Genomic DNA, 57,671 nt, shown 5'->3' on the forward strand with positions numbered 1-57,671 from the left:
TAGTATCGCTTATTGCCAATACCACACCACATTCGTCAAAGAGCGTTAATGCATTACGATGTTTGGTACGCTTTTGCAAACCATGTTCAGCTATATCTTGCACATGACGCTGGTTAATAAGCGCTTTGGTTTTAGGAAATAAACACCAAATAAAGCCACCAAACAAGTCATGCCAATTCTCACTGCGTGTAGGTACAAGACCCGTTTCAAAAATAACTTGTTCGTAATAACGATCGCCAAAGTCTACCTTTGCATCATCTTCAAAAGTAATAGGAATATTATTCGCATTAATAGCGGTTAAAAATGGAGAAAACCACTGCGGAGCCGGCCAATCAGTTAGTTCGTTAACTTTAAATAGCTCACGTAAGTGCGAAAATGCACCGGTTTCTAAACTACTAATTTGCCACTGCTCGGGGGGAGTAAAACGCTTCATTTAAACCTTTAACAATTTATGCCTATAATTTACGAGAAGTTTACCGCAAAAACTGGTTCTACTTAATAGAAGTTAATATACTAATCACAACTTAAAACAAAAAAAGAGCTGACATGAAACATTATTTCTCTCTCACACTCCTCGCTACTGCTGTTTTAGCAGGTTGCGCAACAACAAGTATTACACCTACTGATGTAACAAATGGTTATAACAGTATTCAAGCTGATGAATTGGCTAAACATGTAAAAGTACTCGCATCAGACGAATTTGGTGGTCGTGCTCCTTCATCACCTGGCGAAAAGCTAACGCTTGATTATTTAACTGCGCAGTTTAAAGCCCTAGGTTTAGAGCCAGGTAATGGCGACAGCTTCTTACAAGAAGTTCCACTTGTGTCGCTTGAGGCTGATGCAAACATGGTATTAAGTATTGGTGGTAAAGACTATCAATACAAAAAAGACATGGTTATGGGTAGCAGCCGCATAAGCGCACAAGAAGGCATAGAAAATTCTGAACTTGTATTTGTGGGCTACGGCGTTAACGCACCTGAATACAATTGGAATGATTACGAAGGATTAGACGTTAAAGGCAAAACGGTTGTAATGCTGGTTAACGATCCAGGTTTTGCAACAAAAGACCCTACTTTATTTACTGGCGACGCGATGACCTATTATGGTCGTTGGACATACAAATACGAAGAAGCGAGTCGACAAGGTGCCGCTGGTGCAATTATTATTCATGAAACAGCACCTGCTTCTTACCCGTGGTCGGTTGTTGAAAACTCGTGGAGCGGCGAGCAGTTTGGTTTTCAAAAAGAAAACAACAACATGGACCGTGTAGCCGTTGAAGGCTGGGTTACAACTGAAGTAGCAAAAGAGCTTTTTGCTAAAGCAGGATTAGATTTTGATACTGCGAAAGAAAACGCAGCTAAAGGTGCTTACCATGTTGATATGGGCGATTTAACTGCTTCTGTTAATGTTAAAAATACGATTAAAAAATCAGTGTCGTACAACTTTATTGCAACCCTACCTGGTAGTGAAAAACCAGATGAGCATGTTATTTACTCGGCTCATTGGGATCACTTAGGTACAGATAAAACACGTAAAGGCGATCAAATTTATAACGGTGCTCACGACAATGCAACGGGTACCGCTGGGCTTATTGAAGTAGCTGAAGCCTTTACTAAATTACCAAAACACCCTAGCCGCTCAATGACATTTTTGGCAGTAACTGCAGAAGAACAAGGTTTACTTGGTTCTAAATATTACGCAGCAAACCCGGTTATTGCAGCGAATAAAACTGTTGCTAACATAAATATGGATAGCTTAAACCTACTAGGTAAAGTTAAAGATATGAATGTAGTGGGTATTGGTAAATCGCAAATGGACGAATTTTTGACTACCGCAGCAAAAGAGCAAGGTAGAACAATATCTGGCGATCCAAAACCATCATCGGGTGGCTATTACCGCTCTGATCACTTTGCATTTGCAAATATGGGTATTCCTGCAATGTACGCAGGCGGTGGTACAGTACCAGCCGATGAAGATACAGCAAATTATCGTAAACGTATGAGTTTAGTGCTTCGTGGTTGTTACCATCAGCCTTGTGATAGGTACCGCGATGAGTGGGATTTATCAGGCGCTGTTCAAGACTTACAATTATTTTATAAAGTAGGTTTTAATATATCTGAACAAGAGCAATGGCCTACTTGGAATGCAAACTCAGAGTTTCAACGTAAATAACATAGGTTTAACATCGAAAAACTCAAAGTGAGTAATCGATTTAAATAGATACAAATGATATTGATTATCATTTAATTAAAATATACAGTGTTACCACGTTTATTTAATTGGTAACACTGTATGATTTTACTCTCTCAAATAGGATTTATTACTCCTGCCTCAAAACGATTTTTGAGCCAAAATAAACGCTTACTGCTGCCTTTATTTATTTTAACTTGCCTTGCAATACCGCAATTACGCGAAATTACAATGACCGCACTCAGTGATGCATTTTTTCAAGTGAGTGTGTTTGTTGCTGCTACCCTTTTAATTTATTACTACGCTATAGAACACTTACCTCAATTAGAGCTTAGTTATTTAAGTGCCAAGTCCCCTATTTTAGAAATTAGCTTTGCAGCGGTTTTAGGTGCATTACCTGGCTGTGGTGGCGCTATTATTGTGGTTACTCAATTTACGAAAGGCCAAGCAAGCTTTGGTGCTATAGTTGCGGTGCTAACAGCTACAATGGGAGATGCAGCATTTTTATTACTTGCTACCCGCCCTACTGAAGGCTTGTTAATTATGGGAATAGGGTTAGTTGTGGGTACATTTAGTGGTTTACTGGTTAATACAATACACAAAAAAGACTTTTTACGCCCAACAGTGCAAGAACAAAAGCACCAAATTAAAATACTCTCAGCTAACATTATTAAAATCAGTAAACCGGTTTGGATGGTAGCAATTATCCCAAGCCTTATAATTGCCTTTTTGATTGCGTTTAATGTTGATTTTTCACAGTTTGGTTCAAACACAAGCACTGTAATTACACTATTTGGTGCATTAATGGCTTTATTTATTGTTAGTATTTGGGCACTTTCGTCAAGAGGTGAAACCTATCAAGAAGTAACGTCAGAAGACGATGCATGTCACCCTCCTTCTAAAATAATAAAAGTATTACAAGATACCCATTTTGTTACGGCATGGGTTGTCGCCTCTTTTATGCTATTTGAGATTTTGGTTAACATTGCCGGACTTGATTTAAAAACGTGGTTTGTACATTACGCCTATTTGGCCCCATTAATTGCAGTGCTTATTGGATTTTTACCCGGCTGTGGCCCGCAAATAATTGTTACAACGCTTTATATTCAAGGCATTATTCCCTTTAGTGCTTTAGCAGGAAACGCAATTTCTAACGATGGTGATGCGTTATTCCCAGCAATAGCAATGGCGCCCAAAGCTGCAGTTATAGCTACACTTTATACGTCTATTCCCGCATTAATAGTTGGTTATGGATTGTATTTTTTTGCTGAAATTTAAAAAATGAGATTTAAAAACGCAAAAAACTCAGCAATTGCTGAGCTTTTAACATGTTAAGTTATTCTTACTTATACAGTAGTTGGTTCTGCTGCTAATTCTTTTGGATTTGGACCAAAATCGTTCTCGCCTTCGTGCGAATCTTGCGCAAGAAAAACAATTAAAACAATCCAACCGATGATTGGTACTAACCAAAGTAACTGCCACCAGCCTGAACGGCCTGTGTCATGAAGACGACGTGCACCCGCACTTAAGCCAGGAATTAATAGCGCTAAGCTATAAATAGAGCCAATGAACATTGTTCCTAGTACACCATCAATCGCATTACAAACTACTGAAAAAATGAAGTTAAATAATGTAAACATCCAATATGCTTTACGACGATTACGGCCTGAAAAATCTGCGTAGCTACGCAACGCGTTCATATAATGTTCCATGAAATTTCCTTAGTGTTATTTTTTATATTCCCTAACGGGGTTAATCTAATTACTTTTTAGTAACATTTGTATCTTAATTAAAAACAGCTCAAATTAAAACAAAAACCAGCTAAAAGCTGGTTTTTATTACATATTAACAATTTAGCTGTTAACTCATAGCCATCATCATTGCTGATGGATTTTCTAAGTACGATTTCCATAAATTATTAAAACGAGCAATAGTGCCCCCATCAATAACACGATGATCCCCAGACCAACTCACTTGCATAATAGCTTTACTTACAACCTGCCCACTTTCGTCAAAACGCGGTAAATACTGTAATTTACCAAGCGCAACAATTGCCACTTCTGGTTTATTAATTATAGGGGTCGCAATAGTGCCGCCAATCGCACCAATGTTAGAGATGCTAATTGTCCCACCTTTTAAATCATCCGGTGCAACACGCCCTTCTCGCGATGAATGAGTTAACCGGGTTAAATCATTTGCCACATCAACAATGCTCTTACTCTGGCACGATTTAATGTTAGGCACTAACAAGCCGATTTTAGAATCAACCGCTATACCAATATTATGATCGTTATAATAGGTAAGCTCTGAGCATTCATCGTTCACTTTTGAATTAAGTACAGGGTACTCTTTCATTGCTAGCGACAATGCTTTTACAAAAAATGGCATCATAGTGAGCTTTACGCCTTGTGCTTTGTACTGCTCTTTTAAAGAACTACGCAAAGCTATAAGCTGTGTTAAGTCTATTTCATCACTAAACGTAAAGTGCGGAATAGTTGAAACCGACGCTACCATTTGCTTGGCCATGGCCGCTTTAATGCCTTTAATTTGCTCGACTCTTACGCCACCGCTTTGATTCCGCGTTTGGTTTTGTACTGCACTTTGAGAAGCATCGCTATCAAGCGGTGAAGTATCAATAGTATTTGGCACTTCGCCTTTTACAAACTCTTCAATATCTTGCTTGTAAATACGTCCATTTTTACCACTACCTGGTACACAGGTTAAATCAACATCTAGTTCACGTGCTTTACGACGAACCGCAGGCGATGCCACCGCTTTTTGATTGATAACTTTAGCAGCTTGCTGCGTTTTAACAGGGGCAACATTTTCAGCGACGGCATTAGTTTGAGCCTTTACGACCGCTTGGTTTATATCAACATTTGGTTTTGCTGCACTGCCTGCAATTGTCATTTGAAACAACGGGCTATGTACTTTGGCTATTTCGCCTTTTTGATAATATAACTTTTGTACAGTGCCTGTATATTTTGCCGGAATTTGTACTAATGCTTTGTCGGTCATTACGTCACAAACCGCTTGGTCTTCTTCTATTTCGTCGCCTTCAGCAACTAACCAATCAACAATCTCACACTCAACAATACCTTCACCAATATCTGGTAATATAAAGTCCTCAACCACATTAGCTGCATCATTAGTTTTATTTCCAGCTTGTACTGGCTCTTGTACTACTTCATTGCTAATGCTTTCACCTGCTACATCCATAGCAAATAAAGGAGCGTGTACCTTAGCAATCTCTCCTTTTTGATAATATAACTTTGAAATTACGCCATCATGCACTGCCGGAATTTGTACTAATGCTTTGTCTGTCATAACATCGCAAATTGGCTGATCCTCAGATACGGTATCGCCTTCTTGTACTAGCCACTCAACTACTTCGCATTCAACAATGCCTTCACCAATATCGGGTAATATAAAATCTTTAGCCATGGTAACCCCTAAAAATCCATTGATTGTTTAATTGCAGCCAACACTTTTAGTGCATCCGGTACGTATTCTTTTTCAAGTGCCAGCGGGTATGGGGTATCTAGACCACATACACGTAAAATTGGCGACTCTAAATGCAAGAAACACTCTTGTTGTATTGTTGCTGCTATCTCTGCACCAAAGCCATTGGTTATAGGCGCTTCATGACTCACGATTAAACGGCCGGTTTTAGTAACCGATTTAGCAATCGTTTCAACATCCCAAGGTAAAATACTACGAAGGTCAATTACTTCACAGCTTATACCTTGCTCGCTTGCTTGCTTTGCTGCATCTTCAATAATTTCCATTTGAGCACCCCACGCTAAAAGCGTAATATCACTACCCTCTTGTACTACTTCAGCCGTGCCTAATTCAATACTATAATCTTCTTCTGGCACTTCGCCAATTGATGCACGATATAAACGCTTAGGCTCAAAAAATATGACCGGGTTGTCGTCTTTAATTGACGCACGTAATAATCCTTTAGCTTGATAAGGGTTACGCGGTACAACTACTTTCAAACCTGGTGTGTGCGCAAAATACGCTTCGGGTGATTGTGAATGGTACAAACCACCGGCAATGCCACCGCCATAGGGCGTACGAATAGTTAAGTTACCGACATTAAATTCATTACCACTGCGATAACGAAACTTAGCGGCTTCATTTACTATTTGATCAAACGCTGGAAAAATATAATCAGCAAATTGAATTTCTGCTAATGCAGGCGCACCAAAAGCCGCTAAACCATTAGCAAAACCTAAAATACCTTGCTCGGTTAAAGGCGTATTAAAAACACGGTGTTTACCGTACTTCTCTTGCAAGCCAGATGTTGCTCTAAATACACCACCGAAGTAACCAACATCTTCACCAAAAATACAGGCTTGAGGATGCTCATTCATCGTAATATCGAGAGCAGAGTTAATTGCGTGGAGCATGTTCATTTTAGCCATTACTTAATTCTCCCTGCGGTTACTGGGTAAGCATCTGGATGCTGTTTTATATGTTCTTTTAGTTGCTCGTACTGGCGTTGCAATAATGGAATTGGTGTATCGTAAACGTCAGATACCAGTTCTTCTAAAGCGGGCTTCGCAACAACTTCAGCACGTTTAAGCGCTGCTAAAATTTCTTCACGAATCGACTCTTTTGCTTTTAAATCGTCTTCTTCGTTTAACCAGTCTTGCTTGACCAGCCATTTTCTAAATTTATCAATAGGACACGTTTGATGATTCGCTTCTTCATCTTTAGAGCGATAACCACTTGGATCGTCTGATGTAGAATGCGCTCCTAAACGATAAGCAATCGATTCAATAAGTACAGGTTCACCTTGTGTTGAAGCTATTTCGCGTGCTTTTTTAGTTGCCGCATAAACAGCAAGTGCATCTGTGCCATCAACACGAATTGTTTTAATGCCATAACCCACACCACGCGATGCAATACCGTCGCCTTTAAACTGCTCATCAGCAGGGGTAGATATGGCATAACCGTTATTACGTGCAAAAAATATAACCGGCGCTCTGTGAACAGCGGCCATATTTAAACCGGCATGAAAGTCACCTTCAGATGCAGCACCTTCACCAAAATAACAAATGGTTACATTATCAATTGTGCTGGAAAGCTCGCCTGTTTTAGCGTCGATGTGCTTTATTTTTTGGCCATATGCATAACCTGTTGCCTGTGGTATTTGCGTACCCAATGGCGATGAGATCGTCATGTAGTTTAGCGCTTTAGAACCATAGTGAATTGGCATTTGACGACCTTTACCTAAATCCAATTCATTTGAAAACATTTGGTTCATAAATTGATCAAGCGTAAAGCCACGATAATGCAGTGCTGCCTGTTCACGATATTGAGCCATGATCATATCGTTTTGATCAAGTGCAGCAGCAGAGGCTGTAACTGCGGCTTCTTCGCCTAGGCATTGCATATAAAAACTAACACGGCCTTGGCGCTGCGCGCCTTGCATACGTTCATCTAACAAACGTATAAAACGCATTGTTTCATATAACTTAATAGCGGTATGTTTTGAAATATCAGGTGCGGTTGCACTAGGATGAATGTCGCCGTCCTCAGTTAAAATACTAAGGGTTGGAATATTAAGCGCTTGACCATCAATAAATTCAAGCTCGTGGTTAATATTCAGCGATACGTTATTTGGATTACTCATAACCTACCTTCTTTTGTTGTCGGTAAAACAGTGCCCCTTTAAATTATTATTATGGGTGATTGCTGCTGGTTAAACTTTGCAACATCTGCACTATCTTTAATTAAAGCTGCCAACACTTTACGTTAACGTAAAGTGTTATTCAACAGATCTGGGACGAAACAAAAGCAAATACAGGTTAAATAAGTGGCAAGTTAACGATACGATTACTTTAATTAATAGTAATCATATAGTTAACTTGAAGACATCAGTGGTCTGATGAGTTTAATTAGACGAAATTGCTATCAATATCCATTGGAATAACTGTAAGGAGTGCTCTTTGCCCTAATGCTACGCTCGCATTTGGGAAAATAATAGCCTCTCCTTCAACGTCAGCGTAAATCGCTTTATCACCGTCGGTTGCAAGTAGTTCACCTTTCGCAAAGCCAGTAAAGTTCTCAGCATTATCAGAAAAAGGAAAACTAAAATCGTCCTGTGTTCTATTAATTGTGCGATGGACAGCAAATAACTCAAAATCGTTTGCATTAAATTCAGGATATTCAACTTCATTTTGACTAATTAATGCAGTTAAGGTTTGCTTTGTTTTTTCAAAGCGAGCCATATCGTTTTGACCAAATGGTTTAACTTGACCTAGCTCTACGGTAAATGAATCAGCTCCATGTACAAATGACGAATAATAGCTAAATGTTGTTGCAGGAGATTTCATCATAAGTACGGTATTTACACCACAACTCAATAAAAATTGTAACTGAGACTTTTTCCAAGGCTTACCATGTAAAAATGGATACACAGCAAATTTTTCGTTTTTAGAGCCTCTAATTGCAGTGTGTAAGTCGTAGTGACACCGGCTACTGCCTTGCTCGCCACGCGTATAAAAATCGCTTACGTATTGCTCAAGCTTTGCAGCACGGGTACGCTCATTATTCATTGGTACACCTTCAACTGTATGGTGACCATTAAATAATCTATTTAAGTTTTCTTCTACAAAACGCAGGCCAATATTAATTGATTGTGGATTACCATAAATAAACAAAGCGCGCTGCTTAAGTATCAACTCGCCTTTTATAATTTGTTTAATAAGTGCATCACAAATTTCAATTGGCGCAGTTTCGTTACCGTGTACGGCGCTTGAATAAACTACATCTTTCGACGTTGTAACAGCAGGTTGAAACTCGATTACACCGGTATCGTGTATATTTACACGAGTCCCATTATCTAAAACAAACTCACCTGCATCTAAATGCCATTCGTTATTACAACTAAGCGTTAAAAAATCGCCAGTGTGTTTTAATTCATTTAAGTAAGATGGATTGGCTGACATATAATAAGCCCTTAAAAAATAATGTGAGAGTAGACTCTTATGAATATATTTTTATATACACAAGGTATAGAAACGAAAACGGCTGAATAAATCAGCCGTTTTAAAATTATTAGATTAAGTTAGCTTATAACTGAATCTACAAGCTTTTTAGCTTCTTTTTCAAGTAATGCTAAATGCTCTTCACCTTTAAATGATTCAAGGTATATTTTATAAATATCTTCAGTGCCTGATGGACGCGCTGCAAACCAGCCGTTCTCAGTTACCACTTTTAAACCACCAATGGCGGCATCGTTACCTGGTGCATGAGTCAATTTTTGCAAAATAGGCTCGCCAGCAAGTGTATCTGCTTTAACATCAGAAGCACTCAATGCTTTTAAACGTGCTTTTTGACCGCTTGTGGCTGGTGCATCTAGGCGTTTATAAATTGGAGAACCAAACTCTTGTTCTAATTCTTTATAAAGCACTGATGGCGTTTTACCTGTCACAGCCAAAATCTCTGCGGCTAATAGACCCATAATGAAGCCATCTTTATCTGTACACCATACAGAGCCATCAAAACGTAGGAATGCAGCACCTGCGCTTTCTTCGCCACCAAAGGCAAGCTTGCCTTTGCTTAAGCCTTCAACAAACCATTTAAAGCCTACTGGTACTTCTTTAACCTTACGGTTGTTGCGAGCAGCTACTTTGTCGATCATAGAGCTAGAAACCAATGTTTTGCCAATTTCTACGGTTTCATTCCAATCACGGTGTTTAAGTAAGTAATCGATTGCCACTGCTAAAAAGTGGTTTGGATTCATTAAGCCATCTGGCGTTACAATACCGTGACGATCGTAGTCAGGGTCATTACCAATAGACACATCAAAATCATCTTTTAGTGCAATAAGATTTGCCATTGAATAAGGTGATGAACAATCCATACGAATTTTGCCGTCTTTATCAAGTGGCATAAAAGCAAAACGAGGATCAACAACATCATTAACTACGGTTAAATCTAAATTATATTTTTTTGCAATAACTGGCCAAAAATTAATACCTGAACCACCTAATGGATCAATACCAATTTTAATACCTGCATCGCTGATTGCTTTTAAATTAACGATATTTGCTAAGTCATCAATATAAGGACTCATTAAATCTTCGTAGCGGATAAAGCCCGAACGCGATGCTTTAGCGAATGGGAATAACTCAACTTCAACTAAATCTTCTAATAAAAGTTGATTAGCTCTGTCTTCAATCCACTTAGTTACGTCGGTATCAGCTGGTCCGCCATTAGGTGGATTGTATTTAAAGCCACCATCTTCAGGAGGGTTATGCGAAGGCGTAACAACAATCCCGTCTGCTAATTCATTTGGGTGTAGTTTATTGTGGCTCACTATAGCGTGGCTGATAACTGGCGTTGGTGTAAAATCACCGTTTTCTTGCGTTATCACTTGCACTTCGTTAGCAACTAATACTTCAATAGCCGAGTTAAATGCCGCTTCACTCAATGCGTGTGTGTCTTTGCCTAAAAATAACGGACCAAATATGTCATTTTGTTTTCTGTAATCACAAATAGCCTGAGTAATCGCTAGAATGTGTGACTCGTTAAATTTAACATCGTAAGAACAACCACGGTGCCCTGAAGTACCAAAAGCAACACAATGATCTGGATTTTGTTCAAGATCAGGTTCGTTTAAGTAGTACGCAGATACTAATTTAGGTACGTTAACCAATGCCGATTGTGGAGCAGTTTTGCCTGCGCCTGAGTGAATAGCCATTATATTTCCTTACAGGTAATCGCGAATTTTTTCAGCTTGCTCTGCACTATATCCAAGGCAAAGAGCAACTTCATGAAGCATCATTTTTTTACGTGTTGTATTAGAGTTAGTCATAACCCAATATTCACTATCGGTTATGTTCTTAGGGTTCATACTACTCCCGCTGTTTACTAAAGCTTCTTTACTAGTAGCAAAGTAAACACGGTCACGCCCTTTTATGTCTAATACCGCAGAAAAATCAGTTTTATGTGTGCGGTAAAATGCACTTAAAATAAACAAAAAGCGTCCAACAACGCCCTTTTGCATTGCCAGCTCTTCTTTATTTAATACATTAAAAACATTATCGCTTTTTTGCTTCACTGGTGCGTGAGCTAAAGGCGTTTGTTTTTTTGCAGTCTCAGCAGCAGATGGCTCTGAGCTTTTTAATGTGGCGGTAGACGTAGTCGCAGTTTGATTATTTTGAGTTAGTTCTACGTTTGCGGTTTGAATTTTTTCGCCGCTCAGATTTAATAAACGACGTAAAATAGTGGATGCACTTTCACCAATACTTTGCGTATTGCTTGCAATATATTGATATAACTCGTCGTCTATGTCGATTTGTTTCATGTTCTTCCTGTCATTACGGGTCACATTTTTTTCTCCCGTGTGATTATACCCAAACCAATCAGAAATGCGAGTTACAACAAGCACTCCCGTAAACATATTAATATTTACCTAATTGTTGTTGATTTAACGCCCAAAAGCCCAATTTAATAATTAGTCGCTGTATTTTTTGCTTTTTAGAGCAATGCTCGGCAAACTATGGCGAAATTTTCAGGAGGCGGGTATGCAGTTAAATTACAGGCAACAAGGGCAAGGTCCTAATGTTATTTTGATACATGGGCTTTTTGGATCATTAGAAAACCTAAATGTAATCGCAAAACCATTAAGTGAACACTTTAATGTTATTAACGTTGATTTACGCAACCACGGACTTTCACCGCATAGCAAGGAAATGAACTACCCGGCAATGGCTCAAGATATTGTTGAGTTATTAGCAGATTTGAACATAGATAAAGCACATTTAGTTGGGCATTCTATGGGTGGTAAAGTGGCAATGGAATTAGCGCTTACACATCCTGAACTTGTAAATAAGCTTGTTGTACTTGATATAGCACCTGTTAGTTACCCCGCTCGCCACACAAAAATATTACAAGCATTAAAAGCGGTTTCAGCGCAGTCAATAGATGATAGAAAACAAGCTGATGTAATTATGCAACCTTATATAGAAGAACTGGGAGTGCGACAGTTTCTACTTAAAAGTCTCGCTAAAAATGAGGAAGGTCATTTTGCATGGCGGTTTAACTTAAATGTGCTTGACGAAAAATATTCTACAATCACATCCAATGTTAATGAAAATAATTCTTGTTCATGCGATACTCTTTTCATTAAAGGTAATGATTCTGACTATATTTTGCCTGAGCATCGTACTGCAATTAAAGCTCGCTTTAAAAATACTAAAGCTAAAATAATTCATGGCGCAGGCCATTGGCTTCATGCTCAAAAGCCACTTGCTGTAAATAAAGCGATAAACGACTTTTTAACTGCGGTTTAAAGTAATTTTAATCGCGTGTTTTTGATTTTGCGCACTAAATATATGAATAATTATATGCTATAGTACGCGCCGTTTAATTTAAAGGTTATACGTTGATGGTCAGTCAGTTAATTAACGAATTTGATACCCTAGGGTTGTATTTTGGCTTAGCCGGTATTTTCATATTCATCGGCATGGCAATTAAAGACGTACTAAAAAGTGGCAATGTGCCTAAGTTCGGACAATACATTGTCTGGGGCGTGCTCTTTTTAGGTTGTTCGGGCTTTATTGCTAAAGGGCTTATTCAAGTATTTTGGCAAGGCGCAGGTGTAGGTTAAGCATGGCGAAGTCAGAAACAGATAGAACTACACTCGATTTATTTGAATACGAAAAACGCCCAGGCAGACCTAAAACCAATCCCCTTTCACGGGATATGCAGTTAAAGGTAAATAAACGTAATCAAATAAAAAGAGATAAAGCACGTGGTTTAAAGCGTGTTGAATTTAAAGTTTCATCGCAGTTATATCAAGCATTGAGTGATATGGCAGATGCACAAAATATTAGCCGCAGTGCGCTGATTGAAACAATTTTACAAGAAAGATTGGCTATTGATACATAAAAGGTTTTAAATCCATGGCAAGTGTAGGCATTTTTTTCGGAAGTGACACAGGTAACACAGAACACGTAGCAAAAATGATCCAAAAAGAATTGGGTAAAAAGCTAGTGGCTGTTCATGATATTGCAAAAAGCTCTAAAGAAGAGATTGCTGAATTTGATTTGATCTTATTCGGTATCCCTACTTGGTACTACGGCGAAGCACAATGTGACTGGGATGATTTTTTTCCAGAGCTTGAAGAAGTAGACTTTGAAGGTAAACTTGTCGCTATTTTTGGTTGTGGAGACCAAGAAGATTACGCTGAGTACTTTTTAGATGCTATGGGCATGATCAACGATATCGTTACTGAGCGTGGCGCTATTGTGGTTGGTCATTGGCCGAGTGAAAGCTATGACTTTGAAGCATCTAAAGGCATGGCTGATGATAAACATTTTGTAGGTTTGGGTATCGACGAAGACCGCCAACCAGAGCTTACAGAACAACGTGTTAAAGCATGGTCTGCTCAAGTATATGAAGAAATGTGTTTAAGTGAATTAGCTGACTAATTTACTGCATATATCGCTAACTGTTTAAATAATTATCAAACAGTTAGCGTTTTAAGCTTTAGTGGCAATATAAATCAATTGTTCTTTGCACTTAACGCTTAGGCACGTTATCCTGTTTGTTGCTAATGTGTCGTGTACATCTTTGCAAGATGTCTAGTATAACCAAATAAAATTGAGACAGATTTAATGACTGATCATAACTTGGAACTTAAAAAAGCCGGTTTAAAAGTAACTTTACCGCGTATTAAAATATTAGAGATTTTACAATCTCCAGATAACCAACACATCAGCGCTGAAGATGTTTACAAAATTCTTTTGGATTTAGGCGAAGAAATTGGTCTTGCAACTGTATACCGCGTACTTAACCAATTTGATGATGCGGGTATTGTAAGCCGTCATCACTTTGAAGGTGGCAAATCAGTATTTGAACTTTCTGGAAGCACACACCACGATCATTTAGTATGTTTGAAATGTGGCAAAGTGGTAGAGTTTGAAGATGAGATGATTGAACGTCGTCAACTTGAAATTTCTGAAGAAAATGGTATTACACTTACAAACCACTCTTTATATTTATACGGTGAGTGTAATGATAAAGCAGCGTGTAAAGAGTTTAGCGACGCTAACAGCTAATACCGCTTTTAAAAAGCAATAAAAAACCTGCTAAGTGCAGGTTTTTTTGTGTCTAAAATACGCTTGTAATAAACATACCCAGTAAAAACTGGGGATATTAAACCTGAACTCTGGTTAAGAGATTTACCAACGTATTGAATCATGGTGATATTTAAATTTATTTTCTCTAGCCAGAGATTTTAAGTGAAAACAAGGCGAATTCACGCGTCAATAGCTGGCCTATTGCAAGTAAATTCAACGCAGTTAGCGCTGAAAATAGTTGCTCGAGATAGATTTATTATCCAGAGTTCAGGTTTTTTAGATATTACTTATTGAGTTTTAGACCATGAATCGCGAAGACCCACTGTTTGGTTAAATACAACGTTCTCTGATTTAGAATCACGAGAGAAATAACCTGTACGCTCAAACTGAAAGCCCTGCTCTGCTTGTGAATTGGCAAGCGATGGCTCTAATTTAGCGTTTGATAAAACAACCAGTGACTCAGGATTTAATGTTGTTTCAAACTCATCAGCGGCTGCTGGATTTGGCACACTAAACAAACGATCGTATAAACGAACTTCTGCGGTAATAGACTCTGGTGCTGAAACCCAGTGAATAACACCTTTTACTTTACGTCCGTCGCTTGGATTTTTGCCCAGTGTTTCAGCATCGTAAGTACAGAAAATAGTTGTGATTTCGCCGTTTTCGTCTTTTTCAACACGCTGTGCTTTAATAACATAAGCACCACGTAAACGTACTTCTTTATCAAGCACTAAACGTTTGAATTTGTTATTCGCTTCTTCTTTAAAGTCTTCTCGTTCTATATAGATTTCACGAGTAAATGGTACATCACGGCGACCCATTTCTTCTTTATTTGGGTGATTAGCCACAGATAAAACCTCAACCTTGTCTGCATCGTAATTTTCAATAACAACTTTAACAGGATCGAGTACGGCCATTGCACGCGGTGCATTTTCGTTTAAATCTTCACGGATACACGCTTCAAGCATGCCCATTTCAACCATATTCTCTTGCTTTGTTACACCAATGCGCAAACAAAACTCACGAATGGAGCCAGGTGTATAACCACGGCGACGTAGACCTGCAATTGTAGGCATACGTGGGTCATCCCACCCTTCTACATGGTTATTTACCACTAAGTCGCTTAGCTTACGCTTAGACATAATTGTGTATTCAAGATTTAAACGTGAAAACTCAATTTGCTGTGGGTGACACTCTAAACTAATGTTATCAAGTACCCAATCGTATAAACGACGGTTATCTTGGAATTCTAATGTACATAACGAATGTGTAATGCCCTCTAGCGCATCAGAAATACAGTGCGTAAAGTCATACATTGGATAAATGCACCACTTGTCTGCTGTTTGATGATGATGAGCAAAACGTACACGGTAAATAATTGGATCGCGAAGCACCATAAATGAGCTTGCCATATCAATTTTTGCACGCAAGACACATTCACCTTCTTTGAATTCGCCAGCACGCATTTTTTCAAATAACGCTAGGTTTTCTTCAACTGAAGTATCTCTGTATGGGCTGTTTTTACCTGGCTCTTTTAATGTGCCACGATATTCACGTGCTTGATCTGCTGTTAAAAAACAAACGTACGCTAAACCTTTTTCAATTAACTCAACAGCGTAGCCATATAAAGTATCAAAATAATTAGAAGAATACTTTATATCACCATCCCAATTGAAACCTAACCACTGAACATCTTCTTTTATAGAATTAACATAGTTAATATCTTCTTTTTCTGGGTTTGTATCGTCGAAACGTAGGTTACATAAACCATTGTAATCTTTTGCGATGCCAAAATTTAAACAAATTGATTTGGCATGACCAATATGCAAAAAACCATTTGGTTCAGGTGGGAAACGTGTATGCGTAGTGGCATGTTTTCCACTTGATAAGTCTTCATCAATTCGGGTTCTAATAAAGTTACTTGGGCGATTCTCAGTTTCCGCCATAGGAGTGCAGTCCTCTAAATATTACGTAATAACAAAACTAATGCATTATTACAAAAACATACACTAACATACAGCAATAGATTAAGGTTTATTCTAGATATTGCTTAACTTTAATTCAGCTTAACTCTTGTTTATGAATAAAATTTGTTTTAGCGCAATATTTAAGTCATCAAAGCCAATTATAGTAGCAAAATAACCTACTTTATAAGGATTCGAAGATGGCTACACTTAATCAACATCGTGTATATATTCCAACTAACGCACGCGCAAACCACTACCTTTTAGCAGAAATCACCCCTAATCAAGATTTTTACAAAAGTTTTAGTGATATAAATTGTTGCTATGAACGTATTGCGCGCCAACTGTTTGCTTCTTGCGATGAATATGAGCTTTATAATGTGCACTTATTAGCGAATGATAAACTGCCCGTTGTAAGGTTTAATGATGAGTCTTATCAGTTTGAGACAGATAAACAGATGCTCTTTTTTTATAACCCTTGCTATCATGAAGCGCATAAGGTTTATTACACTGAAGGTACACCGAGTAAAAAAATACGTATTCTATTTTTAGCTACAGGCGATGATTTACGAGCCAACTCTGCAGAATTTCATAATAAAGTTCAAAAAGTCTTAAACACTCTACAAGAACAACTTTTAGTAAATCAATCCCAGTTTAAACTTCGCGATCATCAACACTTAACATATGACCTATTTGCTAAAGAAAAAGGCAATAAAGAAAGCTATGGTTACAAATTAAGAAGCCTTTTCCCTCGCTATCAGTCAAGACAATGCAGCATACCCAATGATTACGCAGAGATGACTTACGCGACTTTTACTATACCGGTTTCGCGCGCTATTAAAACGCAATTTCAAACACTAATGAACACAAATGGCTATGCTAAATTTTATGACTACTTTGCCTACTCATTTATACGTGCGTGTCAAAATAACAACCTGAATCATGGCGCTATGGTTGCTAATGGCGCAACACCTATTATACGAAACAGTAAAATTGATAAAAGTGAAGGCAATGCAGAACTTCAAAAATTAAGTTTTGATATTGACTCTAATGAAAATCAGATTAAGTATTTTTATGAGGCAAATAAACTAGTAGAGACCCTACATTTTGTAGTGGTTGCTACGCAACAGGATAAACATGAAATTGGGTACGGTCGATTTATGAACCAAGTGGAAAAAACAATTCATTCTCTGTGCAATGAGCTAGCCATAAATAAGCAGCGACAAGATTTATCTGTACGTTTTTTCCAACATATCAGTTACCCGTTCTAAATTTTCAGCTAATAACAAAAAGGCCCGCATATGCGGGCCTTTTTAAAGGAAACAAGCGATTACCAGCCTGTTTTCTCTTTAAGTGCTTTACCGATATCAGCAAGTGAACGTACAGTTTTTACGCCCGCAGCTTCTAATGCAGCAAATTTCTCATCAGCAGTACCTTTACCACCGGCAATGATTGCGCCAGCGTGACCCATACGCTTACCTTCTGGTGCAGTAACACCAGCAATGTAAGATACTACAGGTTTAGTTACGTTTGCTTTGATGTACTCTGCAGCTTCTTCTTCTGCAGTACCACCAATTTCACCAATCATTACGATTGCTTCAGTTTGTGGATCTTTTTCGAACATTTCTAGAACGTCGATAAAGTTAGTACCTGGAATTGGATCACCACCAATACCAACACACGTAGACTGACCAAAACCAGCATCAGTAGTTTGCTTAACTGCTTCGTACGTTAAAGTACCAGAGCGAGAAACAATACCTACTTTACCAGGTTTGTGGATATGACCAGGCATGATACCAATCTTAGTCTCACCAGGAGTGATAACACCTGGACAGTTAGGACCGATCATACGAGTACCTGTTTGATCTAGTTTGATTTTAACATCAACCATATCAAGTGTAGGGATACCTTCAGTGATACAAACAATCAGCTCGATGCCAGCATCGATAGCTTCTAAGATTGCATCTTTACAGAAAGGAGCTGGTACATAAATAACTGAAGCTGTTGCGCCAGTTTCTTGAACAGCATCACGAACTGTGTTGAATACAGGAAGACCAAGGTGCGTTTGACCGCCTTTACCCGGGCTAACACCACCAACCATTTGTGTACCGTACTCAAGCGCTTGCTCTGAGTGGAAAGTACCTTGGCCACCAGTGAAACCTTGACAGATAACTTTTGTATCTTTATTGATTAATACAGACATTATTTGCCCTCCGCAGCAGCAACAACTTTCTCAGCAGCGTCTGTTAGTGATTCAGCAGCAATGATATCTAGACCAGAGTTCTTAAGAACTTCACGACCTAATTCAGCATTAGTACCTTCTAAACGTACAACAACTGGTACGGTTACGCCAACTTCTTTAACTGCACCAATGATGCCTTCAGCAATCATGTCACAACGTACAATACCGCCAAAGATGTTTACTAAAACAGCTTTAACATTGTCGTCAGAAAGAATGATTTTGAATGCTTCAGAAACACGTTCTTTAGTCGCGCCGCCGCCAACATCTAGGAAGTTAGCCGGTTTGCCGCCATGTAGGTTTACGATGTCCATAGTACCCATCGCTAGGCCTGCACCGTTAACCATACAACCAACATTGCCATCTAGAGCAACGTAGTTAAGTTCGAAGCTTGCTGCGTGTGCTTCACGTGCATCTTCTTGAGATGGATCATGGAACTCACGGATTTTAGGTTGACGGTAAAGTGCATTACCATCGATACCGATTTTGCCGTCAAGACAGTGAAGATTACCTTCGTCTGTGATTACTAACGGGTTGATTTCAAGTAGTGCGAAATCAAAATCAGTGAACATTTTACCAAGACCCATAAAGATCTTAACAAACTGCTTCATTTGTACTGGGTTAAGACCCAATTTGAAGCCTAGCTCACGTGCTTGGAAAGCCTGTGGACCCACTAGTGGATCGATTTCAGCTTTGTGGATAAGCTCAGGTGTTTCTTCTGCAACAGTTTCAATTTCAACGCCGCCTTCAGTAGACGCCATGAAAACTACTTTGCGAGATGCACGGTCAACTACTGCACCTAGGTACAATTCGTTAGCAATGTCAGTACAGCTTTCAACTAAAATTTTAGCTACTGGCTGGCCTTTCTCGTCTGTTTGGTAAGTAACTAGGTTTTTACCCAACCAGTTAGCTGCAAACGCTTTTACTTCGTCGATAGTTTTAACTAGCTTTACACCGCCAGCTTTACCACGTCCACCTGCGTGAACCTGAGTTTTAACAACCCACATATCACCGCCGATTTTTTCAGCAGCTGCTGCAGCTTCTTCAGGTGTATCGCAAGCGAAACCTTGAGAAACTGGTAAACCATATTCGGCAAAAAGTTGTTTTGCCTGATACTCATGCAAATTCATGATGCTTTATCCAATTTTTTATACTAAAAGAGCTGAATATTTTTTCAAATAAACAACTATCCCAAATTGCGCACCTAGTATAGATCCCAAGGCTTAACATGAAAACCCCAGTAAGACCAAAGGCGCAAAAAAAAAGCTGTGAATGTTCATTCACAGCTTACATTTCATACAACTAGATTAAACATCTAGCAATAAGCGAGTTGGATCTTCAAGTAACTCTTTAATAGTCACTAAGAAACCAACAGATTCTTTACCATCAATAATGCGGTGGTCATAAGAAAGTGCTAAATACATCATAGAAAGTATTTCAACTTTACCATTTACAGCCATAGGACGGTCTTGGATTTTATGCATACCCAAAATCGAAGATTGTGGCAAGTTAATGATAGGTGTAGATAGTAATGAACCAAATACTCCACCGTTAGTTATAGTGAAGTTACCACCAGTCATATCAGCAAGCGTAAGCTTACCATCACGACCTTTAAGTGCTAGTTCACGAATACCTTTTTCGATTTCAGCAACAGATAGTTTGTCACAATCTTTAAGTACTGGAGTAACTAGACCTCGTGGAGTAGATACTGCAATGCTAATATCAAAATAGTTATGATAAACAATATCGTCACCATCGATTGATGCGTTAACATCTGGGAAACGCTTAAGTGCTTCAGTTACCGCTTTCACGTAGAAAGACATGAAACCTAAACGAATACCATGACGCTTTTCAAACACTTCTTGGTACTGCTTACGAAGGCTCATGATTGGTTCCATGTTCACTTCGTTGAATGTTGTTAACATTGCAGTTGAGTTTTTAGCTTCAAGAAGACGTGTTGCTATCGTTTTACGTAAACGGGTCATAGGAACACGTTTTTGAGTACGATCGCCCATCGGTGCTGCTGGAGCAGAAGCTTCTGCTTTTTTAGCCGCTGGCGCTGGTGCTTTTAAGAAAGTATCAACGTCTTCTTTAGTTACACGACCATTTTTACCCGTGCTATTAATCTTAGAAGCGTCTAAGCCTTTCTCAGCGATTAAACGACGAACTGATGGTGTTAACACATCTGAACTTTCGCTTGAATCTGCTGCTGGCGCTGAGTCTGCTTTTGCAGCTGGAGCCGCTGGTGCACCGCCTGCTTTAACCGAACCAATTACTTGCTCGCCTAATACAGTATCGCCTTCGCCGTGAATGATATCACCCATGATGCCATCTTCTTGAGCTACTACTTCAAGAACAACTTTATCTGTTTCAATATCTACCAAGTTTTGGTCGCGTGTTACCGCGTCACCTGGTTGTACATGCCATGTAGCAATTGTTGCGTCTGCAACTGATTCTGGAAGTACAGGTACTTTAATGTCCACTTCTTTACCTTCTGATGCTGGTGCTGATTGCGCCGCTGGCGCGTCTTCTGATTTAGCTGGTGCTGATTCTTCTTTAGTTGAACCTTCACTTGCTGGCGCTGCATCAGCATCACCAAGTAAACCCATAACTTGATCGCCAAGTACGGTTGCACCTTCTTCTTGTGATATTTCTGTAATTACACCGTCGTGCTGTGCAACCACTTCTAAAACCACTTTATCTGTTTCAATGTCTACTAAGTTTTGATCGCGAGTTACTTTGTCGCCAACACTTACATGCCATGTAGCAACGGTAGCATCTGCAACCGACTCAGGAAGAACAGGAACTTTAATTTCTGTGCTCATTGCTTATCCTTTATTTTCTATAGTAAGCGCGTCGGCTACGAGCGCTTGTTGTTCTTTAGTATGTACTGACATGTAACCACACGCTGGCGATGCAGAGGCTTTACGACCTGCATATTTTAATTTAGCACCTTGTGGGATTGCATCAATAAAGTGATGTTGTGAACAGTACCATGCACCTTGGTTTTGTGGCTCTTCTTGACACCAAACAAAATCAGTTACGTGTTGGTAACGCTCTATAATTGTTTGCATTTCATCGTGTGGGAACGGGTATAACTGTTCAACACGTACAATTGCAATATTATCTTGCTCAAGCTTACGACGTTCTTGTAATAGCTCGTAGTAAACTTTACCGCTACAAAATACAACACGCTCTACTTTCTCTGGCTTAATATCATCGATTTCGTCAATCATATTATGGAAAACACCGTGTGAAAGCTCTTCAAGTGATGAAGTAGCAAGCGGGTGACGAAGTAGTGACTTAGGCGTCATAACAATCAATGGACGACGAAGTGGTCGAACTGATTGACGACGAAGCATAGCGTAAACTTGCGCTGGCGTTGAAGGAACACATACTTGCATATTGTGATCAGCACATAGTTGTAAGAAACGCTCTAGGCGTGCTGAACTATGCTCTGGACCTTGACCTTCGTAACCATGAGGTAACAATATTGTAAGACCACATAGACGGCCCCATTTTTGCTCACCAGAACTTAAAAATTGGTCAAATACTACTTGAGCGCCATTGGCAAAATCACCAAATTGAGCTTCCCAAAGTAGTAGTGAAGTTGGCTCCGCAGTTGCATAACCATATTCAAAGGCAACAACAGCTTCTTCAGAAAGAACAGAGTCAAATATTTGAAAAGTACCTTGGTCTTCACTCAAGTGTTGAAGTGGCGTATAAGTAGCACCGTCTGATTGGCTATGAACTACCGCATGACGGTGGAAAAAAGTACCACGTCCTGAATCCTGACCCGTTAAACGAATATCAGTACCTTCAGTTGCAATTGTTGCATAAGCAAGCGTTTCAGCCATACCCCAATCAAGTGGTTTCTCTCCAGAAGCCATTAGTTTACGGTCGTCATAGATCTTTTTAACGCGTGACTGTGCTTTATACTGCTCTGGGTAAGAAGCTATCTTCTCACCAAGAGCCTTAAGCTCTTCTAAAGGTACGCTAGCATCATACTCAACGTCCCATTCATGACCAACATACTTTGCCCAATCAGAAGAATGTGAAGTCTCTGGCTGTATTTCAGAAACAACACAGTTACCTTCATCTAATGCATCACGATATTCATCAGCGAGCGCTTTAATTTCTTGTTCAGAGAAAGAACCTTCAGCAATAAGTTGATCTGCATAGATTAAACGCGGCACTGGATGTTTTTTGATTTTTTGGTACATAACAGGCTGAGTTGCATTAGGCTCATCAGCTTCATTGTGACCATGGCGACGATAACAAACTAAATCGATTACTACATCACGCTTAAACTGATTTCTAAAATCAAGTGCAATTTGAGTAACAAATGCAACTGCTTCAGGATCATCTGAATTAACATGGAAGATAGGAGACTGGACCATTTTAGCAATGTCAGTACAGTATGGCGTTGAACGAACGTCATCTTGCTTCGAGGTTGTGAAACCTACTTGGTTGTTAACAACAATACGAATACTACCACCACAACTAAACGCGTTAGTTTGTGACATATTAAACGTTTCTTGTACAACACCTTGACCAGCAATCGCAGAGTCACCATGGATTGTAATTGGTAATGCTTTAATACCAGAGCTGTCACCTAAGCGATCAAGACGAGCACGCACAGAGCCCATAACTACTGGATTAACAATTTCAAGATGTGATGGGTTAAAAGCAAGCGCCATATGTACATTGCCACCTTTGGTAGCAAAATCAGACGAGTAACCCATATGATACTTAACATCACCAGAACTTAATGTTTCTTTGTGAATACCAGCAAATTCATCAAATAACTCTGATGGGTTTTTACCAAGTACGTTCACAAGAACATTTAAACGACCGCGGTGAGCCATACCAATAACAGCTTCTTGTTGGCCGCTTTCACCAGCACGGTGAATAAGCTCTTTAAGCATTGGAACTAACGCATCACCACCTTCAAGTGAAAAACGTTTAGCACCTGGAAACTTTGAGCCTAAATATTTTTCAAGACCGTCAGCTGCTGTAAGCCCTTTCAGGATACGAAGCTTTTCATCTTTTGAGAATTTAGGTCTAGACTGGACAGATTCAAGACGTTGTTGTAACCAACGTTTTTCCTCTGTTGATGTGATGTGCATATACTCAGCGCCAACCGAACCACAATAAGTAGTTTTCAGAGCTTGGTATAATTCACCTAAAGGCATAGTATCGCGCCCAACGGCAAACGATCCTACGTTAAACTCGCGGTCAAAATCACTTGAAGATAAGTCGTGGTACTCTAGCTCTAAATCTCGTACACGTTCTCGCTGCCAAATGCCTAATGGATCTAGGTTTGCATTTTGGTGTCCTCGAAAACGGAAAGCATTAATAAGTTGTAGAACTTTAACCTGTTTAAGGTCACCGCCACTACCCTCTGCTACCACTACTTCTCTATGCTTGTTTTTAGCAAGCTGTGCAAACTGTGCTCGAACCTCTGAATGTTTTACTTCAACATCCACACCATCAACTTTAGGTAATTGTTCAAACACTTCTCGCCATTCGTCTGGCACAGAAGTCGCATCGTCTAAATACGCTTCATAAAGCTCTTCTACATAAGCAACGTTGCCGCCGTTTAAATGTGAAGATTCTAGCCATGCCTTCATCACACCTTCGTGCATTTATAAGCCCTTTTTTTTAGCGCAGAAATTAATAGTTATTATAACAAGATGGCTAATATAATTTTAATATTAGCCATCTTACCTTTACTAAGCTATCAAACCGCTCGGTTTAGTAACATAGATTTGATTTGTCCAATTGCTTTGGTCGGATTAAGACCCTTAGGACAAACGCTAACACAGTTCATGATACTGTGACAACGGAACACACTGAACGCATCGTCTAAATCCGCTAAACGTTCTTCAGTTGCTGTATCTCGGCTATCAGCCAAGAAACGGTAAGCATGAAGAAGGCCTGCTGGACCAATGAACTTGTCTGGATTCCACCAGAACGAAGGACACGATGTTGAACAACATGCACACAAAATACACTCATATAACCCGTCTAATTTATCACGTTCTTCAATAGTTTGAAGACGTTCGCCTGCTGCAGGCTGATCATTAATTAAATAAGGTTTAACTTTTTCGTACTGAGTGTAGAACTGACTCATGTCAATAACAAGGTCACGAACCACAGGTAAACCTGGTAGTGGACGTACTACTATTTTACCTTTGCCATTTTTTTGTAGCGTAGATAAAGGAGTAATACATGCTAAACCATTTTTACCATTCATGTTAACACCATCAGATCCACACACACCTTCACGGCATGAACGACGGAAAGATAATGTAGGATCTTGTTCTTTTAGAAGAATAAGTGCATCCAACACCATCATGTCGTGACCTTCCTCTGTTTGCAAGGTGTATTCTTGCATACGAGGAGCGTTGTCAACATCTGGATTATAACGATAAACTGAAAATTGTACTTGTGCCATCGTCTATCTCCTAGTAAACACGTGCTTTAGGTGGGAAAGCTTCACGCGTTTTAGGCGCATAGTTCACGTCACGCTTACTCATTTCATCCGTTACAGGATTGAATACTGAGTGACATAACCAGTTTTCGTCATCACGATCTGGGAAGTCAAAGCGAGAATGTGCACCACGGCTTTCTGTACGGAAGTTTGCAGCTACTGCAGTTGAGTAAGCTGTTTCCATCAAGTTGTCTAGTTCAAGACATTCGATACGCTGCGTGTTGAAGTCTGATGATTTATCATCAAGACGAGCATGTTGCAGACGTTCGCGAATTTCTTTAAGTTCTTGAAGACCTGCAGCCATTGAGTCACCTTCGCGGAATACCGAGAAGTTAAGCTGCATACATTGTTGTAGGTCTTTTTTAATTTGAACTGGATCTTCACCTTGGCCAGCCGTTGAATTTTCCCAACGATTGTAACGTGCAAGAGACGCTTCTAAATCTGATTCTGAAGCAGCTTTAGATATTTCAACGTCATTTAGGTACTTACCTAAGAAGTTACCCGCAGCACGACCAAACACAACTAAATCTAGTAATGAGTTACCACCTAAGCGGTTTGCACCATGTACAGATACACAGGCAATCTCACCTACTGCAAATAAACCTTGAACTACTGTTTCGTTGCCTTGAGCATCGATTTGTAGCGCTTGTCCATTTACATTAGTAGGAACACCACCCATCATATAATGACAAGTTGGAATTACTGGAATTGGCTCTTTTGCAGGGTCAACGTGAGCAAATGTTTTAGCAAGGTCACATACGCCAGGAAGACGTAAGTTAAGTGTTTCTTCACCTAAGTGGTCAAGTTTTAACTTAAGATGTGGACCCCAAGGACCATCACAGCCACGACCTTCACGGATTTCAGTCATCATTGAACGTGCAACAACGTCGCGAGACGCTAAGTCTTTTGCGTTTGGAGCGTAACGTTCCATGAAGCGCTCGCCATCTTTATTTAAAAGATAACCGCCTTCACCACGACAACCTTCAGTTACTAGCGTACCAGCACCTGCGATACCCGTTGGGTGGAACTGCCACATTTCCATGTCTTGCATAGAAATACCAGCACGTGTTGCCATACCAACACCGTCACCAGTGTTAATGTGAGCGTTAGTGGTTGATGCGAATATACGACCTGCACCACCAGTAGCTAATACAACAGCTTTAGATTTGAAGAAGGTAACTTCACCTGTCTCAATCTCAATTGCAGTACACCCTACTACATCACCATTATCGTTTTTAACTAAATCAAGTGCATACCATTCAGAGAATACATTTGTTTTGTTTTTAACGTTTTGTTGATAAAGAAGGTGTAATAAAGCATGGCCCGTACGGTCAGCAGCTGCTGCAGTACGTGCGGCTTGTTCACCACCAAAGTTTTTCGATTGACCACCGAAAGGACGTTGGTAAACACGGCCATTTTCAAAACGAGAAAATGGTAAACCCATATTTTCTAATTCAGTAATAGCTTCTGGGCCAGTTTGACACATGTATTCAATAGCGTCTTGGTCACCGATGAAATCGGAACCTTTAACGGTATCGTACATATGCCATTCCCAGTTATCTTCGTGTGAATTACCAAGCGCAACCGTAATACCGCCTTGAGCAGATACAGTGTGTGAGCGCGTTGGAAATACTTTAGATATTAATGCACACGTTTTGCCAGATTCTGTAATTGCTAAAGCAGCGCGCATACCTGCACCACCTGCACCAATTACTACGGCGTCAAATTCACGAACAGAATATTTCACTTAAACACCCCATAATACGATTAGACCAATAGCTACGTAAGCAACGGCCATTAGGTTTAATACAAAACCTAAAACTGCACGAAGCTTTGCGCACTTAACATAGTCTGTAAGAACTTGCCAAAGGCCAATGCGGGTATGAACCATAATGCAAACAAGGGTAATTAACGTAAACCCTTTCATTGCTAGGTTAGAGAAGAGGCCTGTCCAGGCTTCGAAAGTGACTTCTGGCGTCGCTAAAAAATAGCCGATAATAAAAATCGCGTAAGCGCTGATTATTAATGCCGTGGTACGTAAAGATACGAAATCTTGTACACCATCACGTTTTAGAGTTGCTTGATTTAAAACCATATCCACACCCCTGCCAATACGGCAAACACAACACCAAGAGCCATTGAAACTTTAGCGCTGAGATTACCTGATTCAAGTTCTTCCCAATGTCCCATATCCATAATCATATGACGGATACCACCAATAAGGTGATAACCTAATACAGAAACAGTGCCCCAAGCTATAAATTTGGCAATGAATCCGTTAAACAGACCCTTGACGAATTCAAAACTTTCAGCTGAAGAGAGAGACTCAGACCAAGCCCAAATGACAAACGTTAAAGCAAAAAATAATGCAACACCGGTGACGCGGTGAAAAATTGAAGCTTTAGCCGTTGCCGGCATAGATATAGTTGTTAGATCTAGATTTACAGGTCTTTGCTTTTTCACAGTTACTTGCCCATCTTGCTCACAGTGGAGCTCATCTACTTGTTTTTCTAAAAACCCACCAAATATTACTGATGGAACTATCAAAATAAACGTACCAAAACAATTAAAGTTCACAAACCTGTAAATTTTAAGCTGTTAAGAATATGTTTACCCAAATACAATACGGTTTAAAACCACCGTTAGTATATATACCCACAGGGCTTTTTACAATTCTTGTTTATTTAGAGATGTTTGCGAATTAGCCAATAGTATTATATTTAATTAATACCGAATATTTATTATACATATATGCATAATGTTTATAAAAATTGACTTTAACCCCCTCTTTCACGTTAAAATGAGAAGATGTGCTTAAAACAGATTTCAGAACTTTAAAATCTAAAAATCAGAATAGATATCTTAATAGGAGATACATAACGATGGCAGATAAAAAAGCCACAGTCCAAATTGATGGACTAGATCCAATCGAACTTCCAATTTATCAAGGCACTGCTGGCCAAGATGTAATCGACGTACGTACGTTAGGTTCACACGGTCACTTTACTTATGACCCAGGTTTCATGTCGACTGGTTCTTGTGAATCTGCAATCACCTATATTGATGGTGGTAAAGGTGTACTACTTCACCGTGGTTACCCAATTGAGCAATTAGCTGAAGACTCAAATTACATTGAACTTTGTTACTTACTTTTAAATGGTGAGTTACCTTCTAAAGAACAATATGAAGTTTTTAAGAATGAAATCACTACAAGCACTATGCTTGACGAGAAGATTGCTAACTTTTTCCAAGGTTTCCGCTTTGACGCTCACCCAATGGCAATGCTTTGTGGTGTAGTGGGTGCATTATCATCTTTCTATCATGAAGACCTTGATATTACTGATGCTGAACAACGTAAAACAAGCGCAATTAAGCTTGTTGCTAAGTTACCAACAATCGCGGCAATGGCTTATAAAACAAATATCGGCCAACCGTTTGTATACCCACGTAACGATTTAAGCTACGCAGAAAACTTCTTACACATGATGTTCTCTGTACCTGCTGAAGAATATAAAGTTAATCCTGTAACTGCAAAAGCAATGGATAAAATCTTTATGCTTCATGCAGATCATGAACAAAATGCATCAACTTCAACAGTTCGTCTTGCTGGTTCATCTGGTGCTAACCCGTATGCATGTATTGCAGCTGGTATTGCATCTTTATGGGGACCTGCTCACGGCGGCGCTAATGAAGCATGTTTAAACATGTTAGAAGAGATTGGCTCAGTTGACCGTATTGATGAATACGTAGCTAAAGCTAAAGATAAAGCTGACCCGTTCCGCCTTATGGGCTTTGGACACCGTGTTTACAAAAACTTTGACCCACGCGCTACAGTAATGCGTCAAACGTGTCACGAAGTTTTAGCTGAGCTGAATATCCAAGATCCACTTCTTGATATTGCTATGAAGCTTGAGCAAATAGCGCTTGAAGACCCGTACTTTGTAGAGAAAAAACTATACCCTAATGTAGATTTCTACTCTGGTATTATCTTAAAAGCGATTGGTATTCCAACAAGCATGTTCACTGTAATCTTTGCAATGGCACGTACTGTTGGTTGGATCACTCACTGGGATGAGATGCTATCTCAGCCTGGTCATAAGATCAGCCGTCCTCGTCAACTTTATACTGGTTACACTCAACGTGACTACGTATCAACTGACAAGCGTTAATTACGCTGGTTAGTTTAAAAAGGCCGCATTTTGCGGCCTTTTTTATTAACAACACTTGAGAATTATCATAAACCGATTACAATTCCTGCCTTAAAACACTATGTAGATGAGCCATGCTTGATTTAAAGTTTGATATAAATAAAATTAGAAACGACTTCCCAACATTAAATCAAACAATAAACGGCTGCCCGCTTGTTTATTTAGACTCAGCAGCAACTTCACAAAAGCCTCAATCAGTTATAGATACAATTACTGAATTCTATACGTTTCAAAACGCTAATGTACACCGTGGACGCCATACACTTAGCGAGCAAGCCACTTATTCATACGAAAAAGTACGGGATAAAACTGCACAGTATTTTAATGTGTTTAGTAAAGAGATTGTATGGACTAAAGGCGCTACAGAAGCCATTAATTTGGTCGCTAACGGATTAAAAAAACGCTTCAATGAAAGTCACACCATCATGATATCTCCGCTTGAGCATCATGCAAACATAGTGCCTTGGCAAATAGTAAGTCAACAAACGGGTGCTAAATTAATAGCACTTCCACTTAATAAAAATGGCACGCTGAACACCAAAGAATGCTGTGAATATATAAAAAAAACTAAGCCTGCCCTATTAGCTATTACACAAGCATCTAACACACTGGGTAATATTACCGATTTAAAACCACTAATTAGAGCTGCAAAAGACGTCAATTCTCTTGTATTAGTCGATGGAGCACAAGGTGCACTGCATTTAAAACCCGATTTACGTGAATTAGACTGTGACTTTTATGTCTGCTCAAGCCATAAAATGCTCGGCCCAACAGGATTAGGTGTGCTTTATGGTCGATATGAGCAATTAAATACCCTTGATATTTACCAATCAGGTGGGGAAATGATCGATAAAGTGTACTTAACTCACAGTACTTATCGTCCTGCGCCTGCAAAATTTGAAACTGGAACACCAAATATCTCTGGAGTTTTAGGCTTTGGTGCCGCATTAGACTATTTAAATGAGTTAGATCACGCAAAAATTCAGCAGTATGAGCAAAAATTGTTTAGCTATGCAGCTCAAGAATTGGTAAAGATCGATGGTATTACAATATATAGCAACCTATATGACAATATTGGTACAGTCTGTTTCAATTTAAATGATGAACATCCTTATGATTTGGCAACTTTACTTGACGGGTACGGGGTTGCAGTGAGGAGTGGACACCATTGTACACAGCCATTAATGACACATTTAGGGCTTAATGGAACGCTAAGAGCGAGCTTTTGTTTTTATAATACCTATGAAGATGTAGATATATTCATTGATTCACTCAAAAAGTGTATCGCTTTACTGGACTAAACGTCACTTTAATAGAATTAATTAGGATAACTCATGACAAATACGTTTAACAAAGTCACTGAATCTATAAAAAATGCACCCGCTTGGCAGCAAAAATATCGTGAGATAATGCTTTTAGGAAAAACTTTACCTGTTTTAGCTGATGTTTTGAAAACCGATGATGCACTTGTACCTGGCTGTGAAAGCAAAGTATGGATGTTTGTTGAATTTGATTTAACAGAAAATACACTTGTTGTAATTGGTGACTCGGATACACGTATAGTAAAAGGATTATTAGCCATTATTTTAGCGCTTTACAATGGCCTCACACCAGAGCAAGTAGTGAATAAAAATGCGTATGAAGAATTTGAAAAACTCGGCCTTATAAGCCACTTAAGCGCATCACGTGGTAATGGTATTAAAGCTATGGTTGATAAAATACAAACCATGGCACAACAAAAGCTTAGTTAACGAAAACTAAGCTTGTGAGCGTTGTTTTTTATCTAGATATTTACGCACCGCTTTTGCCGCAACAAAAAAGCCGAAGCTTCCTGTGATCATAGTCACAGATCCAAAACCATTATTACAATCCATATTCATCGAGCCATCAGCACTTTGCTTTGCATGACATACACTGCCATCGCTTCCTGGGTAAACCAGTTGTTCTGTTGAGTAGACACAATCAATATTAAACTTACGTTTAGGATTATTACTAAAATTATACTGCTTACGCAAGATATAACGTACTTTTGCAAGTAATGGGTCTTGTGTAGTTTTAGCTACATCACCAAAGGTTATTTGACTAGGATCTGTTTGCCCGCCAGCGCCACCGGTTGTAATTATAGGGAGTTTATTACGTTTGCAATGCGCTATTAATGCTGCCTTTTCTTTAACTGCATCAATACAATCAATCACATAATCAAAATCTTGAATATGCTCTTGGATATTTTCAAGTGTAATAAAATCATCTATCACATTAATTTGGCACTCTGGATTAATAAGCTCACAGCGCGCTTTCATTGCCTCTACTTTAGCTTGACCAATAGTTCCCGTTAATGCATGAATCTGCCTATTTACGTTAGTGGCGCAAATATCATCCAAATCAATCAATGTTATTTTACCAACACCAGTACGTGCAAGTGCTTCAGCCGCCCAGCTCCCTACACCACCAATACCTACTACACAAAAGTGTGCTTCTTGAAGCCAATCAAATTGTTGATGACCATATAAACGCTTAATTCCGCCAAAACGTATATCTGTAACTTTTTCGCTCATTTACCAATCCAGTTGCCATGGCGACTGCCATGCTTGAAAATCTTGATGTTTAATTAACGCTAAATACTCATCACCGCAGTCAGGTAGTAAAGTAAACTCTATTTGTTCACCATCCCATACAAAACTCAAGGCATATGCATGTAAATAGGTACGATTTGATGGCGTACCTGCATACATTGCATCACCAAAAATAGCTGAGCCAATACTTTTTAATGCCACTCTTAGTTGATGTGTTTTACCAGTGTAAGGTTTTAAAATATACCCTCTAAATCCTGGTTTATAGCTCAAAGAGTAAAATCGAGTAATTGCAGGGTTAAGCTTACTCGTTAGTAACTTAAACGAGCCACGGCGAGATTTAGCCATATCGCCTTTAATCCAACCTTGCTTCTTTTTTGGTTTAGCATCACTAATCGCTAAATAGAATTTATTAATCGCATGCTCAGTAAAAAGCGCAGTAAAATTAGCTGCAGCGGCTTTGTTTCTAGCTAAAATAATAAGCCCTGATGTCACTTTATCTAAACGATGAACGGCATAAAGCTTTTGCGATAATTGTTGTTCGGCTAACACAACAAAGCCGGGGCCATCTTCTGAATGAAAATTAAGACCCGCAGGTTTTTCTAAAATATAAAAATCGTTATGTGTAAAAATAATTTTTAATATTTTACTTACTTGTTCACTCACGCGCTTATACTTTTAATATGCGCTATCACCTTCGCTAAGTCATCTGCCGTATCAACTCCAGCATGGGGTGCTATTTGAGCTTGCTCTATTTTGATTTTATAACCATGATACAATACACGCAATTGTTCAAGCGATTCAAGTAACTCAAGTGGCGATACGCTCAATTCTATATATTGTTTAATAAAACCCGCTCTGTACGCATAAATACCTACATGGCGCTGAAATGGCGCTAAATTAAGAGCACTGCTGTCATTCATCATTGTGCTTCTATCAAACGGAATACTTGCACGAGAAAAATACAGCGCATTTTTATTTATATCGCTAACCACTTTAACTGCATTAGGATTAAATACTTCATTACGCTCTTCAATAGCAACACTTAACGTTGCCATTGGTGCTGTTGAATCACTTAATAGTGCAGCAACTTGGGATACATTTTCTGGCGCAAGTAATGGCTCATCGCCTTGTACATTCACCACAATTGTATTGCTGTCGAGATCAAGTAAATCAACCACTTCGGCTAAACGCTCAGTACCCGATTGGTGATCTTCGCGAGTCATTACAACATCACTAGTAAATAAACTTACTGCATCAAACACTTTTTGATGATCGGTAGCTATAACCACTTTACTTGCACCTGATAAACATGCTTTTTCGTAAACATGTTGAACCATTGGCTTACCGCAAATATCAGCAAGCGGTTTACCCGGTAGTCGGGTTGATGCAAAGCGAGCTGGAATTACAACTACGAATTCCACTTTTCAACCTCTTCTAAAGATAACTCACGTGCTTCGTTTTCAAGCAATACCGGAATATCGTCTTGAACGGGGTAAGCAAGCTTAGCTGCCGTACTAATTAGTTCGTTGTTTTCTCTATCAAAGCGTAATTTACCTTTACAAACTGGGCACGCAATAATCTCGAGTAGTTTTGAATCAAAGGCCATTGAGTATTCCTTTTTCTTTTAATAATAAATTTAATGTGTTTATTACGCTATCGGAAGGCTCTGCATCTACAGGTAAATAATACCAATTAGATTTTGCAAAAGACTTACATTTAACCGCGTCTTTTTCGGTCATTATAATGCAATCATCGCCAAACTGGGCAAAATCATCTGCGGTATAAGCATAATGATCTCTAAAGTGATGAGTCGATAATAACTTAATACCTTGTGCTTCTAATGAGTTTTCAAACCGTTTAGGATTTCCAATTGCACTTATTGCATGTGCCTCGCTTACGTTGCTTTTTTCATCATCACTTGAATCAACTAAGCGAAGGTTACTTACTTGCAGCATGTAGCTATTATGAGCCTCACCGCCATTTTCAATTACTATATCAACACTTTGTAAGCGTTTAGTTGTTTCACGAAGTGGCCCTGCTGGCATAACAAAGCCATTGCCAAAACGGCGTTCACTATCAACAATACAACACTCAATGCTACGAGGCATTTTATAATGCTGCATCCCATCATCAGAAATAATTACATCTAGCGTATAATTTTTTTCTAATAAATCGATATTGTGTTGTCTATTAGGGCCAACTGCTATTGGGCACTTTAAACGATGGTATAAAAGCACAGGCTCATCGCCAGCCTGTTGGGCGTCAACAACTGAAGTGACTAACAGCGGGTAATTATCTGATTGCCCACCATAACCTCTACTAATAATACCCACTGATAAACCTTGCTCGGTCAAATGCTTATACAACCACAAAACAAAAGGTGTTTTACCATTACCGCCTACACTTATATTGCCGACTACAATAACAGGCGTTTTACACTCAAAAGGTTTAAGTATTTTAGCGCTATACAAGAGCTTTCGAAATGACGATACAAACCAAAACAAAACACTTAATGGTAATAACAATAAAGTAATTAGACCAAATGGTTTATACCAGCTTTGCTCTATATTGCTCACGCCTGATCACCAAACTGCATTTTACAAAGTGCTGAATACGTACCGTCATTTGCTAATAAGCTACTATGATCGCCATTTTCTATCACTCGACCGTTATCAATAACATAAATTCGGTCACTGTTTTCAATAGTAGATAAGCGATGGGCTATAACAATAGAGGTTTTATCTTTCATTAGCGTTTCTAACGCTTGCTGAATAAGCTTTTCAGATTCGGTATCAAGTGCTGACGTTGCCTCATCTAAAATCAAAATAGGTGCATCTTTTAATATTGCACGCGCTATCGCTATTCGCTGGCGTTGGCCACCTGAGAGCATTACCCCATTTTCGCCTACCATGGTGTTTAATTGCTCTGGAAGGTCTTTAACAAATTCCCACACGTGCGCTTGTTTGGCAACTTGTTCTAACTCTTCAATAGACACATCGTGCTTTATGCCATAACAAATATTGTTGGCAATAGTATCGTTAAATAACACGACTTGCTGAGACACTAAAGCAAATTGGCGACGCAGATCAGTTAATTTATAGTCTTGCAGTGCTATGCCATCAAGTAATATTTCACTCGGTAGCTCTAAATCATAATAGCGTGGTAACAAGTTAGAAATTGTTGACTTACCTGAGCCTGAGCGCCCAACTAAAGCAATACTTTCACCCGCCTTAATTGTTAAAGATAAATCGTTTAATACGGCTTCATCTTTCGTTGGGTACTTAAAGGTTACGTTCTTAACTTCGATTAAACCTTTAACTTTATCAACCGAAACAGTGCCTGTATCTTTTTCCATTTCTTCGTCTAAAACTAAAAATATACTTTGAGCTGCAGAGATACCGCGTTGCATATCACTGTTCACATTGGCAAGTTGTTTTAGTGGACGCAGTAACATCATCATTGAAGCAATTAATGCCATGAAGTCACCAGATGTAATCGTATCAATCATTGACGGTAACGACACTGCCCACAAAATAACTGCCATGGCACTTGCCGCTAAAATTTGAATTATAGACACACTAAGCGCTTTAGTTGCGTCCATTTTGATACGTTGCTGACGATTATGATTATTAATTTTCGAGAAGTGATTAATCTCTTGATCTTGACCACCAAAACCATGAATAACTTTATGCCCACTCAGCATTTGCTCAGAGCTACGGGTAACTTGCCCCATGGCAGATTGAATGTTTTTAGAAATGTGGCGAAAACGTTTAGAGACGACGGCGACAATAATAGCAACAAGTGGGATGATCACTAAAAATATCAGTGATAGTTGCCAACTGGTATAGAACATTACCGCAAGTAAAAATACAACAAATGCCCCTTCACGTACGACTATTAGCAAGGCTTTAGTAATCGCTTGTTGAACTTGTTCTGTATCAAATGTGATTTTTGAAATTAAATCTCCCGTTGAGTTTTTGTCATGAAAAGAAACGGGTAAGTGCAATATGTGCTCAAATAACTCTTGGCGTAAAGAACGTACAACTTGGGAGCCTACATAACTTAAGCAGTAAGAAGACATAAAGTTAAAAACACCACGCCCTAGAACTAACGCGATAACGACAAAAGGAGCGTACTTTAAAACTTCTGTATTACGCTGGTTCAAACCTTGATCAATAAACGGCTTCATTAATTGAATAAATAAAGCATCCATTGCTGAATAGCCTATCATCCCAATAATTGCGACAAATGCGACGCTTTTGTAGGTGCCAACATATGAGACAAGACGTTTATAAATTTGTGTAGTACTTTGATCCATAACACTCTCTAAATACAGTAACAATCTGTATTGTATCCTCCGATGAGATAAAACTAAACGTCAATCTTTGATAAACCAGTAACTTTCCTGCCCTCTTGCTGTTTCTATAGCCAAATTCTTTGCATAAAATTTAATACTAATTTGCCCTTCAACGCCTGTCGTAAATTGCTGAGCATTTATTTGGTTATAACGTTCGACGACAAGAGGCTTAGGGAATTCCCATTGCCCTTTATAGGCACTTGAATGAATAACTACTTTAGGGGCAACGTTATTAATAAAATTAACACTTGAGGATGTATCGCTGCCATGATGCGGGCTTAACATTACTGTACTTTTCAATGATTTATTATCCGCTAATAGCGATGCTTCACGCGCATTTGATATATCACCGGTAAGTAACACGCTATAGGTATTATCTGATACCCTAACAACGCATGAATCATCATTTTCATTTCCAAACCCTTTTGTACTAAAGCTTTGTACTTTTAATCCAGCAAAATCAATATTTATGACTTCACATACATTATGTGTATTTTTAGGATGAAATTGTTGTAATGTTTCACCAAAGCCAGCATCTATGAAATGTTGTAATCCTCCAGCGTGATCATTATCTTCATGACTTAGAATCGCCGTTTTCACTGTTAAATTATTTGCTTTAATATAAGGCAGTAAAATACTTCGCGTACGGCTAAAGCGATTGAAATAACTGGGGCCAAAATCATAAATAAGCACTTGATTATCTTTTTCAATTAATGCCATAAGTCCATGCCCTACATCAAATACATGTAGTTGCCACTTAGACTTTTCTATTAACCAATAATTTAATAAAAGCGTTATTGCTGGAATAAAAGCGAGCCATTTATAAGGAAGAAAATAAACCATCAACATAATAATATAAGTAAAAACGACAAATATTGAGTCAATTCTGCCAGTCGTTATCCACCTTAACGATTCTGGTATTTCATTAAGCAATTTAAATAGCGCATATAAGCCTGTATCAAACAGGTTTATTAAAATACTTATATCTAAGAAAATACTCAGTAATGTAAAAACAATTAAAAAGGGTAAGATAATGATTGAAAGCAGCGGTATAGCAATTAAGTTTATTATCAAACCCGCAATACTTACCCCATTAAAAAAATAGAGTGAAAGTGGCAATAGACCAATAAATAACGCTATTTGAATAACAAACAGTGAAATAACTTTGTTTTTTATGCGAGTGTTTAATATTGGTAATTTATTAATAACTGTAAAAATGATAGCAACCGCTAAAAATGAAAAGTAGAGACCTGGATTGAGTAAATTAAATGGGTTAACAATAAGAACAATAACCAAGGCAAATAAAATGCTCCGCCAACGCAGCGGCTGCTTAGCAAGAAAATACAATAATAAATAACAACCCAGCATGATAAGCGCTCGCGTTGCCGATACTAAAAAGTCACTTAAGTACACATAAACCAAGGCTACTAAAAATCCGCATGAACTGTAATAAAGAGTCAGGTTGAATGATTGCCCAATCGAAGAATTAATTTTTGCAAAAATGAATCGAGTAAATAGATAACCGAAGCTAAAAATCAAACCAATATGTAACCCCGATATAGCAAGTAAATGACTTAGCCCAAGAGATTGCATTAATTGTTTGTCAGCGTAGCTCATCAAAGATTTTTCACCGCTAAGCAATGCATAATAGAGCCACTGTAATTTTGTATCCGTATAAGTGTTTTTAAGGAAGTGTTGATAATCTAAAATTATGCTTTGTTTGTCGCTATTTATAATATTAAGATTTTTATTAAGCACTTTACCTTTAAATAATATTCTATTTATAAAAGCATAACGTTCATTATCAAATACATTAAAATTTTTATTACTACGAAAATGTTTTAAATGAATTAAAGCAGAAAATTCATCACCTACTATTAAAGGCTGTGCAGAATTAACACTAAGCATTGCTTTGGGTGCTCTAAAACCTGAAAAATAACTCCCTTCTAATGCCACTATTTTAACTTTAATATATTGAGGTTTTTTGTCAGAAATAACCTCTTCAACAATTAATGTAGAATCAAGTGCATACTTTTCATCCGGTTTTGGTATTTCAAAACTATAAAAAACGTAAAAATGCAGACCAACGAAGCAAATTGCACAAATAAAGCCTAACAATACATTTAAAAACGGCTTAAAATAAGCGCTCACTATAACAATGAAAATTGTGAATACTGTAAATTCGAGAGTTTGATAATAAAATACGGTTGCTATACAGCCAATTACAAACCCAAGACTTATCCACACTGATGTAAATGGTTGCTTTAAATGGCTAAAAAAACGATCCAAAGATTTTTACCTGATCCAAATAAAATTAGACATCATAAATCACTAAGAATATTTGGACGCCTTTTACAAGATGCAAATCTTTGGCATTTAAATAGACGTTCTGCTCGAGGTGCATTTGCAGTCGGGTTATTTTTTGCTTTCATCCCTGTTCCTTTTCAAATGGTTTTAGCAGCAGCCGGCGCTATATTATTTAGAGTTAATTTACCTATCTCAGTAGCATTAGTATGGCTTACAAACCCTCTAACTATGCCACCTATTTTTTATGGCTCATACTTAGTGGGTACATTAATACTTAATCAGCCTGAGCAACACTTTGTATTCGAAGCTAGTTGGTCTTGGTTTCTAGAGAGCATAGAAACTATTGGTCCTGCATTTTTACTCGGTTCGTTAGTATGTGCTTCTATTGCATCAATTATCGGCTATTTTGGTATTGATATTATTTGGCGCCGCTCTGTTAAAAAGGCATGGTTATCGCGAAATAATTAGTAGCGTTAAAGCTAAATAATAACTATAAGATTCATGGTAATCCTAATCTTATAAAATATTATAGACGAAAAAAAACCAACTTTATTAAGTTGGTTTTTTTATAATCAATATTAGTAAACTTTAAAAGCGAAATATACGTCTTAAGCCAACTAATGGTAATAGCAATAATGTATACCAAGGAAAGCTAGCAGAGTTACGCTCATAGACTTCTGCTTCTACTGGAGCACAGTTTTCTACTTCACCATTTGCAATTGGCGTTAACTTAACTGCAACTGCAATACTTTCATATTCAATTTCACCATTGATATCAGTTACAACACCGCCTAAAGAATCAAGTTTTTCAACTGTCTTAGTCGCAGTACCAAATATTTCATTATTTTCATTGATAGCTGTTGCTTCAACCATAGAATAAGCATAATCAGTTTCGCCATCAGTATCATAACAAGGCAGTAAATCGTTTAGATTAGTGATTTTATCTTCACCAATTTTGTAAATAAAGGCTTCTTTAAGTCGTGAGCTATCAGATACACCCACTTCCCCTTCGCCTACAATATAACCTTGATTATTTATATCGTTGCCATAAGAACTTGAGCTTGAAAAATAATCAGTTGGAAAAACTGTATTACCTGTTTCGATGTCATGATAGAAGAATTTATTACGAAGTGTACCTTCAATACGCTTTGTCGCATAACCTGTAATTACATCATTATCATTAATAGCGATTGATTTACCAGCCTGCCAGTCATCTTCTTGATTAATAAAGTCAGTGACTGCACCGTCTTTAAAATAGACTGGCATTGTAAGAATCGTATCATCATTTTTGTAATAACGCGTATTTGATGAACCTACAATTGTACCGTTGTTGTTCACTGCTAGAGCAGTACTCGTAAATGCGTCATCTTCCGTTTCACCTTCATCAGGTGTAAGTGCCATACCAAGCTCTTCAACAGAAATAATATTTAACGATTCATCAAGTTCCCATTTAACAGCACGCTTATTAAATAAGCCTCGTGAAATATTAGAATTTAATAAATTGATACACACTGACGTTGGTTCGTCTTCATTATCACAGTTATCATCAATATTATCTTGTCTGTCATCAGGAATACTTGTAGAGATATTACCTACAACAGTGTAACCACTATTTGTTTTAACAATATCGTTAGCGCGGCTTGTGCCACCGTATTCATTAAACTCAGGCTCTAACTCAACACTTATACTGCCATCAGCACTTATTACAATCCCACGTTCTATAAACTCATGTGTGAACCACGTTTCTGCATCATCTTCACCATCAGGTGTAAAAGATACTTTATCGTAAGGAGCACCGCCCCAACCAACAGTAACGCCATCTTCACTTACAGCATTAAAAAGGTTAATAGTTGAACGCGTTAAGCCATCATAATCAACAGATGCAACATCAAATAACGGTTGCTCTGTTACTTGTGTGTCATTGTACTTTATGCCAACTAATGAGCTTAATTTTTGATATTCAAAATTTGTAGAAATTGAAGATAAAAAACTAACCATGAAAGTATGTGCATCAGAATTAGTAAGTACTGCATCATTATTTTCAATGTCATCAAGTGTAAAGGTAATCTCTTTATCACTTAAATCAAATGCAGCCTCTGTATTATCGTAGCTATTTTCAATAATATTTTCAGTAAAATCTATATAGCTGATATCAATAGGTAAATTGTATAAACCATTTGCGAAACCAATAATATGCCCGCTTTCGCTTACATCTGTTACATAAGAATATTTAGCGTCTTCAAGAGTCCCTAATTCACTTAACTGGTACGTAGCACTTGTTGCTGAAGTGCTTAATGTCGCTAAAATACTGGCAGCGAGTAATTTATATTTCATTTTAGTCCTTACTACTGATTCTGTAATTCTTCAAGTTCTTCCCAGCGCTCAAGCGCAGCTTCAAGGTCAGACTCAAGTTGTGCCAAATGGTTCAATGCTTTAGTTGTTACATCACTCTCTTGTTTAAAAAAGTCTGAGTCACTAACTACAGCTTGTTGAGCTTCAATTTCAGCTTCTAGTTTTTCCATTTTATTCGGTAGTTGCTCTAATTCAAGTTTTAATTTGTAAGAGAGTTTATTTGTTTTAGCTGCAGGTTTAGCTGCAGGTTTAGCAACTGGAGCGACTACTTTTTCAACTTTTTTTACTGGTTGCTGCTGCGTTTTTTTTTCTTGTTCAGCTAAATAGTTAACGTAAGCCTCATAGTCGCTATAGCCACCTACAATATCTGTAACTTTACCGTTACCTTCAAACGCCCATACACTTGAACATGTATTATCAATAAATTCACGGTCATGGCTTACAATCAGCACTGTACCTTGGTATTGATTAATGATGTCCTCTAGTAACTCTAACGTTTCAATGTCTAAGTCATTTGTTGGCTCATCGAGAACAAGTATATTAGATGGTTTTAAAAACAGTTTAGCTAATAGTAATCTGTTTTTTTCACCACCAGAGAGTGCTTTAACAGGGGTTCGAGCGCGTGCTGGAGGGAATAAAAAGTCTTGCAGGTAACCTAAAACATGACGTGAGCGTCCGCCCATCATCACTTCTTGTTTACCTTCGGCGACGTTATCTTGAACTGTTGCTTCTTCATCAAGTTTTTCACGATATTGGTCAAAGTAAGCAAATTCTAAATTAACACCTTGCTTAGTTATACCGCTATCTGGTTCTAAATCACCAAACATTAGCTTTAATAGTGTTGTTTTACCAATACCATTTGGGCCTACTAAGCCGATTCTATCACCGCGCATTACAAGTGTAGAAAAATCATCAGCAATAACTTTGTCTTTAAATGCATGACAAAGATGTTGAGCTTCAAATACTAACTTGCCAGAGCGGTCTGCTGTTTCAATATTGAAATCAGTTTTACCAACTTGGTCAACACGTTGTTTGCGCTCGGTACGAAGCTGCTTTAACTCACGAACTCTACCTTCGTTACGCGTTCTACGTGCTTTAACACCTTGTCGAATCCACGTTTCTTCTTCGGCTAAGCGTTTATCAAACAATGCATTTTGAGCTTCTTCAACTTTCAGATCATGCGCTTTTTGTTCTAAATAAGTAGCGTAATCGCCTGGGTACGAAATAAGCTTACCACGGTCTAAATCTAAAATACGCGTAGCAACAGCACGAATAAACGCACGGTCATGCGAGATAAATACAATACCGCCTTTAAATTCTTTTAAAAACTGTTCAAGCCACATTACACTTGCCATGTCTAAATGGTTTGTTGGCTCATCTAGTAATAATAAATCAGGCTCACTTACAAGTGCACGTGCGAGTGCCACTTTACGTAACCAACCACCAGAAAGAGACTCAAGTTTAGCTTCTGGGGTTAGTTCTAATTGTGTCAAAACTAATTGAATGCGGCTATCAAAGCGCCAGCCATCAGCTGCTTCTAGTTGATTTGATAAACGTTCAAGTTTATTTAATAACTTATCGTTACACTCTGTTTGAAGCTCGTTACTAACATGATGAAAATCAATTAGTAAGTTTGCAATCTCAGGCATACCTTGTGCAACGTAATCAAATACGGTGCCGCTTGCACCTTTTGGTGGATCTTGCTCTAAGCGAGAAATTCGAATGCCACCTAGCTGATTTATTTCGCCATCATCTAAAACAACTTGTCCATCAAGTACTTTTAATAAAGTTGATTTACCTGCGCCATTTCTACCAACAACACACACTCTTTCGCCACTTTCTATAACGGCATCTGCTTTGTTAAGCAAAGCATGTGTACCAAAAGCAAGTTGTGCTTTTAAAATTCTAATTAAATCCATAGTTCTTATTTGCTCTTATTCTGCTTGTGCTAAAAATTCGCGCACAGAGTTTAAAGTAAAAGGCCAAAATAATTGCTCGCCTTTTTCACTTTTTAATACAGGAATAGTAATTTGATACTCAGCTATAAGCTGCTCATCAGTCATAATATCGATTAGTAATAACTCGCTAGTATCACAAAGTACCTCAGTGATAAGTTGCTCAGCTTGCTCGCACAAGTGGCAACCATCAGTGTGGTATAAAACCCAATTAGCCATGTGTGATTAGCCAGCTATTATGGATTTTTTTATTACGTTTAAAGTCTGGTGATAACGTTTTATCTGAAATATTAACGGCTTTTAAACCTAAACCAATCAGACCAACTTCATCTATAACAAAGCCACGTTTGTTATTAGAGAAAATCAACGTACCCGATGGGCTTAAAATCTTTTTTACCCACGTTAATAATTTAATATGATCGCTCTGAACATCAAATGCATCTTTCATACGTTTTGAGTTTGAAAACGTTGGAGGATCTAAAAATATCAAATCGTATTGTGCTGTTGCGTGCTCTAACCATTTTAAACAATCTGCTTGTTCAAAGCGGTATCGTGTATTACTAATACCATTTAAATCAAAGTTATCTTGGCCCCATTTTAAGTAGGTCTTTGATAAATCAACTGTAGTAATGGCTTTAGCACCACCAAGAGCAGCATGTACAGAAGCTGTACCTGTATATGCAAAAAGATTTAAGAAACGTTTATCTTTAGCATTTTCTTGAATATAACGACGCATTAAGCGGTGGTCTAAAAACAAGCCTGTGTCTAAGTAGTCAAATAAATTAACTTTAAACTTAGCACCGAACTCTTCAACAACCATAGTACGGTTTTGTTTAGACATAGCGGTGTATTGATCTTCGCCCTTCTGCTTTTTACGTACTTTTACAGCAATGTTTTCAGGTGAAATTTCAAGCTGTTGAGCCGTTAAACTTATTACGTCTTGCAGACGCTTTTCTGATGTTTTTTCATCAATTTCTTTAGGCGCTGCATATTCAAAAATTACAGCAGAGTCCCCATAAATATCTACAGCAACATTGTATTCAGGGATATCCGCTTCATAGACGCGATAAGCATCTATTTTATTTTGTTTAAGCCAGTTTTTTAAGCCTTGCTTATTCTTTTTCAATCGATTTGCAAATGACGTTGAGCCTTCAAAATTAAGTGCTTTTTTATCATCTGTGGTCAAACTGACTTGCTTATCATCTAATTGATATAAGTTAAGTTCTACATCAAGCGGGCCATTCTTAAATTTATAACGCTTAAGGCGCACAAGTTTTAAAAGTTTAAATAAGCTCTCGTCCATACCAAGTAAGGCAAGTTTCCAGTGATTAAAGTGCTTTTTAAAGCCAACGCCTAAATTACGGTGTAAATCAACAAGCTCAGCCATAGAGCCAATACGCTCACCATATGGTAAGTTTGAAATTACAACACCCGGTAATTTTGCAACAGCTGTAAGTTTAGTTGCATCACTTTGCTTAAACTTAATCACGTAGTCAAGCTCGGCTCGTTTAGCATTATCAATTGCTTTACTTAATACTTGTTCATCGTAATCGTGGCCAATTAACCACAGTTTAGGATCGGTAATATTAGCGAGTAACTCTTCTTTAAGCTCTTTAAACTTAGCGGCTCTAAAACTTGGTAAACGCTCAAAAGCAAAACCTTCACGGAATAATCCTGGCGCTTCGTTTCGCGCCATACCCGCAGCTTCTATCAAAATAGTACCCGCACCACAACATGGATCGAATAAAGGCTGTTTTACATTTTCAAGCCAGCCGCTTCGCTTAATTAATGCAGCAGCTAAATGCTCTTTAATTGGCGCTTTACCTTGGCCTTGGCGGTAACCGCGTTCTGACAAACGAGGACCTGAATAGTCAATATACATCGATACGCCGTAACGATTTAATCGTGCAACCACGCGCACATTAGCATCTTGCTTATCAACGTTCGGCCGTTGCTCGTATAAATCATTAAAATAATCAACAATCGCATCTTTGATCACAAGACCCGAAAATTGCGTGTTTTTTAATGAGTCATTGGTACCGTTGAAGTCAACAGCGAATGTTTGCGTAGGTCCAAACCATTCTTGCCAAGGTTGCGAGCGCGCAAAATTATACAGGCTATTTTTGTCATCTACGCCTTCTTTTTCTTCAATAAGCATAAGCACACGCGTTGCAAAACGAGTTGATAAACAAACCTTTTGCGCCAGTAATGAGTCAGCCTCAAAACGAACAGAACCAACAGTTTGCTTAGACACGGTTGCGCCAAGTTCTGTTAGTTCATCAACCAATAAATTTTCGATTCCGATAGAAGTAAGTGCGATAAATTGCAAAGTAATAACCCTTAATAGCTAATTGCGCAGGATTATAACATAGGTTGGGCGACAAACACGCCATAAAGACACGCTTAAGACTTAAATTTGGTTAGGCGGTTTGACTTTGATATTGCTGATTTAGGATGGGGTGTACTCGATTATTAAGAATACGGATTACTTCAAATTGCGCTAAAGATAAGTTTTCGTCTAATTTAAAGGTTTCACTTAAATTCAAACAAATAGATGCATCAGGACAATGCTCTACAATTAAAAAATCACCTGACTGCGCTTTAGATGTTAATTTAACTATTGCCTCTACACTTGGCTCTGTACCTGTGTACTCTTCAAAAAACCAACTTTTTGCTAAAACGGGTTTTAAGTGGTATTTAACAGCAGTCGCATTTAATGATATTTGACAAATTTGAGCCGCAGACCACAATTCAAATCCATCTAGATAATTATAAACTTGCTCATAAAATGCAGCATCTTCTAGGCTAAAACGTGGATTTTTAAAAACAGAATCGGTGAGTTGTCTTAATTTGTAAGGCGTACATAATTGCATGTCGTCATTTAAATCAAGTAACAAACGGTTTTTATCAGGACAAGCAATCCACTGCCATTGCTTTGATGCTTGTAACATTTACTCCTCCTTGGGCATGTTGAATAATTATTGCTCACAGTATAACTGCTTTTGACCACTTTTAAAATGTTTGCTTAGAACATTTATCGAACGATCAAAAGCTTAGATAACTGATCCTTATAAGCCGTTAACGATCGACTTTACCAATTGTGGACCTTTGTAGATGAACCCAGTATAAACCTGAACTAAATTTGCGCCTGCATCTAACTTTTCTTTTGCAGATGAAGCATCATCAATACCGCCAACTCCGATGATTGGTAAGTTACCTTTTGTTAAGCGCTTTAGTTCACTTACCACCTCTGTAGAGCGCATTCTAACAGGGTAACCTGATAAACCGCCAGCCTCTTCTGCATATTGCTGCCCCATGACTGCAGCCCGTTCAAGCGTTGTATTTGTAGCAATTACACCATCAATTTTATTATTTAAAAGTGACTCACTTACTTGCTCTATTTGTATTTGATCGAGATCCGGTGCAATTTTTACAAGCATAGGTACTTGCTTACTATGCTTTGCAATTAAATCTAACTGTTCATTTTTAAGACTTTTCAATAAGTCATCAAGTGCAGCACCATATTGTAAATCACGAAGCCCTGGGGTATTTGGGGATGAAATATTTACCGTAATGTATGAAGCATGCTCAAATACTTTACGCATACAATGAATGTAGTCATCTTTACCTTGCTCATTAGGTGTATCTTTATTTTTACCAATATTGATACCGAGTATGCCACTGTACTTTGCTGCTTTTACATTTTTTACTAAATTATCAACGCCTTTGTTATTAAAACCCATACGGTTAATAATAGCGTTTGATTCTGGTAATCTAAAAATACGCGGTTTCTCATTGCCCTCCTGAGGACGAGGCGTAACTGTGCCTACTTCGATAAAACCAAAGCCCATTTGGCTAAAAGCATCAATACATTCTGCATTTTTATCAAGACCAGCAGCAAGCCCTACTGGATTTTTAAATTCAAGACCTAAAAAGTTTACGGGTTTATCTGAAACACTTTGTGACCAAGCTAGATTTAGAGGCGTATTAGCAAAACGACGAAGATTATTAAGTGCAAACTCATGCGCCCACTCCGCATCACGGGTAAACATAAAACGGCGAGCTAAATCATAAAACATCAATATAATCCTCTTTTTAAATTTCAGACAAAAAAATACCTCAGACAAGGCTGAGGTATTGTATAACAAATTTAACAATCAGTTATTTATTTACTAAACAAATAATAGATTAAAGCTAAATTATTTTCCTGATGTATCACAGTTGTGACTTAATAACATAAGTTCACGAAGTGCAACTGAGAACTTTGCAAAGTCGTGGCTTTGTGATGTTTTAAACTCAGCCAGCATTTGTTTCCAACGTTGAAGTAATAAATCTTGGCTATCCATCCACTGATCTATTTGACTATCAACATCACTCTCATCACCTTCAAAGCTATTTAAAACCACTTCAGATAACGTACGTTGCTGCCAATCAAGCTCCTCACGGTAAGATGAACGAGCAAGTGCTTGCCAATGATTTGCTACTGGTTGCTTAGTTATTTGCTCTAAGAACCAATGCAGACCCATTCTTGCGCCTAGTTTAAAGTAAGTATTCGATACCATCGAAATACTCTTACCTGAATTATTAGCAACTTCAGCTAAATCCATCACAGAGAATAAGCTTGATAATGAAACAATACGCTTAGCTATATCTGCAGGAACGCCGGCATCAATTAACTTATTGGCTTCAATTACAATGCGGTCATTTTCTTTTTCAATCATGTATGTATTTAAGTTATCACTTAAATCTTTAAACGTTGGCGCAAAGAATTCAATTCCTTGTTCAATTGTTTGTGACTTATTACGATGACGTAAGAACCAACGCGTAGTACGGCGAACAGTACGACGAAGTTGGTAAAGCATTTCAGTTTGTACCGCTGCTGGTATTTTATTATCCAGTGCGCTGATAGAAGACCATGTATCACGCATTTCAAATATTTCGCTAGCAATTGAGTAACACATTGCAATTTCAGCTTCGTTTGCACCGGTTTCTTCATGCATACGTACCATGAAGTTTAAACCCATATCATTGACGATACTGTTAGCAAGTTTAGTTGCAATAATTTCTTTACGAAGTGGATGGTTGTTCATCGCATCGTTAAACTTCTCACGTAGAGGACGTGGGAATGACTTCACAAGCAATTGGCGATAGTAAGGGTTTTCAGTAATTTCATCACTTACTAAAGACTCTTTTAATACCATTTTTGCGTAAGACACTAGCACTGAAAGCTCAGGGCGAGTTAAGTCTTTACCAGCGGCTGCACGTTCTGCCAATTCTTCATCACTTGGAATGAACTCAATAGCACGGTTTAACTTGCCATCTTTTTCAAGTGCATGAATAAAGCGAATCTTTTCTTTAAGCGTTGAAGTACCTTTAGACTGCGTAATTGAAATAGTGTGTGTTTGACGATAACAATCTTTTAATACTAACTCAGATACCTCGTCTGTCATTGAGTAAAGTAGCTCATCACGTTGTTTACGTGTTAAGTCACCTTCAGCAACCAAGCCATTAAGTAAAATCTTAATGTTAACTTCGTTATCTGAACAAGCAACGCCCCCTACGTTATCAATAAAGTCTGTATTAACACGACCACCCTTAGTTGCAAATTCAACACGACCTAATTGAGTTGCCCCTAAGTTACCGCCCTCACCAATTATTTTAGCGCCTAAATCTCTACCATTTATACGTAGTGCATCGTTTGCACGATCCCCTACATCTGCATCAGTTTCTTTAGAGTTTTTAATGTATGTACCAATACCGCCATTCCACAGTAAATCGAACTCCATCATCAATGAAGCTTTCATTAACTCATTTGGGGTCATACTTGCTTTTTTAGTACCCAACATTTTTTTCATTTCTGGGCTAAGCGTAATTGATTTAGCAGCACGAGAGAAAACACCACCACCGGCAGAAATTAACTCTTTGTTGTAGTCTTCCCATGATGAACGCGGCATATTAAATAAACGTTCGCGCTCTGGATAAGAAGTAGCAGCATCTGGGTTCGGATCAACAAAAATGTGCATATGGTTAAAGGCAACTTGTAAACGAATATGCTTAGATAACAACATGCCATTACCAAATACGTCACCCGCCATGTCGCCAATAGCTACCACTGTAAAGTCAGTCGTTTGACAATCGATATCCATTTCACGGAAATGTCGTTTAACTGACTCCCATGCGCCTTTAGCTGTAATACCCATTTTCTTGTGATCGTAACCAACCGAGCCACCTGATGCAAATGCATCGCCAAGCCAGAAATTGTATTCATTAGCTATGCCATTTGCGATATCAGAGAAAGTAGCAGTTCCTTTATCCGCTGCAACCACTAAGTAAGCATCATCTTCATCGTGGCGAACAACATCGCGAGCTGGCACTATTTCACCGCGTTCAATGTTATCTGTAATATCCAAAAGACCACGGATAAAGATTTTATAACACTCTTGGCCTTCTTTAATAAACGCTTCACGCTCACTAGGTAATTGCTTACATACAAAGCCACCTTTAGAACCAACAGGTACAATTACTGTATTTTTAACTTGTTGCGCTTTAACTAAGCCAAGTACTTCAGTACGGAAGTCTTCACGACGGTCAGACCAACGCAAGCCACCACGCGCTACTTTACCGTAACGTAAATGCACACCTTCTACGCGCGGAGAATAAACAAAAATCTCAAACGCTGGAAGAGGAAGCGGTACATCAGGAATTAAGCTTGGTTGTATTTTAAATGATACATACGACTTAAACTGACCTGCATCATCTTTTTGGAAATAGTTAGTACGAAGTGTTGCAACAATCATATCGACGTATAAACGAATAATACGGTCGTCATCTAGGTTTGCTACATTTTCAAGCTCTAAATAGATTTGTGTGCTTAGCTTCTCAAGTGTTTTGGCACTTGCTGGGCTCTTAACTGAGAACTTTTTAGCAAATAAGTTAACAATTTGCGCAGCAATATTCGGATAGTTAGCAAATGTGCTTTCAATGTAAGTCTGAGAGAACGTAACACCGATTTGACGCATATACTTAGCGTAAGCACGTAAAATAGAGGCTTCTCGGCCAGTTAGGCCTCCCATTAACACTAAACGGTTAAAACCATCGTTTTCAAGGCGGTTGCCCCAAACATTTGTTAATGCAGCGCGAAAACGTGCTGAAATCTTATCAAAGTCAGCCATCCCTTTGCTATCAATAAGCATCGAGAAGTCCATGATCCAATTAATACGACCATCGCTTGTTTTAACTGAATACGGCGTTTCGCCAACAACGCGCAGACCAAAGTTTTCAAGCATTGGCATAACATCAGATAAGTGAATTGGTTCGTCTTTATGAAATAAGCTTAATCGTACAATATTGCTATTAGCTTCTTCTTGTGGACGGTAGAAAAGCATTTCTAGTTTGTTTTCATCACTAAGTAATTCTAACTTTTCGATATCAACAACCGCAGCACTTGGAAGCACTTCATCTTTGTATGAGCGTGCAAACGCATTACAGTATTTACGATTTAAATCGTTACCACGTGCTTCGCCCGCAGATTCTAAAAGTGCAGATTGAAGTTTATCTTCCCACGTACGTGCAGCTTCTACTAAATTGTTTTCGATATCTTTCACGTTATATTCGATCTTGTTGTCGGTCACACGAACGGTGTAATGAGTACGCGCAAGTGTTGACTCAGAGAAATAAGTAGTAAATTCGACTTTATCGTCAGAATTAAATGCATTGGCTAATATATCTTGCGTTTCACGACGAAGTGCCGTGTTATAGCGCTCGCGAGGTACATAAACCATGCAAGATAAGAAGCGACCATACGCATCTTTACGTACAAATAAGCGACACATATCGCGCTCTTGTACTTGTAACACACCCATAGCAACTTCAAGTAGCTCACTTTCGCGCGCTTGAACAAGCTCATCACGTGGGTAGGTTTCTAAAATATTTAAAACAGCTTTGTAAGCATGCGTGCCTTTAGCAAAATCACACATTTCCATGATGCGATTAATTTTACTTTTTAATACTGGCACATCAGTAGCACTGTTATTGTAAAAGCTTGATGAGAACAAACCAATAAAGCGGTCTTCACCAATTACATTGCCTTCGTCGTCAAAACGCTTAATACCTACATAATCAATGTAGGCTGGACGGTGAACGCGAGAAACAGAGTTAGTTTTTGTTAGGATCAGTAGGTTGCTACTACGTGCTTCTTGGCGAGCAACCTCTGGTAATTCTGATAATAATCGTGTGTGTTCTTCAGTAGAGTTTTTCATCAAGCCAAGGCTTGATTCCATTTTACCTTTTAATTGATAATCACCTTGAACTGGGCTTAGCTCATATTCACGGTAACCCATTAGGGTAAAGTTATCTTTAGCTAACCAATCTAAAAACTCAGTTGTTTCTGAAACTTCTTCTTTCGTTTTATTATGATGACGCTTAGGTAACTCTTTAGTTACTGCCATCAATTTTTTACGGATTGGCTGCCAATCATCAACGGCAACCGACACATCGACAAGAACTGATTCTAACTCTTTTTTGAAAGACTCAATCACAGAAGAATCTGTTTGACGGTCGATTTCAATAAAGAATACTGTTTTAGTAGAAGAAGATTCTTGTTCTGCTTTTAGATTTGATAAACCAGAAATTTTAGCGTTTTCATCGCGCTTAATTTTTAATGGGCAGTGAAGTAATAAGTGAGAGGCGATATTTTCACGTGTCATGGCCATACGAACAGAATCAACTAAAAACGGCATGTCTTTAGTAATAATTTCTACAATTGTATGCGATGACTGCCAGCCATCTTTTGCCACTTCAGGGTTGAAAACGCGAATAACAGCGTCGTCGGTAGTATTTTTTTCTAGCGAGTTCCAAAGGCTTAATGCTGCGCCATATAGGTCACTATCGTTGCGGTTTGCCAAATCCTCTTTAGACATGTTGCTGTACAAGGCTTTGGCGAATTTCTCAACGAGTAACACATTATCAGCGCGAACTTTTTTCTGGATCAGCTTACAGACATTATCTAGGATAACCGAGGCTTGGCCTTCATTTCGTGTCATTGTATGTTCCTTAATCTATTACTGCTCAGGAGCAGGAATTTGTACAGCTATTCATTAGCGTGGAGTCAATTAAATTCTAACCCTTTTACAGCTAATAAACAGCCTTTTCGATGAAAACATTTTAAGCATTTCAGCTATTTGGTCATCTATTCACAAATTGTAGATATAAATGGCCTTTACAGGCCATTTAGGAGCAAAATTATTCACATTATTTTTTCTGGTCAGTCCAGAGAAGACTACCAATAGCAGGTAATAACAACACGGCACCTAACATATTCACTAAAAACATGAAAGTTAACAGTATACCCATATCAACTTGGAATTTAAGATCTGAGAATATCCAGGTACTCACACCAATAGCTAATGTTATACCGGTAAATAGAACCGCACTTCCACGTTCAACAAGCGCATTTCGATAAGCAACACTCAATGGTACATTTTGCTTAAGCTGCCCCATCATCGACGACAGTATATAAATACCATAATCAACCCCAATACCCACACCTAAAGCAATAACTGGTAAAGTAGAAACGGTTAAGCCTATTTCTAATTGCACCATAAGTGCTTGTGCAAGCGTTGATACGATATAAAGCGGTAATACTACGGCAATCGTTGCTTTTACGCTTTTAAAGCTCATTAAGCATAAAATAATAACAGCACCATAAACGTAAAGCATCATTGGTATTTGCGCTTCTGAGACAGACTCATTAGTAGCTGCCATTACGCCAACAGGTCCTGACGCTAATTTAAATGCTAATTTATCAGTGCCCTCTTCTTGTGCAAATTGCTTAACACTCTTAATTACAGTATCGATAGTTTGTGCTTTATGATCATCTAAAAATATAATCACTGGCATAACTGAACAATCACCGTTAAGTAAACCTGTACTCGTTTCAACTCTAGATGTTGACTGTACTAAGCTTGCTGAATTTCGTGGCAAGCTTTGCCACTTCAGATTGCCTTCGTTGTAGCCTGCGTTAACCGATTGAGCTACAGAGCTCAAACTTACAGCAGACTGTACACCGGCCACATTCTCTACTTTGTATTGGAAACGGCTTATACGCTCCATCACACTATGCTCAGTACATGCAGCAGGATATGCTTCTACAATTACCTTTAAGATATCAGACGAGATAGTATATTTATCAGATATTAAGAATGTATCTTGATTATAGCGCGCATCTTGATGCAGAGATGGCGCCCCTGCGTGTAAATCACCTATACGCATTTTATCTGCTTGCCAGTAACCTAAAGCAAATAAAACAAGTGTAAAACCAATAATCATTTTAGCAACTTTAGGATCTGTTGCTTTTACAAGAAGGTCTCGAATTTTATCAAGCATGTTAGGCTTAGTAGCATCACCAGATTGAATATGTACACTGTTCTCAAAGTTCATGTACGAAGCCCAAACTGGTAGTAAAATTAAATTAGTAAATATAATTACTGCCACACCTAAACTCGCTGTAATGGCAAGTTCGCGAATAATACCAATATCGATGGTAAGTAATGTTAAAAAACCGACAGTGTCTGAAAGTAGTGCTATACCACCTGGGACCAATAAAGCCCTAAAACTTGACTGACAGCAAATACGTGTTGTTTTACCTTCACCGACTTTTTTACCAATCGCATTTATCATCTGCACACCATGGCTTACACCAATAGCAAATACTAAAAACGGTACCAAAATAGACATAGGGTCTAGGCCAAAACCTAAACTTGAAAGCAGACCTAATTGCCAAACAACAGCAATGATAGAACACGCGATAGGCAAAATGGTCAGCTTTAAACTGCCACAAAATAGCCATACCATAATAAAGGTAAAGGCGATAGCAATAGCAAAAAATACGACCACCCCTTTAGCGCCTTCTGCTATATCACCGGCCATTTTTGCAAAGCCAATAATATGGATGCTTACTTTTTCTGTACTTAGAGGCTCTCTTAAATCACTTTCTAGCTTTTGCGCAAAAGCTAATGTGTCTAACTTTTGTTGTGTTTGTGGATCTGTTTCTAAAAGTTGAGCTGTTACCATTGCACACGAGTAATCGCTGGCAATCATACGTCCTACAACTTTTGCTTTTTCGATATTTTCTTTTACAACACCTAAGCCACGTTTGTCAGCTTTAAAGTTGGCAGGAATAATTGGACCGCCTGCAAAGCCATCCTCGACTACTTCAACAAAACGAGCACTGGGTGAAAATATAGAGTTAACTAATGGACGATTTACGCCTGGAATAAAATAAAGCTGATCGTGGACCGCTTTTAACTGAGTAAAGAATTCTGGATTAAATATATCACCGCTGTCATCACACACTGAAATCAAAATACTGTTTGCACCACCAAACTGTTTTTCATGCTTAGTGTATACTTTCATATAGTCGTGATTTAACGGGATGTTTTTATTAAACGAGGCATCTAATTGAATTTGAGTTGCTTTGAATACAAGTAAACACGTTATAAGCGCAAAACTTATAAGCATAATTAAGCGATGTCTAAAAATCGCCTTTTCAATAAAATCGAGTAACTTATGCATTAAGGGGTTAACTCCTTCACTTTAATGCCATCTTCAGTAGCCATGATTAGTTTGTTATTTAAAATCACGCCATCTAAAATTGCTTTACCATCGGCTAACTGCTCATGGGTGAGTAACCCATCTTGAAGATGAAAAATAACGCCACTATTGGCGAGCATGAGCCATTGTTTGTTATTGTAATTAATGATGTTGTTGATCGTCGCAGTTTTTACATTTTCGAAATGCTGCCACTGCTGTTCACCATTTTGCTTCGCAAAAACATTGCCACGAAGCCCTGCCACAATTTCTTGTGTGCTATCTGATGCAACCGCAAAAAATGAACCAGGATAAATTTCCTCTATCCTTTGCCAAGTTTCACCGTCATCAATGCTTCTGGCCATTAACCCCATTTCACCAACCAACATTAATCCGTTATCTGTTATTTCGATTCGATTAAAGTGCGGTAAAATTGAAGCTGTTTCTGCTTCATACCCTTCGGGGTCGTTTTCTTTTAAATCGTTTAAATAATCTCTGTCGTCACTAAATAGTAACGAATCTAAAAAGCGCTTTTGCCAATGTTTACCACCATCGCTAGTTTGGTAAAACATACCATAAGCGCCCACTGCAAAACCTTTCAAGTCATCTTCAAATAGAATATCTAAACATGGTTTGTCTAATTCTGGTTGTGCTTGTTGTAATTGCCAATTAATACCACCGTCAGTAGTATTTATTATTGTTGCATCGTGGCCACATGCCCAGCCATTATTTTCATCGCTAAAGTCAACAGCTGTTAATAGCACTTGAGTCGGTACAAGTTCAGCTTGTTGCCATTTATTACCTGTTTCACTTTTAATAACAGTACCATGTTTGCCTACTGCAATTAGCCCGTTACCTGTGTTTGTTATATCAGTAAGTAGGGTTTTATCTGCATTAATTGCACTGATTGCGTTTTCAGGAACATCCTGGGCAACACCCGCACCGCTTATGATCAGGCTGGCATATACTAAATACTTCATAATTTTAATCGCCTTGAACGAGAGAATTGTTTGTCTTTATATACTGAGGAAAGCGTTGCGCGATTTGGTATAAGACAAACGCGATGTGAAAGGAAAAGGCACTTAACATAAGTTAAGTGCCTTACTTCTAACTATCTACCTGCGCGACGTAATGCGCTTGACGTAAATTCGTTATCATTAAACGATTGTGAAAAATCGTACATTTTTTCTTGGTTATCTAAACCAATTGCTAAATAACGACGTGAATTTAAATCATGATAAACTTCAAGCGTACTCCACTGAGTAGGTACTTCGTAATAGTTAAGGCCATAAGCCATTGCTACACGGTAAAGTTGGTCGCGGTTATCATAAATATCCGTAACCTGTACTTGCCAGCTATCTTCATCAATGTAAAACACACGTTTTTTATAGATATGGCGTGTATCGTCTTTTAAGTTAGCTTCAACAACCCAAACACGGTGTTTTTCGTAACGTGTATGTTCTGGATTGATATGACCAGGCATTAAAATATCATCGTACTCTAGCTTATCACTATGAAGTTTATAGCTGTTGTAAGGTATATATAACTCTTGCTTACCTTTTAGCGTCCAATTGTAACGATTTGGCGAGCCATTAAACATATCAAAGTCATCGGTAGTGCGCAGGCTATCGGCTGCTGTGCCTGGTGCATCATATGCAACATTAGGTGCACGACGAACGCGACGTTGTCCCGAGTTATAAGTCCATGCTTGGCGCGGCGTTAATATTTGGTCCATCGTTTCATGAACTAATAACGCAGTACCCGCTAAACGCGCAGGCTCTGTAACGCTTTGTTTGAACTTAAACAAAATATTTGAGTCTTGAAGCTCCGCAGGTGTTGCACTAGGGTCTGAGTATTTAACTAATAACTGCTCATCAAAACCAACATAGTTATAAGAACCAGATGCAGTCGGTGCGGCTTGACCACCAAAACGCTCAATAGATTGGCCACGGTAACGTAATAAGTGATTCCAAATTGCCTCTAAACCAGTTTTAGGAATAGGGAAAGGAATACCAATCGCTGTATTTTTAATACCATTACCGCCTTCAATTAATTCAGCAGTCGGTGCAAACTTTTTAGTCGCGTCATAAACAAACTGAGGGTACGAAGCTGAGCGGCGTGTTTCATACACTGGCATTTTAAATGTGTCCGGGTATGCTTCAAATAAAGCAATTTGACCCGGGCTTAGATTGGCTTTGTACTTTTCAATATTACTTTTATCGATAGTAAAAAGTACTTTATCAGCTGTAAATGGGTCAAGGTGATGCATACCAGCTTCATAACCTGTAGGAGCAGCTGTAATGCCGTTATTCCAAGCTGGAATAGAACCATCAGCATTAGCTGCTTTTTCTGCACCCATTGGCGTTAAGTTTTGACCTAATTGAGCAACTTCATCAGCGCTTAATTTAGCTAAAGCTGCGCTACTTGCAAACAAGCTACAAAATGCTGTAGCGATGAGGGTAGGTTTTTTAATCATAGTAATGTTACCCCTAAATAGAATATTTTAAGTTAAAAGAAACGTAATCGCGGTCTGAGAAAGTATTAATATCGCCGCCGCCCCAAAACGAGTTATAGCTCACATCAAGTGACCACGCATTTTGGTAGTTAAAGTTCATAGTTGCACCTAAAGATTTACGATCTTCGATAAATAAGAACATAGGATCTGGTGTATTACCATTTACGTCATGAGAAAATACAAAACGTGGCGAGAAGTTAATACCGTTATATAGGTTAAAGTAATCACCTTTAGCAATTAAGCGATACCCCCAAGAAGACGCAGTAGCAAATGATTTTTCTTCAGCACCATTTGATAAACCAAGTTGCAATGTTGAGTAATCAGTTGTACCAGGGCCTGTAATTGTTCCACTGCGGCCAGTACCCGAAACATTTAAACGCATTTCATCGTATTCTGGCATATTATGAATTTTTACTGCACCTACTTCACCAACAACAGCCCAACTATCTGCACCTAAAGAAGGACCAAATAGGTGAGTAGCAGTAAATTGAATTTGTGACGTATCACGTTCAATATAGCCTTGAGCAACTTCACCCGCAGCAACAGAACTAATATCATCGCCAAAACTCATTTGCGAAATACCTGCAAAGTCTGGACGAAGACCTGCAAGCGCTAACTGCTCAGGCATAGCTGTGTACAGTAGCTCTACGTCATCAATTTGCAGTGGCTCATCTTGACGAAAGGCAAATTCACCTGCAAAGGCTGTTTCACCGATAGTCGTGTTAAAACTTAAACCATATAGTTTAATATCTTCAGGGTAGTCATTTTCAGCTTTTGAAAAAGCGGTTAAATCAGCAACATTATCTGACGTGATTTCTGTTGTCA

47 protein-coding genes (2 of these 47 cut by a window edge) are annotated in these 57,671 nt (G+C 38.5%); 12 read left to right on the top strand and 35 right to left on the bottom strand.

Features of this window, described 5'->3' with window-relative positions; all coding sequences use genetic code 11:
• On the bottom strand, window positions 1-433 hold the 5' portion of the coding sequence (locus I6E80_RS13415) for a DUF3025 domain-containing protein (protein ID WP_197185743.1). 380 nt of this gene lie to the left of the window's left edge; 433 of the gene's 813 nt are visible here — the first part of the coding sequence; it begins with the start codon at window positions 431-433; its stop codon lies beyond the left edge, outside the window.
• 113 nt (window positions 434-546) lie between these two features.
• Between I6E80_RS13415 and I6E80_RS13420 the strand changes: the two genes are divergently transcribed.
• Together I6E80_RS13420 and I6E80_RS13425 are read left to right on the top strand one after the other, a co-directional pair.
• Entirely contained in the window at window positions 547-2,172 is a 1,626-nt protein-coding gene (locus tag I6E80_RS13420) for a M28 family metallopeptidase (protein WP_197185744.1), read from the top strand.
• Between the two features lie 120 nt (window positions 2,173-2,292).
• Window positions 2,293-3,468, top strand: a complete 1,176-nt coding sequence (locus I6E80_RS13425; protein ID WP_197185745.1) for a putative manganese transporter — start codon at window positions 2,293-2,295, stop codon at window positions 3,466-3,468.
• Between the two features lie 68 nt (window positions 3,469-3,536).
• Here I6E80_RS13425 and I6E80_RS13430 read toward each other — a convergent pair whose 3' ends face one another.
• From I6E80_RS13430 to seqA, 7 genes are all read right to left on the bottom strand, one after another.
• Window positions 3,537-3,902 (bottom strand): DUF805 domain-containing protein, encoded by a 366-nt coding sequence (locus I6E80_RS13430; protein ID WP_197185746.1) that lies wholly within the window; start codon window positions 3,900-3,902, stop codon window positions 3,537-3,539.
• Between the two features lie 148 nt (window positions 3,903-4,050).
• Complete coding sequence (locus tag I6E80_RS13435; protein ID WP_197185747.1) at window positions 4,051-5,634, bottom strand: dihydrolipoyllysine-residue acetyltransferase; 1,584 nt, start codon at window positions 5,632-5,634, stop codon at window positions 4,051-4,053.
• 8 nt (window positions 5,635-5,642) lie between these two features.
• Window positions 5,643-6,620 (bottom strand): alpha-ketoacid dehydrogenase subunit beta, encoded by a 978-nt coding sequence (locus tag I6E80_RS13440; protein ID WP_024599564.1) that lies wholly within the window; start codon window positions 6,618-6,620, stop codon window positions 5,643-5,645.
• A complete protein-coding gene (locus I6E80_RS13445) occupies window positions 6,620-7,834 on the bottom strand; it encodes a thiamine pyrophosphate-dependent dehydrogenase E1 component subunit alpha (protein WP_170070840.1) in 1,215 nt (404 codons plus the stop codon). The genes I6E80_RS13440 and I6E80_RS13445 overlap by 1 nt, the downstream gene beginning before the upstream one ends.
• 265 nt (window positions 7,835-8,099) lie before the next feature.
• On the bottom strand, window positions 8,100-9,152 hold the full coding sequence (gene astE / locus I6E80_RS13450; protein WP_024605565.1) for a succinylglutamate desuccinylase: 1,053 nt from the start codon (window positions 9,150-9,152) through the stop codon (window positions 8,100-8,102).
• A gap of 119 nt (window positions 9,153-9,271) precedes the next feature.
• Entirely contained in the window at window positions 9,272-10,909 is a 1,638-nt protein-coding gene (gene pgm, locus I6E80_RS13455; protein WP_197185748.1) for a phosphoglucomutase (alpha-D-glucose-1,6-bisphosphate-dependent), read from the bottom strand.
• Window positions 10,910-10,918: 9 nt separating this feature from the next.
• On the bottom strand, window positions 10,919-11,515 hold the full coding sequence (seqA, locus tag I6E80_RS13460; protein WP_076924595.1) for a replication initiation negative regulator SeqA: 597 nt from the start codon (window positions 11,513-11,515) through the stop codon (window positions 10,919-10,921).
• Window positions 11,516-11,735: 220 nt separating this feature from the next.
• On the opposite strand from seqA, the gene I6E80_RS13465 reads away from it, so the two are divergent.
• The 5 genes from I6E80_RS13465 (at window position 11,736) to fur (ending at window position 14,273) form a co-directional block, all read left to right on the top strand.
• Window positions 11,736-12,503 carry an alpha/beta fold hydrolase gene (locus tag I6E80_RS13465; RefSeq protein ID WP_024599569.1) on the top strand — a complete coding sequence of 256 codons (768 nt, stop codon included), beginning with the start codon at window positions 11,736-11,738 and terminating at the stop codon, window positions 12,501-12,503.
• Between the two features lie 95 nt (window positions 12,504-12,598).
• The gene (locus tag I6E80_RS13470; protein ID WP_002962930.1) at window positions 12,599-12,820 is read left to right on the top strand and encodes a DUF2788 domain-containing protein; all 222 of its coding nucleotides are present in this window, start codon (window positions 12,599-12,601) and stop codon (window positions 12,818-12,820) included.
• 2 nt (window positions 12,821-12,822) lie between these two features.
• The gene (ybfE, locus tag I6E80_RS13475; protein WP_002962928.1) at window positions 12,823-13,101 is read left to right on the top strand and encodes a LexA regulated protein; all 279 of its coding nucleotides are present in this window, start codon (window positions 12,823-12,825) and stop codon (window positions 13,099-13,101) included.
• Between the two features lie 14 nt (window positions 13,102-13,115).
• Window positions 13,116-13,643, top strand: a complete 528-nt coding sequence (gene fldA, locus I6E80_RS13480) for a flavodoxin FldA (protein WP_007586856.1) — start codon at window positions 13,116-13,118, stop codon at window positions 13,641-13,643.
• 186 nt (window positions 13,644-13,829) lie between these two features.
• On the top strand, window positions 13,830-14,273 hold the full coding sequence (gene fur / locus I6E80_RS13485; protein WP_007586857.1) for a ferric iron uptake transcriptional regulator: 444 nt from the start codon (window positions 13,830-13,832) through the stop codon (window positions 14,271-14,273).
• Between the two features lie 308 nt (window positions 14,274-14,581).
• Here the strand turns inward: fur and glnS are convergent, their stop codons facing one another.
• A complete protein-coding gene (gene glnS / locus I6E80_RS13490; protein WP_197120939.1) occupies window positions 14,582-16,240 on the bottom strand; it encodes a glutamine--tRNA ligase in 1,659 nt (552 codons plus the stop codon).
• A gap of 218 nt (window positions 16,241-16,458) precedes the next feature.
• Between glnS and I6E80_RS13495 the strand changes: the two genes are divergently transcribed.
• Window positions 16,459-17,529, top strand: a complete 1,071-nt coding sequence (locus I6E80_RS13495) for a DUF3083 family protein (RefSeq protein WP_197185749.1) — start codon at window positions 16,459-16,461, stop codon at window positions 17,527-17,529.
• 59 nt (window positions 17,530-17,588) lie between these two features.
• On the opposite strand, the gene sucD is transcribed toward I6E80_RS13495, so the two are convergent.
• The 8 genes from sucD to sdhC form a co-directional block, all read right to left on the bottom strand.
• Window positions 17,589-18,461: a succinate--CoA ligase subunit alpha gene (sucD, locus tag I6E80_RS13500; RefSeq protein ID WP_024599573.1), complete on the bottom strand. Its 873-nt coding sequence runs from the start codon at window positions 18,459-18,461 to the stop codon at window positions 17,589-17,591.
• Window positions 18,461-19,627 (bottom strand): ADP-forming succinate--CoA ligase subunit beta, encoded by a 1,167-nt coding sequence (sucC, locus tag I6E80_RS13505; RefSeq protein WP_024599574.1) that lies wholly within the window; start codon window positions 19,625-19,627, stop codon window positions 18,461-18,463. The genes sucD and sucC overlap by 1 nt, the downstream gene beginning before the upstream one ends.
• A gap of 177 nt (window positions 19,628-19,804) precedes the next feature.
• Window positions 19,805-21,322 carry a 2-oxoglutarate dehydrogenase complex dihydrolipoyllysine-residue succinyltransferase gene (odhB, locus tag I6E80_RS13510; protein ID WP_197185750.1) on the bottom strand — a complete coding sequence of 506 codons (1,518 nt, stop codon included), beginning with the start codon at window positions 21,320-21,322 and terminating at the stop codon, window positions 19,805-19,807.
• A 3-nt stretch (window positions 21,323-21,325) separates the two neighbouring features.
• Window positions 21,326-24,145 carry a 2-oxoglutarate dehydrogenase E1 component gene (sucA, locus tag I6E80_RS13515; RefSeq protein ID WP_024599576.1) on the bottom strand — a complete coding sequence of 940 codons (2,820 nt, stop codon included), beginning with the start codon at window positions 24,143-24,145 and terminating at the stop codon, window positions 21,326-21,328.
• 95 nt (window positions 24,146-24,240) lie between these two features.
• Complete coding sequence (locus I6E80_RS13520; RefSeq protein ID WP_007375751.1) at window positions 24,241-24,957, bottom strand: succinate dehydrogenase iron-sulfur subunit; 717 nt, start codon at window positions 24,955-24,957, stop codon at window positions 24,241-24,243.
• Between the two features lie 10 nt (window positions 24,958-24,967).
• Window positions 24,968-26,740, bottom strand: a complete 1,773-nt coding sequence (sdhA, locus tag I6E80_RS13525; RefSeq protein WP_024594659.1) for a succinate dehydrogenase flavoprotein subunit — start codon at window positions 26,738-26,740, stop codon at window positions 24,968-24,970.
• Window positions 26,741-27,088, bottom strand: a complete 348-nt coding sequence (gene sdhD, locus I6E80_RS13530; protein WP_007586873.1) for a succinate dehydrogenase, hydrophobic membrane anchor protein — start codon at window positions 27,086-27,088, stop codon at window positions 26,741-26,743.
• Window positions 27,079-27,456, bottom strand: a complete 378-nt coding sequence (sdhC, locus tag I6E80_RS13535) for a succinate dehydrogenase, cytochrome b556 subunit (RefSeq protein WP_076914908.1) — start codon at window positions 27,454-27,456, stop codon at window positions 27,079-27,081. The genes sdhD and sdhC overlap by 10 nt, the downstream gene beginning before the upstream one ends.
• 419 nt (window positions 27,457-27,875) lie before the next feature.
• Between sdhC and I6E80_RS13540 the strand changes: the two genes are divergently transcribed.
• The 3 genes from I6E80_RS13540 (at window position 27,876) to I6E80_RS13550 (ending at window position 30,952) form a co-directional block, all read left to right on the top strand.
• Window positions 27,876-29,162, top strand: a complete 1,287-nt coding sequence (locus tag I6E80_RS13540; protein ID WP_024594661.1) for a citrate synthase — start codon at window positions 27,876-27,878, stop codon at window positions 29,160-29,162.
• Window positions 29,163-29,275: 113 nt separating this feature from the next.
• Window positions 29,276-30,502, top strand: coding sequence for a SufS family cysteine desulfurase (locus I6E80_RS13545; protein WP_197185751.1), 1,227 nt, complete (start codon window positions 29,276-29,278; stop codon window positions 30,500-30,502).
• Window positions 30,503-30,535: 33 nt separating this feature from the next.
• Window positions 30,536-30,952 (top strand): SufE family protein, encoded by a 417-nt coding sequence (locus I6E80_RS13550; protein WP_007586879.1) that lies wholly within the window; start codon window positions 30,536-30,538, stop codon window positions 30,950-30,952.
• Window positions 30,953-30,958: 6 nt separating this feature from the next.
• On the opposite strand, the gene tcdA is transcribed toward I6E80_RS13550, so the two are convergent.
• The 7 genes from tcdA to I6E80_RS13585 are packed head-to-tail and all read right to left on the bottom strand — an operon-like array spanning window position 30,959 to window position 38,420.
• Entirely contained in the window at window positions 30,959-31,756 is a 798-nt protein-coding gene (tcdA, locus tag I6E80_RS13555; RefSeq protein WP_024599579.1) for a tRNA cyclic N6-threonylcarbamoyladenosine(37) synthase TcdA, read from the bottom strand.
• Window positions 31,757-32,437, bottom strand: a complete 681-nt coding sequence (locus tag I6E80_RS13560; RefSeq protein ID WP_197185752.1) for a TIGR01621 family pseudouridine synthase — start codon at window positions 32,435-32,437, stop codon at window positions 31,757-31,759.
• Window positions 32,434-33,195 carry a 3-deoxy-manno-octulosonate cytidylyltransferase gene (kdsB, locus tag I6E80_RS13565; RefSeq protein WP_076924588.1) on the bottom strand — a complete coding sequence of 254 codons (762 nt, stop codon included), beginning with the start codon at window positions 33,193-33,195 and terminating at the stop codon, window positions 32,434-32,436. Before kdsB ends, I6E80_RS13560 begins: the two co-directional genes overlap by 4 nt.
• The gene (locus tag I6E80_RS13570) at window positions 33,183-33,380 is read right to left on the bottom strand and encodes a Trm112 family protein (RefSeq protein WP_024599582.1); all 198 of its coding nucleotides are present in this window, start codon (window positions 33,378-33,380) and stop codon (window positions 33,183-33,185) included. Before I6E80_RS13570 ends, kdsB begins: the two co-directional genes overlap by 13 nt.
• On the bottom strand, window positions 33,370-34,350 hold the full coding sequence (gene lpxK / locus I6E80_RS13575) for a tetraacyldisaccharide 4'-kinase (RefSeq protein ID WP_197185753.1): 981 nt from the start codon (window positions 34,348-34,350) through the stop codon (window positions 33,370-33,372). The genes I6E80_RS13570 and lpxK overlap by 11 nt, the downstream gene beginning before the upstream one ends.
• Window positions 34,347-36,092 carry a lipid A export permease/ATP-binding protein MsbA gene (msbA, locus tag I6E80_RS13580; protein WP_197185754.1) on the bottom strand — a complete coding sequence of 582 codons (1,746 nt, stop codon included), beginning with the start codon at window positions 36,090-36,092 and terminating at the stop codon, window positions 34,347-34,349. The genes lpxK and msbA overlap by 4 nt, the downstream gene beginning before the upstream one ends.
• 60 nt (window positions 36,093-36,152) lie before the next feature.
• Window positions 36,153-38,420, bottom strand: coding sequence for a DNA internalization-related competence protein ComEC/Rec2 (locus I6E80_RS13585; protein ID WP_197185755.1), 2,268 nt, complete (start codon window positions 38,418-38,420; stop codon window positions 36,153-36,155).
• On the opposite strand from I6E80_RS13585, the gene I6E80_RS13590 reads away from it, so the two are divergent.
• Window positions 38,400-38,906 (top strand): DUF2062 domain-containing protein, encoded by a 507-nt coding sequence (locus tag I6E80_RS13590; protein WP_007586895.1) that lies wholly within the window; start codon window positions 38,400-38,402, stop codon window positions 38,904-38,906. The genes I6E80_RS13585 and I6E80_RS13590 overlap by 21 nt on opposite strands.
• Before the next feature lie 120 nt (window positions 38,907-39,026).
• Here the strand turns inward: I6E80_RS13590 and I6E80_RS13595 are convergent, their stop codons facing one another.
• The 11 genes from I6E80_RS13595 to I6E80_RS13645 form a co-directional block, all read right to left on the bottom strand.
• Window positions 39,027-40,772 (bottom strand): DUF3466 family protein, encoded by a 1,746-nt coding sequence (locus I6E80_RS13595; protein ID WP_024589193.1) that lies wholly within the window; start codon window positions 40,770-40,772, stop codon window positions 39,027-39,029.
• 11 nt (window positions 40,773-40,783) lie between these two features.
• The gene (locus I6E80_RS13600; RefSeq protein ID WP_197185756.1) at window positions 40,784-42,709 is read right to left on the bottom strand and encodes an ABC transporter ATP-binding protein; all 1,926 of its coding nucleotides are present in this window, start codon (window positions 42,707-42,709) and stop codon (window positions 40,784-40,786) included.
• Between the two features lie 15 nt (window positions 42,710-42,724).
• On the bottom strand, window positions 42,725-42,964 hold the full coding sequence (locus I6E80_RS13605) for a glutaredoxin family protein (protein WP_024599587.1): 240 nt from the start codon (window positions 42,962-42,964) through the stop codon (window positions 42,725-42,727).
• Window positions 42,957-45,074, bottom strand: coding sequence for a bifunctional 23S rRNA (guanine(2069)-N(7))-methyltransferase RlmK/23S rRNA (guanine(2445)-N(2))-methyltransferase RlmL (gene rlmKL, locus I6E80_RS13610; RefSeq protein WP_197185757.1), 2,118 nt, complete (start codon window positions 45,072-45,074; stop codon window positions 42,957-42,959). Before rlmKL ends, I6E80_RS13605 begins: the two co-directional genes overlap by 8 nt.
• A gap of 91 nt (window positions 45,075-45,165) precedes the next feature.
• Window positions 45,166-45,696: a cell division protein ZapC gene (locus tag I6E80_RS13615; protein WP_024599589.1), complete on the bottom strand. Its 531-nt coding sequence runs from the start codon at window positions 45,694-45,696 to the stop codon at window positions 45,166-45,168.
• Window positions 45,697-45,813: 117 nt separating this feature from the next.
• Window positions 45,814-46,824, bottom strand: a complete 1,011-nt coding sequence (gene pyrD / locus I6E80_RS13620; protein ID WP_197185758.1) for a quinone-dependent dihydroorotate dehydrogenase — start codon at window positions 46,822-46,824, stop codon at window positions 45,814-45,816.
• A 120-nt stretch (window positions 46,825-46,944) separates the two neighbouring features.
• Window positions 46,945-51,786 carry an NAD-glutamate dehydrogenase gene (locus tag I6E80_RS13625; protein WP_197185759.1) on the bottom strand — a complete coding sequence of 1,614 codons (4,842 nt, stop codon included), beginning with the start codon at window positions 51,784-51,786 and terminating at the stop codon, window positions 46,945-46,947.
• A 208-nt stretch (window positions 51,787-51,994) separates the two neighbouring features.
• Window positions 51,995-54,316, bottom strand: a complete 2,322-nt coding sequence (locus I6E80_RS13630; protein WP_076924579.1) for an RND family transporter — start codon at window positions 54,314-54,316, stop codon at window positions 51,995-51,997.
• Complete coding sequence (locus I6E80_RS13635; RefSeq protein ID WP_024599593.1) at window positions 54,316-55,311, bottom strand: YCF48-related protein; 996 nt, start codon at window positions 55,309-55,311, stop codon at window positions 54,316-54,318. The genes I6E80_RS13630 and I6E80_RS13635 overlap by 1 nt, the downstream gene beginning before the upstream one ends.
• A gap of 131 nt (window positions 55,312-55,442) precedes the next feature.
• The gene (locus I6E80_RS13640) at window positions 55,443-56,807 is read right to left on the bottom strand and encodes a DUF1329 domain-containing protein (protein ID WP_076924577.1); all 1,365 of its coding nucleotides are present in this window, start codon (window positions 56,805-56,807) and stop codon (window positions 55,443-55,445) included.
• A gap of 13 nt (window positions 56,808-56,820) precedes the next feature.
• A protein-coding gene (locus I6E80_RS13645; RefSeq protein WP_076924576.1) for a DUF1302 domain-containing protein crosses the window boundary here: on the bottom strand, window positions 56,821-57,671 show its 3' portion. 1,249 nt of this gene lie beyond the right edge of the window; 851 of the gene's 2,100 nt are visible here — the last part of the coding sequence; its start codon lies off the right edge, out of view — the gene reads right to left on this strand; its stop codon occupies window positions 56,821-56,823.

This window comes from Pseudoalteromonas sp. NSLLW218 (genome assembly GCF_015864775.1).
In the GTDB taxonomy this organism is placed as follows: Bacteria; Pseudomonadota; Gammaproteobacteria; order Enterobacterales; family Alteromonadaceae; genus Pseudoalteromonas.

Bases quoted from the DNA above. Each gene is read 5' to 3' on its own strand.
- I6E80_RS13420 (WP_197185744.1), top strand. From the start codon at position 547: ATGAAACATTATTTCTCTCTCACACTCCTCGCTACTGCTGTTTTAGCA.
- I6E80_RS13425 (WP_197185745.1), top strand. From the start codon at position 2,293: ATGATTTTACTCTCTCAAATAGGATTTATTACTCCTGCCTCAAAACGA.
- I6E80_RS13430 (WP_197185746.1), bottom strand. From the start codon at position 3,902: ATGGAACATTATATGAACGCGTTGCGTAGCTACGCAGATTTTTCAGGC.
- I6E80_RS13435 (WP_197185747.1), bottom strand. From the start codon at position 5,634: ATGGCTAAAGATTTTATATTACCCGATATTGGTGAAGGCATTGTTGAA.
- I6E80_RS13440 (WP_024599564.1), bottom strand. From the start codon at position 6,620: ATGGCTAAAATGAACATGCTCCACGCAATTAACTCTGCTCTCGATATT.
- I6E80_RS13445 (WP_170070840.1), bottom strand. From the start codon at position 7,834: ATGAGTAATCCAAATAACGTATCGCTGAATATTAACCACGAGCTTGAA.
- astE (WP_024605565.1), bottom strand. From the start codon at position 9,152: ATGTCAGCCAATCCATCTTACTTAAATGAATTAAAACACACTGGCGAT.
- pgm (WP_197185748.1), bottom strand. From the start codon at position 10,909: ATGGCTATTCACTCAGGCGCAGGCAAAACTGCTCCACAATCGGCATTG.
- seqA (WP_076924595.1), bottom strand. From the start codon at position 11,515: ATGAAACAAATCGACATAGACGACGAGTTATATCAATATATTGCAAGC.
- I6E80_RS13465 (WP_024599569.1), top strand. From the start codon at position 11,736: ATGCAGTTAAATTACAGGCAACAAGGGCAAGGTCCTAATGTTATTTTG.
- I6E80_RS13470 (WP_002962930.1), top strand. From the start codon at position 12,599: ATGGTCAGTCAGTTAATTAACGAATTTGATACCCTAGGGTTGTATTTT.
- ybfE (WP_002962928.1), top strand. From the start codon at position 12,823: ATGGCGAAGTCAGAAACAGATAGAACTACACTCGATTTATTTGAATAC.
- fldA (WP_007586856.1), top strand. From the start codon at position 13,116: ATGGCAAGTGTAGGCATTTTTTTCGGAAGTGACACAGGTAACACAGAA.
- fur (WP_007586857.1), top strand. From the start codon at position 13,830: ATGACTGATCATAACTTGGAACTTAAAAAAGCCGGTTTAAAAGTAACT.
- glnS (WP_197120939.1), bottom strand. From the start codon at position 16,240: ATGGCGGAAACTGAGAATCGCCCAAGTAACTTTATTAGAACCCGAATT.
- I6E80_RS13495 (WP_197185749.1), top strand. From the start codon at position 16,459: ATGGCTACACTTAATCAACATCGTGTATATATTCCAACTAACGCACGC.
- sucD (WP_024599573.1), bottom strand. From the start codon at position 18,461: ATGTCTGTATTAATCAATAAAGATACAAAAGTTATCTGTCAAGGTTTC.
- sucC (WP_024599574.1), bottom strand. From the start codon at position 19,627: ATGAATTTGCATGAGTATCAGGCAAAACAACTTTTTGCCGAATATGGT.
- odhB (WP_197185750.1), bottom strand. From the start codon at position 21,322: ATGAGCACAGAAATTAAAGTTCCTGTTCTTCCTGAGTCGGTTGCAGAT.
- sucA (WP_024599576.1), bottom strand. From the start codon at position 24,145: ATGCACGAAGGTGTGATGAAGGCATGGCTAGAATCTTCACATTTAAAC.
- I6E80_RS13520 (WP_007375751.1), bottom strand. From the start codon at position 24,957: ATGGCACAAGTACAATTTTCAGTTTATCGTTATAATCCAGATGTTGAC.
- sdhD (WP_007586873.1), bottom strand. From the start codon at position 27,088: ATGGTTTTAAATCAAGCAACTCTAAAACGTGATGGTGTACAAGATTTC.
- I6E80_RS13540 (WP_024594661.1), top strand. From the start codon at position 27,876: ATGGCAGATAAAAAAGCCACAGTCCAAATTGATGGACTAGATCCAATC.
- I6E80_RS13545 (WP_197185751.1), top strand. From the start codon at position 29,276: ATGCTTGATTTAAAGTTTGATATAAATAAAATTAGAAACGACTTCCCA.
- I6E80_RS13550 (WP_007586879.1), top strand. From the start codon at position 30,536: ATGACAAATACGTTTAACAAAGTCACTGAATCTATAAAAAATGCACCC.
- tcdA (WP_024599579.1), bottom strand. From the start codon at position 31,756: ATGAGCGAAAAAGTTACAGATATACGTTTTGGCGGAATTAAGCGTTTA.
- I6E80_RS13570 (WP_024599582.1), bottom strand. From the start codon at position 33,380: ATGGCCTTTGATTCAAAACTACTCGAGATTATTGCGTGCCCAGTTTGT.
- msbA (WP_197185754.1), bottom strand. From the start codon at position 36,092: ATGGATCAAAGTACTACACAAATTTATAAACGTCTTGTCTCATATGTT.
- I6E80_RS13590 (WP_007586895.1), top strand. From the start codon at position 38,400: ATGGCTAAAAAAACGATCCAAAGATTTTTACCTGATCCAAATAAAATT.
- I6E80_RS13595 (WP_024589193.1), bottom strand. From the start codon at position 40,772: ATGAAATATAAATTACTCGCTGCCAGTATTTTAGCGACATTAAGCACT.
- I6E80_RS13600 (WP_197185756.1), bottom strand. From the start codon at position 42,709: ATGGATTTAATTAGAATTTTAAAAGCACAACTTGCTTTTGGTACACAT.
- I6E80_RS13605 (WP_024599587.1), bottom strand. From the start codon at position 42,964: ATGGCTAATTGGGTTTTATACCACACTGATGGTTGCCACTTGTGCGAG.
- I6E80_RS13615 (WP_024599589.1), bottom strand. From the start codon at position 45,696: ATGTTACAAGCATCAAAGCAATGGCAGTGGATTGCTTGTCCTGATAAA.
- pyrD (WP_197185758.1), bottom strand. From the start codon at position 46,824: ATGTTTTATGATTTAGCTCGCCGTTTTATGTTTACCCGTGATGCGGAG.
- I6E80_RS13625 (WP_197185759.1), bottom strand. From the start codon at position 51,786: ATGACACGAAATGAAGGCCAAGCCTCGGTTATCCTAGATAATGTCTGT.
- I6E80_RS13630 (WP_076924579.1), bottom strand. From the start codon at position 54,316: ATGCATAAGTTACTCGATTTTATTGAAAAGGCGATTTTTAGACATCGC.
- I6E80_RS13635 (WP_024599593.1), bottom strand. From the start codon at position 55,311: ATGAAGTATTTAGTATATGCCAGCCTGATCATAAGCGGTGCGGGTGTT.
- I6E80_RS13640 (WP_076924577.1), bottom strand. From the start codon at position 56,807: ATGATTAAAAAACCTACCCTCATCGCTACAGCATTTTGTAGCTTGTTT.